Below are 57,671 nucleotides of genomic sequence, written 5' to 3' on the forward strand. Positions count from 1 at the left end.
AATTTTATCAGAAGGTATCCTTTTTTACTTACTAAAATTTTCGATTTTATAAAAAAGTTGCATCTTCCAACTACCGTTGGAAGATGCAACTTTTTATTGTTTATCTGAGTTTTGTCCCAGCCTCTTTGCTCATGTATTCTAGATTTCAATATGTTCTCCTGGTTTTAATGCAATTCCCTTACCTGGTTGCACCTTTTGGGCAAATGCATCTCCATCTTGTTCAATTAAAGGGAATGTATTATAGTGGATTGGCACAATATAATCTGCTTGCGTCCACTGTGCGGCAATTAATGCATCTTCTGGTCCCATTGTAAAATTATCACCAATAGGTAGGAATGCAATATCAATGTTATTCATATCACCAATTAACTTTATATCTGAAAATAGTCCAGTGTCACCAGCGTGATAAATTGTTTTTCCTTCTACTGTTAACAAAATACCAGCTGGCATTCCTGCGTATATTGCTTCTCCTTGTTCATCATAAAATACGGAACCATGGAATGCTTGTGTGAACTTCACCTTTCCAAATTCAAAGTGATGTGATCCTCCGATATGCATAGCATGTGTGTTTAAGCCTCTTGATTCCAAATAGTTTGCTAACTCATTTGGAGCTACAACCAATGCTCCTGTTCGTTTTGCAATTGGAATGGTGTCTCCAACATGATCATTATGTCCATGTGTCAATAAAATAACGTCCGGTGTTACCTCATTTGTATCTAAATCACATATTCCATTACCCGTTATAAATGGATCTATTAAAATACGATGAGAATCGGTCTTTATCTGTACTACAGACTGTCCATGAAATGATACTTTCATATTATTATCCCCTTTCAAATAATTACTACTACTTGTTTACCCGAAAAAGAATAAAAATAAAAGTAAATTAATAAATCAACTCTTCTGTCAAAAAAAAAAAAAGCATGCGCTAATCGTTATTTTAAGTCTAACTGATAGCTGTTATAATGCTCGTTCGTCTTTCAGAAAAACTACTTTCTATAAGATTTACATCGGAATAACCATCAACTACGACGTAACGTAAAAGATTACATCGCTCTGAAAATCCACTACGCTTTCCGCAGGCACGTCTTCAGCTAACTTGGAAGAAAAACACTTCCAAGTGGATCTTCAGATCGTGGGATTGCGATTACTCATCCCATCAAAAACATACGCTGTTCCTGCAGGAGTCGTAGTGGATTTTCATCGCTGGTCGGTAATATGTTTATTGATGAAGTTGCAATATCAACAATAACAGACCTTTTCGAATAATATTCATATAACTAAATGTTGTCATAAACGCAATAAAACTTTAGGAGCCACTCGATAGCGTATTGTGTATCACTTTTAAGTTCTGTCCAGCGAAGGAAGCAAATGGTCGACTCTCCAGCAGGAACAGCACGGGCTGAAGATCCACTCGGAAAGCGATCTTTGCTTATCCGAGTTAGCTGAAGCCGTGCCTGCGGAAAGGGAGACCATTTGCTGACGTAGCAGGTATGGAAGTTATGTCGCAATTTTCATCAAGTCCGTTATTTGAATCGCTATGATGATTAAGAAATGAGAGCGATACTTTGAAGTCATAACAAGAATTGCTTGTCAATATAATACTGTGAAAGTTAATAATATTCCCAAGATCGTTCATATATCTGAATTAAATGTGGATCGATTAGCGTATTAGGTTTTAACTCGACGATATCACCGTTTTCTGCTGTAATCGTTTGATCAATATCTTTTCCAAAGACAGTTAAACCCTCTAATATATCTGTCGTTAAGTAGCGTGTGTCAACTGATATACTTAGTTCCGATACGTCTATTGTTTGTCTGCTAGCAAGAACAAATCCCCAATTTCCAAAACTAGGCACGTCAACATGGAAATTCTCCGTATTTAAATCATTAGATGCAATTGTTTCAGATATGGTCCAATACACTTCGGTAGCAAAGATAGGACTGGTAGCTTGTACCATCATCGCACCTTCTAATGACATATGATTACGTGCTAAAGCATAAAATTCCTTAGTATATAATTTGTTTAGGCTTTCATCGTTTGGATCAGGGAGATCAACAATAATGACATCAAATACACGACTTGTTTCTTCTAAGAATTTAAAAGCATCTTGATTAATAACATCGACCTTTTCATCTTGTAAAGCATATTCATTTATAGCTAATAATTTTTCATTCTTATTTGCCAAAGTGACAACTGCTGGATCCAAATCTACTAGCGTAATTGACTCTACTTCTTCATATTTTAATACCTCTTTTGCAGCAACACCGTCACCACCTCCTAAGATCAAGACATCCTTAGGTTGAGTTGCTTGATCCATAACCGGATGAACTAATGTTTCGTGATAACGATATTCATCAATTGAACTTAGTTGCAATCCACCATTAAGATATAACCTTAAATCATCCCCTTTTTGAGTGAGAATAATTTTTTGATAGTTGCTTTCTTCCATATGGATAATTGGATCTTTATATAACTTTTGTTCAAACGTAAAAGCCATCTCTTCGCCAAACAAAAAACCTAGTAATAATAATACGCCAATCACTGTAGCAACGATCGCATGAGATATAAAATGTTTTACTTCATTTCGAAATAGCCAAAGTACAATTGTAGCTACGATTAAATTAATACAACCGACAAGAAAAGCTGTTTTTACCATACCTAATTGAGGACGAAGCAAGAAAGCAAATAACAAACCACCAATTAAGCCACCTGCATAATCAGAGAATAATACACGTGCTGTGCTCCTATTTAGTGACACACCAATAGCATTCGCCTTTCGAATAAGGATCGGAAGTTCTACACCCGTTAAAGCTCCGACAGTTAAGGTAATTAAGTATAAAAATAAAGCATCAGTTCCTGGTGGTGAAAAGGCCGTAATTCCAAACATAACAAAACTTGAAAAACCTCCGATTAAAGCAACCATAAATTCGATATAGATGAATGCAATAATAAGATTCTTCATTACTTTTTCACTAAAACTAGCGCCAATTCCCATCCCCGTTAAAAATAACGAGATCACTAGTGTATATTGTTTAACCCCATCACCTAATATGTAAGAACCGAGGGCGCCAAATAACACCTCAAAAATAATCCCACAAATAGAGACAATTCCAGATGCCCAATAAATAAAATGACTTTGTTTTATTGCTAATTGATCCAAGCTTCTTCACTCCGACTTTGTATATATTAACGAAAAATACTGGCCTGACCTCTTTATAAGGTCAGGCCACATCATTTACTGCTAAATCAATTTTTACCAACTCAGTTTTGTTATGTAATCGACGCTCCAATTACAAATGCTAAACCAATTGAAACCGCTAAGGATATAATACCAACTGAAATGTTATTTTCTTTGATCTTTTGTTCTACTGAGAAACTTCTAGTAGCGAATTCAAAAATAAAATATGCAATCATTTGCAGTATAACACCATATCCACCCCAAATTAACGTTTCCCAAACTGTCACACTATGGTAAATTGCGAACGCTAAAATAATACATATTCCGATTATTTTTCCAGCTATTGATAAAGCCACTGCTTGATTGTTATTAGCAATTTCATCCCAGTCCTTATATTTCGTTGTAATCCATTCAAAAATCACCAAACCAATCAATACAACTATAATTGCGATTAAAAAATAAATAAATGTACTAATAAACGCATCCATTATAACGCCTCCTTCAAATTATTTTCCTGCACTTGTTCCACCGCCACGAGTTGATGACATACCTCTATTTGTTCGATTTGTTGTTACACTACCACCAAATGTACTCGTTCCAGTACTGTAACCACCATAACATGAACCACTAGTACCACATTGACTCTGTCTATTCTGTGCCCAATTATCAGCAGATAACATCCTGTTGATCATGACATATGTAAAAAAACCATTCAAATAGTTAGGTGAATAATTATTGCGAACAAAAGTATCTGTTGCTACTTCCATTAATACTACTTCTGAATCTTCCTCACTTTGCTTAAATGTAACAAAATGATTTGGATAAATGAGCATCTGTTCGTTATCTTGTTTTTCACTTATTTCATCTGGTGGAATAACCCCTGATACAGTATCTACAATCTCATCAATTGTGAATAATCTTGTTGCATAAATGTTTGCTTCTTCATTATCCCCAACAACTGTATCTAACTTATGAAATGCATCTGATAACAATATTTCAATGTCAGAAGTGCTTGCACTTTCTAATTGATTTGTTATTTCAGATTGTGACGATTCCACAGGTATTTCATCCACAGACGCAGGTTCTGCCTCAGAACATGCTGTGAGAACTAATAGAATGAGTAACGAAAAAAAGCTGATTGTTTTTTTCATGAGATTTTATGCCTCCCTTCCATTCCATACAAATTGGGAAACAAACCTCCGCAGAACTTTAATACAGAGGTTTATCTTCCTATTAATTTCATAACTCATATAGAGAAAAAATTCCCTTTTATTCTTTGTTCATCTTCTTCTTCAATGCTGCTAACTCATCATCAACTTCACTACCACCAAGTTCTTCAAATTCATCATCTAATGTTCTACTTGATTCTGACAAGTCGTCACTTGTATCTGCTTCAGCTTCATACTGCATAACTTTCTCTTCCATTCTAGAAAAGCCTTGTTTTGAGTCATCACTTCCCACAGTAGACATGGTACGATTCATTTTAGTTCTTGTTTGAGCAGATTCTGCACGTGCTTTAAGCGAATCTTTCTTTAATTTCATTTCTTGATATTCTTTTTTCATTTCATCTAATTTTTTACGTAGTTGATCTGCATCTTGCTTCGCGCGTTCCCATGATTGATGTAAGGAATCAGCTTGTTCTACTTGATCTTTTTTATCCTCTAATGCACGACGAGCTAAATCTTCATTGCCAGCCTCTATTGCTCTTTCTGCTTGTGTTTGTCTTTTCTCAACCAATGCGTTCGCATCATCGTACTTTCTTTTCAACATCTTCTCATTGGCAATTTGTTTTGCAACAGCAGCTTCAGCTTCACGTATATCTGATCCCATATCTCTCATAAATTGATCGAGCATCTTCACCGGGTCTTCTGCTTTGTCTAACATTGCATTCATTTCTGCTCCTACTACCGTTTTTACTCTACTGAAAAATTTAAACATGTTTAATTCCTCCTTGATTAATTAGAACCGGCTATAATTTTTACTTCATAATCTTCAATTTCATAGCCAATACTTACTTCTATTTCACTACCCCAGTCTTCTAAACTGAGGAACTCACTTTCACTATCATCGTAATATTCTGCGTACTCCATCACTCGTCCGTTAATATTAACACTTCTTCCCTCACCAACCACTCTAGCCTCTCCATACTCATCTAAATAATAAGTCTTACCTTCATGAGTAAGTTGTTTCGGAAAAGGTTTTTGAACAGACAAAGGTATTGTTTTATAGATACCTAATTCTAGCTCATCATCCATTTCAGCAGATAGCCAAATCGTGTTTCTACCTTCTAAAAGTTGATAGGTAATCCACTTATATGAATCTTGTCGATACGTGATTTTTCCAACAACCTCATAATCACCTAAATCATATTCAATAATATCCCCAATTTCTATCGATAACGGATCCCTTTCTTTCACTTTTGGTTTTGTATTCTTTTTTTGGAAAAGTTTAGAGAACATTCCCATACTTAACACCTCTTCTCTAAAAACCTTATACTATTTGTACGAATGAATATAAAAAAAGTTTCATATTTAAAAAAATATTTATAACTTACTCTAACATAATCTGCAAGCATCTAAAACAAGTAGACTTAAATACTTCTTGTGAAAAAGGTAAAACCTCGATACGGAGGGTTTTTACTCACTAAATATTAATTGGACAGATAAAAGTATTACTTTCCTAATCAAGAAAAAACAACTGGACTACACCAATTGCTTTTAGAATGCATTTTAAAATTAAAGGTGTTGATGAATAACATCTAATCCCCCTGTAATCTCAAATACTGAACCAGTTATCATATCCGAATCTTTTTGACAAAGAAATAATATCGAACGCGCTATATCTTCACCTGTACCAGATCTACCAATTGGCGTATTTTTATCTGGAAAAACTCTACTTTTATCAATAGTTGCTTCTTTCATTTCTCCTGTTATATTTCCTGGACAAATCATATTGGAGGTAATGCCATATTCCGCCTCTTCAAACGCTATTGTTTTGGTTAATGAAACAAGACCAACTTTTGCTACAGCAAATGCTGACCGATTTATCCATCCAGCTGCAGTATTCGCTCCTTGAAAACCATAATTGATTATACGGCCGAATTTTTGTTGGCGCATTGAAGGAATTGTTAATTTTAATAAATGAAAAACTGCGTCTAGATTACCTTTTTGCATGAGCTCCCATTCAGCTTCTGTATAATCCATTAACTTCTTTCGCTCAAATACAAATGGTCCCGCATTATTTATTAAATAATCAATTGGTCCAAATTTATATACCGCTTCATTTACTGCATTTTCTAATTCTATTTTGGATGTTACATCTGCTTTTACGATTTTTAGTGCATCATAATCATTTAATAGTTCTTCTGCTTTTTGTCGATCAGAGCGATATGTAATAGTTACATTATGTCCTGCCTTAAGAAAACATTCTGTGACTTGTCTACCTAGACCTTTGCTACCAGCAGTAATGAAAGCATGCCCCATTTTAAATTTCCCCCTCATCATTCTCAGTATCACCTTCTATCGTACATGATCATACTATTTTTATCTAATTATAGGTTGTTATTTTAGGGCATTTCTACTTCATATTTATGTTCTGTATATATAAAACATGTTACAATATAGGTAGATTAATGAAAGGAAGTGTTTGATAATGCCAACTGAATACAAACATATTTTAGTAGCTGTCGACGGTTCTAAAGCTTCCGAAAAAGCATTTAAAAAAGCTATTGCAATTGCTAAAAGAAATGATGCTCAACTTATTATTTCTCATATTGTAGATACTAAAACGATTTCTTCTGCCGAAGCTTATGATCAATCGTTAATCAATCGTTCAGAATCATACGCCAATACTTTATTAGATGATTATCGTAAACAAGCAACAACTGATGGTGTAAAAAATGTTGAAATTCATCTTGATTATGGTTCACCTAAAGTGCGTATCCCAAAACAAGTTGCTAAAAAATTTCAAGCTGACTTAATTATTTGTGGTGCAACTGGTTTAAACGCAGTAGAGCGCTTTTTAATTGGAAGCGTTTCAGAAAACATTACACGTCATGCAAAATGTGATGTATTAGTCGTACGCGCAGATGAAATAGTTGAAGATGATGAATAATCAAAAATAAAAAAACTGGCACCAGTTGATCTCCAACTGGTGCCAGTTTTAAATACATTTATGCTAAACGCATAACGTCTCTTGCAATCATTACCTCTTCATTTGTTGGAATAACAATAACTTTAACTGGTGAATGTGGATAATTTACAAAAGCTTCTTTTCCACGTGTGTTGTTTAATGCTGGATCCCAATAAACGCCCATAAACTCTAAACCATCTAATACACGCTGACGAACTTCTGCACTATTTTCACCTACACCTGCAGTGAAGATGATTGCATCTACACCCTTCATTCTAGCTGCATAAGAACCGATAAATTTATGAATACGGTCTGCAAATATTTTTAGGGCAAGTTCTGCACGTTCATCGCCACTTTCTGCTTTTTCTTGAATGTCACGAAGATCACTAGAAAAACCAGATAATGCTAACATACCACTTTCTTTATTAAGTACTTGTAATACCTCATTAACTGACTTTCCTGTTTTCTCCATAATGTATGGAACTAATGCAGGGTCAATGTTACCAGAACGTGTTCCCATTGTTACACCAGCAAGAGGTGTAAAGCCCATTGAAGTATCAATTGATTCACCATTTTCAATAGCCGCAATACTTGCACCATTACCTAGATGACAAGAAATAAGACGTAACTGATCAGAAGGTACACCCAATAAATCTGCTGCCCGTTCCGAGACATACTTATGTGACGTACCATGGAAGCCATATTTTCTAATCCCATACTTTTCATAATATTCATATGGAAGGCTATATAAATAAGACTGCTTTGGCATCGTTTGATGAAAAGCTGTATCAAAAACAGCAACAGCTGGTACGTTTGGTAAAATGTCTATAAAAGCACGTATACCAGTTAGATTAGCTGGGTTATGAAGTGGTGCTAATTCAGATACTTCCTCAATTTCTTTAATAACTTCAGCAGTTATTGGCACTGAATCAGTAAAACGTTCTCCACCGTGAACAACTCGATGGCCAATTCCATCAATTTCATCAAGTGATTTAATTACACCAGATGCTTTCAATTTTTCTAACAGTAGCTTAACTGCTTCTTCATGATCCGGAATATCTGTTACAGTACTATCTTTTTCATCACCAAATTCAATAGTAATTTCAGAGTCATTAATTCCAATACGCTCTACTAAACCTTTTGCTAAAACATTCTCTTCTGGCATATCGATCAATTGAAATTTTAATGAAGAGCTACCAGCATTAATTGCTAATACGTTACTCAAAATAATCCATTCCTTTCAACTTACATTATTATCTTTTAATACATCCAGTACTATTCTAACCAAGTCTATAGTCAAATTGCAACATGAACCTACAATGTTAACGTTTCCAGTTCAAATTTCTTATTTTCTAACAATTAATATCCTTCATTTTTAAACCATTGATTCATTTTCCCTACAATTTGTTCTGTTGCTCGCACATCTTTAAAAGATGGCAACTGTGCCAGTAGCGTTTCTTTTGGTGCCTTTGTATCTTTACCTTTTTTCTGCAAAATCAAGATACTCTTAGCTTGATTTTCATCACGGAATATACTAGATGGTAGCTGTAACAACCCAATAATATGTACGTTTTGTTGCAAATAAACATGTAATTTGTCTGCTTGATCACTATCAAATAAGAAATTAGGTATTACAAAAAGTAAATAGCCACCTTCTTTTGTATAATGGATACTTTGTTCGATTAAAAGATGGTGTGAATAGGCGTGGCCTTCTGTCGAATTTAATTTGAATTGGCTTGACCTAACATCATCTGGATAATAACCTACTGGTAAATCAGATACGATTAAATCTACTGGTTCCAGCAAAAATGGCTGCAAACTATCTTGGTGGAAAAACTCAACTTCAGTTCTTTGTAGATTTGCGCTCATTAAGCTTAATTGTATAAGTGTAGGATCTATTTCACTTCCATAAGCCTGTTTTTTCATCGTTAATTGGTTTAGCACTGCCATCAACAAATTCGCAGAACCTGAAGCTGGATCAAAAACACGTAGGTTTTCTTTTGAACCTATTAGTTTTTGCGCTACATAACCAATAAACATTGCTACTGTATCTGGTGTGATTAAATGTTGCTGTTGTGTTGCACCTTTCATTCCCTTTAAGGTTGTTAACTGTATAACCTTGCGAATTTCTTCTCTATTTAATTCATCGAACGTAAACAACTTATTTTTATTATCTATTTCTTGCTGAACATCTTCTGTAAAAGCAGATGGAGCTATTTCCGTAACAATATACTCTAAACAGATTGTCAATCCTTCTATATACGTTACATTCATTTTTTCTTGTAAATATTCAACCATTTCATCTAATAGTTTAAAATGCTTTTCGACATTTTCCTGAGCCATAAAATCTCTTCCTTCCTATCTAAAATCCAATCATGTCCACCCTTTGTGAATATGCAAAAAAGAATGCCATCAATATTATGAAGGCATTCTCTTGATATGTCTAGCAATTTAATTATTTATCTGAGTCATCCGATTTTCCTTTATTCGAAAGCAAATCTTTCATTTTTTCTAAAGCTTGTGGTGCAACATCTACTAATTTTTCATATAAGTGTGTTTGTTGGTCTAAATGAATCATTTCTACACCTTGCTTGTTTGCTACTAGGAAGGCTACAGGCGTTATTGTAACCCCTCCACCACTGCCTCCACCGAACGGCCTTTTTGGCGAGTCTTCCTCATCATTTTTTGATTCACTTTTACCAAATTCACTACCACCAGCAGCAAAACCAAATCCCACTTTTGATACTGGGATAATAATACTTCCATCGGGTGACTCAATCGGCTCACCTACTATAGTATTTACATCTACCATTGCCTTTAAACTTTCCATTGCTGTTGACATTAGTCCTTCAATAGGATGTGGATTAGTCATACAATTGCCTCCTCATGCAGTTTCAACGTTGTTGACTCGTTATTTACTATTCCATTTTCCGACTTGCATCATGGTATAAATAGCTTGCCCTAAGCGCATAGAAAAAATACATGTACAATTTGAATTAACTAACCTTTGTTGAAACACTGGTGTTACTTTAAATTCTGGACTTTCTTTTATATTTACAAATTGGTCTAAAACAGCACCTATACAACCTTTTACTGTCCAACAAAGTCCAGCCAACAATCCTGTACTCGTTGCTTCGGCAGTGCCAATAGTAGTTTCCCAATTAAAAGAATGCATATTGACTTTTTTTAATCTTGCTCTAATCAATTTGTGGAATTTTTGATTTTTTCTATAAAGCTTTATCTGTGGTTTTACTTTTTCTTGTGATTGATTAAAAAATGTTTGAATCGACTCTATCAAATCCATTGCTTCCTCTTCAAATACATCCTTTAAAACAATTTCATACGCTCTTTCATGCATTTTTATTCCTGCTACATGAATAATAATAGTAGCTGTCATTATTTCTTGACTGCACTCCAAATAAAGTTTCACTTTTATCGATAAACACATCACTAGTAGTAGCAGTATAAGTAAAATTAATAAGAAGATTAAAATGATAGCATACATATTCTAAAACACCTCCATAGTAACAGTATGGCGATCAAACAATATCCTAAACAGATAACGCGTTTAATATTGGTTGATAATGGTTATAAGTAGAATAGTTAGCTTTTACAATTGGGAGGAATTTTATGTCAAATAATAAAAATATATATTTTTATTATCAAAAAGAGAATGTTTCAAAGGAAGAATTAATTAAATTATTTCAAGCTAGTGATCAGAACGGATTTTCAATTGTGAAAAATCATCAAGATGCAGATATAATTGTATGTATCGGAGATGATGGTACTTATCTACAAGGTGTTCGTCACACTGGTTTTCTTGATAATTGCTTATATGTTGGTTTATCTAAGGAAAATGAGGTTGGACTATATGCTGACTTTTCAACAGATCGTATTCATGAGCTATTTGATGCATTAATTTCTAAAGATATCAAAAAACAAAAGTTCCCAATTATAGAAGTATCTATAAATGGAGAGGCACCATTCTATTGTTTAAATGAAGCTAGTGTAAGGTCTTCTATTATTAAAACAATAGTTATTGACGTCTATATTAACGATAGTTATTTTGAGCGCTTTAGAGGGGACGGCTTAATTGTAGCTACACCAACTGGTAGTACTGGGTATAATAAATCAATTTCAGGGGCTATTGTAGATCCTAATATCCCTTGTTTTCAAATGACAGAACTTGCTTCGATAAACAATAATAATTATCGAACATTAGGATCATCATTAGTATTGGGAGAAAATAAAAAATTGCGCTTAGAAATATTACAGGACGGTAATGATTATCCTGTTATTGGATTAGATAATGAAGCCTACTCTATTCGCAATATTAGAGATATATCATTTACAATGAGCGCGAAAACAATTCAGACAATACAATTATCGCAAAATAGTTATTTCGATCGATTAAAACAACTGTATTTATAATGCACCAACCTAAAAAAACAGCTCAACTGAGCTGTTTTTTATTATTTACGCTGATACATAATAGTTCCATCGACTACCGTCTTTTGAACTTTACTAGTGTGAATTGACTCCTTCTCTATCTTAAATAAGTCTTGATCAAATACCGTAAAATCTGCTACATAGCCAGGTAAAATCATGCCACGATCTTGTTCATGGTCAATAACATATGCACTTCCTTTGGTATATAAGGAAACCGCTTCATAAACAGATAGTTGCTCTTTTTCATTATAAATTCTACCGTCTAGACTTGATTTTCGTAAAACAAACGCCTCGATTCCTAATAAAGGATCCACTTCTTCAATTGGTGCATCTGATCCTGCTGCACAAGGGATTTCTTCTTGTAAAAATGTCTTCCAAGGATACGAGTTATTTGCCCGAATTGCTCCTAGCCTTTCTATCACCCAAGGGAAATCGGAAGATACAAATGTAGGTTGAATATCTAATACTACATTTATTTGTTTTAATGCTTTTATTACGTTTGGATTGATAACTAAAGAATGAATAATGCGATCTTTTCTATTGTTCTTTAATGGATACTTAGCCAGCAACCTTGCAATTGTTAAAATAGCTTGATCTCCTATCGCATGAACTGCAATCGGCATTTCTAGTTGACGTGCACGTTTGATTAGTACTTCTAAACTTTCTGGCCTATGAATAGCGATACCATAATTAGATGTGTCATCTGAATAGGCTTCTTGTAGCCAAGCAGTTCGACCACCTAGTGCCCCATCAGAAAAAATCTTCATTGCACCTAGCGAGACATAATCATTACCAGAACCGTAGGCTAAACCTTGTTCATACATATCTTCTATAACTTCATGATGGACAAGTAAATGTGCGCGGAATTTTCGCGTGATCCCATCTATTCCTGCATGAAATGCTTGCCACGTTTTATCAAAGCTATCAGCACCATAATAGGCGAGATCCTCACTGTGTCCACCTACTAGACCTAATCGCAATAAATCATCAACTGAGGTAGTAACTAAATCTCTTAATTCTTTCGTTGAAATATCTGGAATAGCTTGTTTAACTAAATCCTGTGCGTTATCCAAAAAGTAACCCGTTAGCTCTCCTGATTTATCACGGACTATTTTGCCACCTTGTGGATCCATGGCTTCTTTATTTACATTTGCTAGTTCGATTGCGTTGGAATTTGCAATTATAGCATGACGACAAACGCGCGTTAACATAATCGGATGATTTGTTGTAATTTCATCTAGTTCTGTTTTATGAATAACACGTGGATCTTCCCACTGATTTTCATTCCAACCTTCACCAATTAACCATGATCCATTACTTAATCCTTTAATACGGTCTTTAACAGCAAATAATACTTGTTCTGGACTAGTCATCTTCGATAAATCTAAATGAACTATTTTTTCACCGTGTCCGATAATATGTAAGTGACTATCAACAAAACCGGGAAACATTACATTTCCTTTTAAATCTTGATATTCCTTAATAGCTTTCTCATACTTTTCTTTTAATTTATGTAAATGACCACTTTCAATAATATAACCATTTTCCGTATAAATTGCTTCTACAGTTTCTCCTATTTCTCTCATCGTGTATATCGTACCACCATACCATAATGTACCCATCAACTGATTCTCCCTTTATTTGCCTTACTCCTTATAAAAAGCTAAAAGATGATAATTGAAGCAATTCCCTTATATAAAAGATAGCAAATTTTCTACATATTTAAAAGAGTAGTGCTCAGATTGAGCACTACTCATGTTTATGCCATTTTTATTATGATTGTTGTGATTGTCCGCTCATTTGTTGCTCTGCCATTTGAACTAGACGTTTTGTTATTTCTCCACCAACTGAACCGTTAGCACGAGAAGTAGTATCAGCTCCAAGACTTACACCAAACTCTTGCGCAATTTCATATTTCATTTGATCTAATGCTTGGCTAACGCCAGGTACTACTAAGTTGTTTGAACTGTTGTTGTTACTTGCCATGACTTCTTCACCTCCTCTGTGGTACATCTATAGAATGTGCACGAAGGAGTAAAACAATACAATAAAATAATTGGTAGTTGTTTCATCTATCACCTAAATTTGCGTATTGCCTTTTAAAACAGGTCTGTCATGGGATCTGTCTCTTTTGAATTAGTAGAAATCATAATGACTTCAATATTATCAAGAATATCTTGGATATCTTTTTCTATATCCATTTGCTCTTCAAAATAAACTACTTTATCTAGTTTTGGTTTTGTTTTAGGCGCTTTAGGTACAAATACAGTACAGCAATCTTCAAATGGACGAATTGAAATACCGTATGTTCCGATTCTCTCAGCGATTGTGATAATTTCTTCTTTATCCATCGCAATTAAGGGTCTTAATATTGGATAGCGCGTAATATTATTTATAGCATGCATGCTTTCCATCGTCTGACTCGCAACTTGTCCTAAACTATCTCCCGTTGTAATAGATAGGATGCCTTCCTTTTTCGCAATTTTTTCACTAATTAACATCATCATTCTTCGCATTACTGTCATAGAATAACCATAGGGTATTTCTCGATGAATCTTCTGTTGCAATGTAGTAAAAGGAACAATATGAACAGTCACTTTCTTACCGTAATTTGCCAATTCAGCTGCTAAATCCAAGACTTTTTGCTTTGCTGCTTCACTTGTGAATGGTGGAGAATGAAAGTGTACCGCCTCTACATGCACGCCTCTTTGCATTGTTAAGTAACCAGCTACTGGGCTGTCGATGCCTCCAGATAATAGTAACAATGACTTTCCTGCAGTTCCAACTGGCAACCCGCCAGCTCCTTTGGTTCTTTGTGAGGTAATATATGTGGCATCAGTTCGAATATCTAAATGTACTTCTACATCAGGATGATGCACATCGACTGTATAATCTTCCGTATTCGTCAGCAGATGTGAGCCTACTACATGATTAAACTCCTGCGAACCAATCGGGAAATCCTTATTTGCTCTTTTCGTTGTTATTTTAAATGTTTTAACGTTCTCTGCTTCTTTTAAAGCAAATAATGCTGCGTCTTTAATTTGATCTGGATCATTTTCTACTTTGATTGCTATACTCAAACTTTGAATACCAAAAATATATTTACATTTTTCCATTATTTTCTGCGGATCTTCTCCATTTAACATTATAGACATACGATCACGAGCATTTTTAATTTTCACTTTTGGAAATCCTTGAAGTTTGTTTCTAATATTTTCATGTAGTTGATATATGAAAATCTTTCTATTCTTACCTTTTAAAGCCAATTCACCGTATCGAATTAATATATGGTCATATAACATTTTATCTACCCCATTACTTTACTCAATTGTTGTATCACTTTTTTTAACGATCTACTGAATAGTTCAATCTCTTCTTTTGTATTTTGATAAGACAAGCTAATCCTCAATGCTGAGGTTGTTCGATTATGCGGAAAACCTGCAGCTTTTAAAATTGCACTTTCATCTGGTTTTTTCGATGAACATGCAGATTTAGTTGAGATGAATATATCTCGTTCACCTAATGCGTGAATTACTACTTCAGGTTTATAACCAGGTATTGAAATATTTAAAATATGTGGTGCCTGATTTTCTACTGTATTAATTTTAACTGAAGTGATCAACTCTAATTCATCTCGTAACTGTTTATTTAGCTTATATAGGTGAGCATGGTCTGTTTCTTCCTTTTCTGTAATTAGACGCATTGCCTTGACTAAAGAAACGATTCCAGCCAAATTCTCTGTACCAGACCGATAATTCATTTGTTGATGGCCACCATGAAATAAGGGAAATAGGTTGGTACCTTTTTTAATATACAATAATCCGGTTCCTTTTAATCCATGAAATTTATGACCCGAAATAGTCCATAAATCAATTCCGCTATCAGCTAATTGCAAAGGAATTTTTCCAAATCCTTGGACATCATCAACATGAAAATAGGTAGTAGGTATATCTTTTACAAGTTGTCCAATAGCTTTAATGGGTTGAACTGTTCCTAACTCATTGTTTACATGCATCACACTTATTAAAATTGTTTCCTTTGTAAGAGCTGCTTTCACATCATCAATCTCCACAATCCCATCATGATTCACAGGTAAATAAGTAACTTTAAAGCCTAATGTTTCTAATGATTCACATGCTTCTATAACAGAAGGATGCTCAATTTGAGTTGTAATTATATGCTTACCATGACTTTGATGTGCTAAAGCAATTCCTTTTATTGCCGTATTATTCCCTTCCGTTCCACCGGAAGTAAAAATAATCTCACTTTGATCAACAGAAAGAATAGCAGATGCTTGTTGTTGTGCTTTACGAAGCAATGTTCCTGCATCAATACCGAAACGATGAATAGATGAAGGATTACCATAAAATTGTTTTGAAACCTGGTTGAAACTATCTAATACATCTTTATATGGCTTTGTTGTAGCGCTATTATCAAAATAAATCATTGAGAGTCTCCTTAATTTCCTTTTTGCATTGAAATATCTTAACATAGTTCGTCCACATTGGAAAGATGCTGTTTCCTTTAAAAAGTGCATTCAAAAACCCCTCACTATCAGTAGCAAGGGGCATCATAAAATAAGGAACTCACTAATTTATTCTTTACCAATATTTAAAGCAGCTAACAGTTCATCAATGGATACAGCATTATCTACTTCAAAATCATACAATATGTTTTGGTCTATATTTGTATTATCCGCAAGTTGTACATCTTGATTCTCTTCATCCATACTTTCAACTGGCATGTCTTGGTCTGCACTATTTGTTTCTGAGTCTACTTGCTTAAATCTATTCGTTTGATTACTCAAGGCAACTTCTTCTCGTACAGAAGTTGTGTGTTGTTTAGCCATTAATTCAGGAGAATCTCTCCCAATTAAAATGATAAAGAACACGATCCATATAATCACTGCTGAGCTACTTAGTCCAATAATCATCCATTTCTTGATGTTCATGTTTAGTTTCCTTTCTAACTTGGAACTTGTATGCGAGTTTCCAGACGTTTTAACGCACCTGGGTCAATTTCTTCTAATGCATTTGCAGCTGTCTCTAGCGCGCCTTCATAAGCGTAATCTCGAAACTGCTTTTCTGATTCTGCCAATTTCGCAGCTAGTAATGGGTATTTACTACGGTAGCGATTTGCATATTGAATAACTGTTTCAACTAAATATGCTTGCTCAAGTAATAAATTAGTGTCTTCAATCATTGTTTGAACAGAAGTTTCAGCTTCTATTAATACATGTTGCACTTGACCCATATCAAGTGGCTGCTTCGCAAGACTTTCCATTACAAGATTACTTTTTCTTGATGCCTCTTCTAAGCTATTCCATAAAAATGACGGTACGCCAGGAATATTACTTTTTTGTAGTTTTTTGTTTGTATCAAACAAATCCCTTTTTAATTCTTCTACTTTCTTTTTAGCTTCTAATTCATCCTTACGTATTGTCCGTACTTGTTCTTTAAAATCTTGATGAGAAGTCTGTAACTGTTGTAAATCTTGGTAGCTTGTTTCTAATTGATCACGCAGTGCAACGTATGTCTGTTTATCATTTTGTAAATCTGTTTCAATTTGTTCAAGTTGACGTTGTAATTGATGAATCCACTTTTCTAAATTCGAATATAGTTCTAGATCACTTTCTTCTAAATAATAGGTTTGTTGTAAAGTTTCTACTTCTTCATTTGTTGCATCGAAGTCGACCGTTACTTCTTCTATTAATTTTTTAAAGTTAATTAAATGTTTTTCGATATAAGACTTAGCCTGGGCCTCTTTCTCTAATAAAGCATAAATTTCATTAACTCGTTCATCAATCGATTGTAGTAAATCTGAAATTTCTTCTACATCGCCCTTTTCAAGTTGTTTCACGCAATTTTCTAGCTCATTTTGATAACTAGACAACTCTTTTTCCAAACCTAAATGTTCAATTCGATAACCCTGTTCCTTCATTTCTTTTACACCTGTCAAAAGTTCACGAATTTGTTCAGGTAGTTCTCGATTGCATTTTTTATAAATGATTGGAAACTCTTCTATTTTTACTGTTAGATGATTTAAATCAGTTTTTAAGTCCTCAACGAATTGTTTCGCCTCAAAGTAATTACCTAATTCAATAGCAGTAAAATATTGATCTAACAGTTGTTGCAATTCATTGATTTCTACTTCAAACCGAGCTTCAGCTTTTCCGTATAGATGTCGATTTTGTAAAAGTTCTCTTCTTAAATGTTTAATTTGTGGTTGTACTTCTTCAACTTCTTTACGACTTTGCTTTTCCGAATCAAGTAATTGATCTAATTCTACAAACATTTCTTCGATAGTTGATTCAATTCTTTGTAAAGTTTGGTCAACTGTTTTTAGATTTTTCTTAGCTTCTGAAACACGAAATCTATCAGCTGCTTCTTCAGCATCTAACAAATACTCTTCAATATCTGGAAGTTCTCTTGTTAAGATTTGATCCCAACTAACTTTCCAACCTTCAAATTTTTCTTGCGTCTCACCAGACAAGTTTAAACTTTTCACTCTTTGTAATTCCGTTGTCACATTACGATTCATGATATCCATTTTCCAGCTTTCATGCTTATCTACTTCATCATATATTCTTTTGCGTAATAGTAAACCGACAATTATCAATGCAATTACAACGAGAATAACTCCTATGATGTAAGCCACCATGTTAATCCCCCTTAAACAAATAACAATCTTCTATAGTATTGATTCACTTATCATTTTCTCAACAGTTCATCTAATAAATTAACATTCTAATAAAGAATATGTAGTAATCTTATGATACCATGTTACACACTTATTTTGCTAAAAAAAATCAAATTATTTATCAAAATGACATTTTTCTTTATATTTTTTTCTGAAACACTTAAAATAATGACATTTTCTTCATTTTTCTTTCGTATTAATTGCCTTATACACTACCTGTAAGCTATACTATTTTTTATAAGAAATATCCATACAGGGGGTAATTTACATGGGAGCTATTCAAACAGATACAAATTCACGTGAAAAAGATTATCAGCTTTTACTCAAGCAAGTGGAAGCATTAATAGAGGACGAAAAAGATTTAATAGCAAATTTATCAAATGCAACAGCATTATTAAACCAATTTCTAAAAGAAATAAACTGGGTTGGTTTCTATCTACTGAAACAAAATGAGCTTGTTTTAGGACCATTTCAAGGACTACCAGCTTGTGTTAGAATTTCAGTTGGAAAAGGTGTATGTGGAACAGCTGTAAGTGAGCGTAAGACCCAAAGAATTGCTGATGTTAATCAGTTTCCTGGGCATATCGCATGTGATGCAGCAAGCCAATCTGAAATTGTTGTTCCACTTATCGTAAATGAAGAAGTAATAGGTGTATTGGATATTGACAGTCCGAATCTCGATCGCTTTGATCAACTTGATCAAGAATACTTAGAGAAATTCGTTACTGTTATTCAAAAATATCTTTAAAAAGAAAGGCCTTTATCATCTGATAAAGGCCTTTCTTTTTAAAGTTTAGCTACTCCATTTTTACCGAGACGTTTTGCTTCATATAATGAGCGATCCGCTCGATCAAAAATAGCATTCATTTTTTCAGGATTACTTTGATCCCAGCAAGCTATCCCAATCGATACGGTTATCTTTGGTTCTGTACGCATCTCAATTAATTTAACAAGTGTAGACGCTACTTCCATACCTTTTTCGAGGTTACATTCAGGTAAATAAACTGCCAATTCCTCGCCACCCCACCTAGCTGCAAAACCATCATTTTTCACGTTATTTTTAATAATGTTTGCAACTTGGATAATCAATTCATCTCCAACATCATGGCCATACGTATCATTAACATGCTTGAAATCATCGATATCTAGCAATAAGAATATACCTTCTCGATCTGTTTCCAAGTGTTGTTTACATTTTTCATCTAAATATTTACGTGAATATAGTTTTGTTAGATAATCAGTAATAACTAGATTTTCTAACTGTTCACGTAACATGGAGTTAACAAAAGCTAGTGTCGAGTGATGAACAATCGATTTAATTAATTTGAAATTCTCAAAAGAAAAGAAATACGGATTTTTATGTAAAATGATAATTGCACCTTTTAGTTGATCTGATTGGATCATCGGCATGACCATCACTGCCTTTAAGCCAAACGAACGATTCGGATATTTCTTCGTAAAATCCCCAACAAATATCGCATCTTTTTCTTCCTGCAATATTTGAAGCATTTCCTCTATAAACACACTTGCGTCTGTTGTATCAAAAAAAGGTGTTGATTCATGCAAGATCTGGTATTTCTCCTCTTCTTCATTTAATAAAACAAAGCCAATCTCTTCAGCATGAAATGAATCTTGCAATTGTTGCTTCATAAACAGTGTTGTTTCATTTAAACGTAAGTTAGAGTTTAACTTATGCGAGATCTCATTTATTAATTGTAAATCCGCTATTAATTGGTTCGATTGCTGATAAAGTTGAGCATTCTCTAATGCATTACCTGCTGTACTTGCTAATAACCGAATAAATTCTACATCACTTTCCGGGAACTTGGAAATATTATAGGCAGTAATTTGTAATACACCATACGTACCTTGTTTCCCATGCAATGGCGCAAACAAGCGTGATTTATTTTTATCGACTTCTAATTTAATTTCTCCAGTTAAAAATGCTTTCACACTTAATTTTTCAGCGAATTCTTCGTTATATATTAATTCTTTAACAGGTAATTTCTTATCACTTTGGTAATCACGGGATAAAAATAAATTACAACTAAAGTCAGGATAAATATATTTTATAGCATCAACAATTTCTGTTAACACATCATTCGTATTCATAGTTGAATGAAACTTTTGGGTCACTCTGTACATTAATTCATATTTACTTGCCTGCTCCATCATCTGTGAGTAATCATCCAAACCATTTAATAGAGAATTTATTTCCGAAGCTACTTTTTCTAAAAAATGATAAAATTGATCATTATCATCTAACTCTGTTTCAAAGGCAATTAACATATAACCAACTTTGGTATCCATTTTATTTAACGCTACTAAAAAGGCAGGATAATCATACTGTTGAAGAAAAGCATCTTGTCCATTGTAAATATTAAACGCTGAATGATACCGTTTGTTTTCTTCTTTACTTAAAATGCCATCAGAAAATAAATACCTTCTAAATGAATTTTCACCATTTGAAGCTATTTTCACTAATTCAAAGTCGTCTTTCCAATGATCATACAAATATACTCCGACATGACTAGCATCTGTAAGTTGTTTGATTTCTGTCACCATCTTATTTACTAATTCTTCTTGGTTATGAATGGTAGAAATCAATTCTTTTGAAAATAGTTTCTCAAATCTCTCTTCGGCAACTGTATGATTACGTTTCATGTTCTCACCTATCCTATTATAATAAGTTAATATGGATCTAGACAAAGTGTGTTATAGCTACGACAAATACAATACATGATTAATAAACTATTCTGATATTTATCATTATAAAGCAAAGTTTGCTATATTCCTATCAATAAAATAGGACAAATTTCTCATACGCGCATGAATGGTTACCTTTCTATTGACTTCATGCATAAAAAGTCATATAATAATCTTTGTGTAAAAAAGGTAGCCTTTGTGAACCACCGATTGTACATTTTGTTCCTTATCTTTTAAAAGTAAGGTGTATCGTGTAACTCTCTGCTGCTGGAGCGATGGTACATGAAAACAAAATGGCAAGCGATTATGGAACACTCTGTCTTGTTTTATGCAAATTCAAAATATAAGGGAGAAGATTTAATGTCTCGCTATACAGGTCCTGTATGGAAAAAATCTCGTCGTTTAGGAATTTCATTAACTGGTACAGGAAAAGAGTTAGATAAACGTCCTTACCCACCAGGTCAACATGGTGCAAATCAACGTAGAAAGCTTTCTGAATATGGTTTACAACTACAAGAGAAGCAAAAACTTCGCTTTATGTATGGCGTTAACGAACGTCAATTCCGTAACCTATTCGACAAAGCTGGTAAAATGCATGGTATTCATGGTGAAACATTCATGATTCTATTAGAATCTCGTTTGGATAATCTTGTATACCGTTTAGGTCTTGCACGTACGCGTAGACAGTCTCGTCAATTAGTAAACCACGGTCACATCACTGTAGACGGAAGTCGTGTTGATATTCCTTCTTATAGTGTTGCTCCTGGTCAAGTAATTGGTTTAAGAGAAAAATCTCAAAAACTAAACATCATTGAAGAAGCTCTTGAAGCTAACGCATTCGTACCAGAATACGTTTCATTCGATGCAGACAAAATGGAAGGTACGTACACTCGCTTACCTGAGCGTTCTGAACTACCTGCTGAAATTAACGAACCACTTATCGTTGAGTTCTACTCACGTTAATAGGTTATAGTTAGTATTAAAGCCCTAAAACAATGTTTTAGGGCTTTTTTATATGCAGTTTTATTTTGACTTATTACTGACACATTGACTTGATAGAATATGCTTGAATAATTCAGTCTAATGAAAGGAAGTGAAAAAATGTCTATTAACATTAGTAACTTATCAACGGCCTATTCGAATTTGTACACAACACTAGCTGCAAACACGACTACGTCAGAATCAAGCACTTCATCAAGTAATACTGATCTTACTTCAATAAGTGACTTCGCTTCTTACTTACAAGAAGCAACTGAAGCAAGTTCAACTTCTTCTCTAGATACATTATTACAAACGCGTACTGATTTATTAACACAACAAACAAGTACAACAGATGAAACTACGCTTGAGACTATACAAGAAGAGCTTGCAAGTATTAATGCTGAACTTGCTAACGTCTTATTAAATGAAGAAAGTACCGAGACGAATTATTATAATTACAGTAATAGCTCAGCTACAACAGATACAGCTACAGATTCACTCTCAACTTTCTTGCAAACAAGCTTTCAAGTTCAACAACTTCAACTGTTAACAGAAGCTAAGGAAAGACTTCAATCACAAGTTAGCAGTTATGAATCAGAAGTAGATGAAACGAGCTCAGAATCAGAACAACAACGTCTTGAAGATTTAACGAACAACCTAAGTTTAGTTGACTCATACGTGACAACAAAAACAGATGAGCTCTCTATAGAAAGTAGTTTATTATCGTCAATGTCTGCTTCGTCTGCACTAACAAAATATTTGATTACTAATGAAGCATAACAAATTGTGAATAAGAAACACGGATTAGATTAGCTTTCTTTAGACGAAAGCTAACTGATACGTGTTTCTTATTTTATTCCCAGGGGCAGCCTATTTCTAACAATCGCTTAGGAATTGTTTTCATTGTAAATGCTTGAGGGTCTAACTGTTCATTTACTTCGTTCCAGTATAAAGGTGTGGCTATTGTTGCTTTATTTGTTGCTCTTGGTGAATAAGCTGCAATAATTGTTTTACCCAGGGCATGTTGTACATAATCGATATATAAACGGTTACCGCGATTCTTTTTTAGACGTTCAACGGTAAATAACTGCGGATAGTTATCTACAAGAACAGTGGCCACTGTTTCCATAAAAATACGTGTCTCAGTAAAAGACATACTTTTTGGTTGAAGTGGAATATGAACTTGAAGTCCTGTTCTCCCTGATGTCTTCACAAACGGGATAAAACCTTGATGCTCTAACATCTCTTTAATTAATTGGGCAGCTGTTACTGCTAGTGGAAATTCCGATAAAGTTGGTGGATCTAAATCAAATACTATCTCATCTGGGTAGTCTGAATTTATTGTGTGAAATGGAATATGAAATTCTAAGGAAGCATGATTTCCAAACCAGAGTAAACTTCTTAAATCATTACATAAAATGTCTTCATCATTATCTTCCCCATTAACTGTTTGAATAAAATTTGGTGCATAGTCAGGTAGATGTTTCTGATAAAAGGAATGTTTTTCTATACCATCAGGATAACGAATCATCGATAATCTTTTATTTTTTAGTTTTGGTAAAATAAAAGGTGCGATAAATCGTAAATATAAAAGATAATCTTGTTTACTTACTTCCGGAAAAAGCAACTTTTCCGGTTTGGATATTTCGATCTCTTCTGGTAATTGCGCTAATCCAATTTGAACACTATTCATCGTACAATCTTCGGGTGATAAATCAAAACGAAACTTTCGAAATGAAGGTTCTCTTAATTCTCCATCTTTTGCTTCTAAACAGTTAATATCTAGGCATACGCTCGGTGTAACTTCCCATGAGAATCCATTTATCTTTTTACCGTTCTCTTGAATAAATGCAGTTAATGTTTTTTTATCATCATCTGAAAATCCATTTTTGACTTTTCCTAATGTTTCTATTTGATCATGGTGAAAAACTTTCAGGTCAAAATAGTCATTATCTATATTCCAACCGGAGATAATACCTTGTATGATGCGATAGTTTTTGACTTTAAACCAATTTGAAGTTCTTTTACCGGATAGATATGTACTGGATTTCTTTTTTGCTATAATCCCTTCACATTGATGAAGCATTACAGTTGCCATAATTTCGTCTAATGCTTTAAATGATTGTACAAGGTTAATCCTACTATTTAAATCATATTTAGCTATTTTTAATTTCCTTGCTATTATTTCCAACTGTTTACGGCGTTCTTTTAACGTTTTTGATTCAAGTGCATTTCCTTTTAATTGAATCATATCAAAGACCATCAAAGAGGCAGGACGTTTTTGACTAGCAACTTTTATTTTATCTTTTGATTTTAATCTTCCACGCTGTTGAACAAAAGAAAACAGAGATGTAAATTCTGTATGTAATACTACAATTTCACCATCTAATAATAATGGTAATTGATCTTCTACAAGATGTTGATTCTTTTTACACCAGGCAACAATCTCTGGAAAAGATGCCGTTAGTTCATTACCATTCCGACTCCATAGCTTTACGGTGTTCTTTTCCCATTCCAAACCACAACGAAAACCATCATACTTGACTTCATATAACCAATTATCAGCTATAGGTGGGTACTCAACTAATGTTGAGAGCATAGGCTTCCACATGATGATCTCCTCCATTCCATATTATTCTTTCTAATTATTGAATTATTATTAGTACGATGCAAAAACTATATCCGAGAGGTGATAAAATGCACACAATGTGGAAAGGAACAATAAGTTTCGGCTTAGTAAATATTCCAGTTAAATTACACTCTGCAACTGAGGACAAAGATGTGAAACTACGCAATCTGCATAAGGAATGTAAGTCCCCCGTAAAATATGAAAAAGTATGTCCAGTCTGTGAAAAAGAAATTGGGAATGATGATATTGTTAAGGGATATGAGTACACCAAAAATAAATTTGTTATTTTAGAAGATGAGGATCTTGAATCGATTAAAGATGAAAAAGATGATAAATCGGTTGAAATAGTCGACTTTGTAAAATTAGACGAAATTGACCCGATCTATTTTGACCGAAGTTATTATTTATCACCAGATGATTGCGGTGGTAAAGCTTATGCACTATTGAGAGAAGCGTTAAAGGATACAGAAAAAATAGGATTAGCAAAGATTACTATTAGATCAAAAGAACAGCTTTCAGTTGTGAGGATTTACCATAACACTTTAGTAATGGAGACTATTCACTATCCAGATGAAGTTCGCAGCTTTCAAGAGGTACCTAATGTACCTGAAGAAGCAACCGTTGTTAAAAAGGAATTAGAAACCGCAAAAATGTTAATTGATCAACTAACTGCTTCATTTGAACCAGAGAAATATACAGATGACTATCGAACAGCTTTATTAGACTTAATTCAAAAGAAAAAAGATGAAGAAGCAGTTTCTACTGCCAAAGAACCTAAAAAGCCAAGTAATGTTACTGATTTGCAAGATGCATTAGAAAAGTCTTTAAATAGAACGAAAAAAAGTAAGAAAAAAGCCACACCTGTTAAAAGAAAAACTGCGGCAACGAAGAAAACATCCAATGGTTAATCAAGCACTATGAATAAGGATATTTGCTCATAATGAGTGAATGTCCTTATTTATGAGTTAAGATTCTTGACTCATAACATAATGCCCGATATTATTAACAATTGTAATTACTACTAAATTTATCGGGAAAGGATGTTTTTATGGATACAGTAGCAAATGTTCAACCTATTAATGATGTAAAGGATCCAGTAAAAAGACAAGGTACTGGTTTAAATAAACCTCAAATTAAGTTAATAGTTGCTGGGTTAATTATATCAGCGATATTAATGATTTATCTGATGGCTACGCAAAATATTGTTCAACCTTTATTACTTGTAATAGGACTTTTAATTGGTTATACGTTATTTCATGCACGATTTGGTTTCACTTCAGCATTTCGCAGATTAGCTTCAGTAGGTAACGGGCAATCCCTACGTGCACATATGTTAATGCTAGCTGTTGCAGTTACATTATTTGCTCCAATTTTAGCTTTTGGTTATTCATTTTTTGGAGATGGTGTCTCTGGTTATGTCTCACCTGTTGGGGTAAGCCTTTTGGTAGGCGCTTTTCTATTTGGTTTAGGCATGCAACTAGGAGGTGGCTGTGCTTCTGGTACACTTTACGCACTAGGTGGCGGTCGTTCTGTCATGTTTATCACGCTACTCTTTTTCATTGTTGGTTCCACAATTGGTGCTTATCACCTACCATTTTGGACCGAAGACTTACCAGCATTTGAACCTATTTCACTAGCAACCTCCACAGGTTTAGGTTATGGTGGTGCTTGGATATTATCAATTGCTTTATTTGGACTAATTGCATGGATTACCTTAGTAATTGAGAAAAAGAGAAAACCACCTAAAATGGCACCGATACCTTCAGAAAAAGGTTGGAAACGTATTTTACGTGGATCTTGGCCACTATTTACTGCTGCTATTGTATTAGCAGTATTAAATGCTATAACATTAATGACTCGAGGTGCTCCTTGGGGTATTACATCAGCTTTTGCTTTATGGGGTTCAAAAGTTGCTCAATTTGTTGGGTTCGATGTAGCGAATTGGGGTTATTGGCAAGGTGCAAATGCTGCATCACTCGATGCTTCTATTTTTGCAGACTCAACAACGGTATTGAACTTTGGCGTTATATTAGGTGCATTTCTAGCTTCTGCAGCTGGTGGTCTTTTCAAATTCACTAAAATCACTGGCAAGAATGCTGCTGCATCTGTTATAGGTGGCTTATGCATGGGATATGGTGCTCGTCTTGCCTTTGGCTGTAATATTGGTGCTTACTTTGGTGGAATTGCATCATTTAGTTTACACGGCTATATATGGGGAGCACTCGCATTAGCAGGAACGTTTGTAGCATTATTCCTCCGCCCAATATTTGGCTTATCTGTACCAAAAATAAAAGATACTTTTTGTTAAAAAAAGGCTCACCACAAATGTGGTGAGCCTTTAAAATTCCTTCATTCAAACTAAATCTTGAAAAATTTGATACAATTTCTTATCTACTACATTTTCAGCATTAAAAATTTCATCAAACGTGTGATAAGTGATTTCATTTTTCTCCATACCCAATGCAACACCAGTAATGTCCGCTTCAATTAATTGAATTACCTTATGTCCCATTCTGCTTGTAAATAACCGATCAAATGCTGTTGGTGTACCGCCACGTTGGATATGACCTAGAACAGTAGGTCTTGTATCTAATTTTGAATGTTCCTTTATTAATCGAGCAACTTCTTCTGCTTTTCCTGCCCCTTCAGCGACCATAACGATACTATGTGTTTTTCCTCTTTGAAAACCACTAGTAAGCTTTTTTGAAATTTCTTCAATATCCCACGCAAACTCGGGTATTAAAACAGCGTCAACTCCACTAGAAATACCTGCCTGCAATGCAATGTCACCACAACTTCTACCCATCACTTCAATCACACTGACACGTTCATGACTACTCATTGTATCTCTAAGGTTGCTTATCACATCTGTCACTACATTTAATGTAGTATCAAATCCAATTGTATAATCTGTTAACGGGATATCATTATCAATCGTTCCTGGTAAACCATATGTTTTAATTCCACGTTTAGCAAGTGCCTGTGCACCACGATAACTACCATCTCCACCAATTACAACAAGGGAATCAATTCCTTGTTCCTTTAAGTTACTTATCGCTTTATTTTGTCCAGCTTCTGTTTTAAATTCCTCAGAACGTGCAGATTGTAAAAATGTTCCCCCCCGATACAGAATATCACTTACATCATGTGTTCCTAAAGTTATAAAGTCATTTTCCATTAAACCTTTAAATCCTCTTTTTACACCAATCATCTCAAATCCATTGGCAATACCAGTACGCACCACAGCACGTATGGCGCTATTCATTCCTTGTGAATCGCCACCTGAAGTCAAAACAGCAATTTTTTTCATTATTATCCAACCTTTCTTTATGTATCTATACCCTACTTTATCTATAATGCTTATCTATCATTGATTCTATTATAACATGAAGTAATTCTATACAATAACCAAAGTAATGACTTATTTTTTTCCCACAAATCTATTCAAAAACCACTATTCTAGTAAGAACAGTGGTTTTGATAATTATTTAAATCGTATTAAAAAGTATTTCTTCTTACCTCTACGAATAATAGTAAACGTATCATCAATACGGTCATTTTCATCTAGATTATAAGTTAACTCTTGCTGACGATCGCCATTAATGTATACAGCACCATTTTGAATATCTTCGCGCGCTTGACGTTTAGATGGTGAAATCTTTGCTTCAACTAAGACATCAATTAATGCTTTTTCTTCTTTAACTAAATCAACTGTCGGCACATCTTTAAAACCTTGTTCAATTTCTTTACCATTTAATGCTTTAATATCACCACTAAATAACGCGGCAGAAATTTTTTGTGCCTGAGCTAATGCTTCTTTTCCATGCACTAATGTTGTCATTTCTTCTGCTAGTCGAATATGCGGCACTCGTTTTTCTGGAGCTGCTTCTAATTCCCGTTCCAATTCTTCCACTTCAGTAATCTCTAAGAATGTAAAGTATTTTAAAAACTTGATAACATCACGATCATCTGTATTAATCCAGAATTGGTAGAACTCATATGGAGAAGTTTTTTCTGGATCTAACCAGATAGCACCACCAGCTGTTTTACCGAACTTTGTACCGTCTGCTTTTGTGATTAACGGTACAGTCAAACCAAATACTTTTGTTTCATCTTGTTCGGTTCTAGACCTTCGAATCAATTCCATTCCAGCAGTAATATTTCCCCATTGGTCGCTTCCTCCAATTTGCAAGGTGCAATTCTCTTTCTCATAAAGGTTTAAAAAGTCAAATGATTGAAGAATCATATAGGTGAATTCAGTAAATGAGATACCATTTTCTAAACGTGATTGAACGGAATCTTTCGCAAGCATGTAATTAATACTGAAATGTTTGCCTGTATCTCTTAAAAATTCAATTAACGTCATATTGCCAAGCCATTCTGCATTATTACGTGCTACCGCACCATTTTCATCATTACCGAAATCCAAAATAGTTGCTAACTGTCGTTTGATTTGATCACTAAAATGTTGAACCGTTTTTTCATCATTTAATTGACGTTCTGTTGACCGACCACTTGGATCACCAATCATACCTGTACCACCGCCGATTAATGCAATCGGTCTATGGCCTGCTTGTTGGAATCTTTTTAACATTAGCGCTGGAACTAAATGTCCAATATGCAAACTATCAGCAGTTGGATCAAATCCACAGTACAATGTAATGACATTTTCCTTTAACTGCTTTTCTAAGCCTTGATCATCTGTAATTTGTTGAACCAATCCACGTTCTTTCAAATCTTTTAAAATATCCATAACCCTCACTCCACTTCTTATTAGTAAATAATTGCAAACAAAAACGAGCATATCTTATCCCTAAGAAGGGACGAGATATGCTCGCGGTACCACCCTCGTTGCAACAGTTAGTTGCCACTTCATTTCATAACGATGCATGGTAGCACCGTCTTCTATTAAAGAAGAAACTCCGGAACGTAATTCATAAGGTAATTGTGTACTGACTTACACCAAACGTCAGCTCTCTGTAACAGGGAATTATCTTACTACTGCATTCTTTCATAGCGTTAATTATTTATCATTGTGTTACATTAATATCACAGATTTATTACAATTGCAAGAGAAAGCGTTAAACTTTTGGACATATTAATTCTTAATTAAACATTTATGCTATAATATAGATTGGAATTTTAGGAGGTCTTATTATGGATTTTAAACGCATTTTTCATAAAATATATACATCCATTAGCAGTTGGTGGAAGAAAGGAGAGTTTCAGCGTATATCACGTATTGGTTATGATATAGTCTGGAATATCACACTTTTCTTCATTATTATAGGAGTTGTTGGCTTCTTTTTTGCAGGGGGGCTTGGAGCAGGATATTTTGCATCTTTAGTAAAAGACGAGCCTGTAAGAGCAGAGGCAGATATGAAAGAAGACATTTATAACTACTCTGAAACTTCAGAAGTTTATTTTGCAGATGAAGTTTATATGGGTGAAATTAGTTCTGATTTATATCGTGAAGAAGTTACCCTAGATCAAGTCTCAGAAAATGTAAGCAATGCTATTATTGCAACTGAGGATGGATACTTTGAAACACATAATGGTGTCGTTCCAAAAGCAATTTTGCGTGCACTATTTCAAGAAGTAACTAATTCAGCAACAAAAACTGGTGGAAGTACTTTAACACAACAGATCATTAAAAATCAAATATTAACAAATGAAGTGTCATTTGAACGTAAAGCTAAAGAGATATTACTAGCGATGCGCGTTGAAGGATTTTTAGAGAAGGACGAAATTTTAGAAGCATATTTAAATATTGTACCTTTTGGTAGAAATGCAAACGGTCGTAATATTGCTGGTATTCAAACAGCAGCAGAAGGCATCTTTAATGTAGATGCAATAGATTTAAATATTGCACAAGCTGCATTTATAGCTGGACTTCCTCAAAGTCCAATTACTTATACGCCATTTACTAATAATGGTCAGATAAAAGATGAAGAGAGTCTGCAGGCAGGTATGGATCGAATGAAAACTGTTCTTACAAGAATGCTTGAGGAAGAATATATAAGTGAGGCAGAATATAACGAAGCGCTAGAATATGATATTGTCGCTAACTTAGCGGAGCCAACACCTACAAGTTTTTCTGAATATCCTTATTTAACAAATTTAATTCGGGATAGAGCTACAGAAATATTACGAACACAATTAGCAGAAGCAGATGGCTATACAGAAGAAGATTTACAAGATGAAACATTGCAAGAGGATTATCAAATTAAGGCAGAAAGAGAATTAAGTCAAGGTGGTTATAAAATCCAAACCACAATTAATAAAGAAATTTATGATGCACATCAAGATCTTGCAGCAAATTTCAATAACTATGGTCCAGAAAAAACGGCGATAAATCAAAATACTAAAAAAGCAATCATGACTACAAATGAAGAAACTGGAGAAGAAGAACCACTTGTTCAACCTGTACAAGTTGGTGGTGTATTAATCGATAATGCTACCGGTAAAATTATTAGCTTTGTTGGCGGAAGAGATTTTGATATATCAAATAAAAACTATGCCACTGATGTACCAAGATCCATTGGTAGTACTGCGAAGCCATTAATAGATTACGCACCAGGCATGGAAGAAGGAACGGTTCAACCTGGATCAATCATTGCAGATGTTGACTTACCAACAGATGAAGAATTCCCAGGAAACTATTCAAAAGGTTATCACGGACTCGTTACTGCAAGACAAGCGTTAACACAGTCATACAATGTTCCTGCAACAAGAGTATTTCTAGATATATTAGATATAGGTGTGAATCCTATCGAGAAGTATTACAAAAAAATGGGCTTTAGTAATGTTCCAGAAGCAACATACAATTCACTAGCAATTGGTACAACAGAAGCTAGTGTGGAGGAAAATGTAAATGCATATGCGACATTTGGAAACAACGGAAACTTTACTGATGCATTTATTATTGAAAAGATTGAGTCAGGCGAAGGTGAAGTAGCCTATCAACATGAAAGTGAGTCAGTAAAAGTATTTAGCGAACAAACAAATTATCTTATGATCGATATGATGCGCGATGTGGTAACGCAAGGTACTGCTACTACAGCAAGAGCAAATTTAAATAATTCCAGTGTAGATTGGGCAGGTAAAACAGGAACAGGTGATCAATTTAAAGATACCTGGTTTGTCGCAACCAATCCAAATGTTACTGTCGGAACTTGGATGGGATATGATTATAATCAATCTTTGACAGATGGCTATAGCGGACGTAATCAAGTTTTTTGGGCGCAGCTCGTTAATCTAGCCACTGAAATTGATCCAGACCTAATGGCTCCAAGTTCTAACTTTGAACGCCCAGATGGTATCGTATCAAGTTCTTATTGTAAAACATCTGGACTTTTACCTACTAGTATATGTAGTGATTTAGGGTTAGTAGGATCAGATATATACAATTCGAAATTTGTTCCGACTGAAAAAGATAATAGTCTAATTGGTGGACGTTATGTGATCGTGAATGAAGAGGCAGTTATTGCTGGGGAAAATACGCCAGAGGAATTTACAAATGAAAATGGGGTCGCCTTTAATCCCGATTGGCTTAAAGATAATGGTTATGATAACTTAAGTAATATTACTGGGACATTATTACCCAATAATAGTGCGCTTGGTTCGGATGTTGAAGTTCCTAGTACAGATGAAATAGAGAATGATGGTAAAGCACCAAACGCACCAAGTTCTGTCTCTAAATCAGGAAGTGCATTAACTTGGAACAAATCGTCCAGTAATGATGTTGTTGGTTATCGCATTTATCGTGCCAATGATCCAGACAGTAATTTCAGGCTAATTGGTAGTACAACTGACACTAATTTAAACGTCGGAAATTCAGAAGCTGTTTATCAAGTTAAAGCTGTTGATTACTTTGGTCAAGAATCCAAAGCTTCCAATGAGCTAGAGGTTGGCGATTTCAGTGAACCTGAACCTGAGCCTGAGCCAGAAAACGATAATGAACCAGAAGAAGATACTTCAGAAGATAATGAAGCAGAAAATGAGAATAGTGAGCAAGAGCAAGAGGAAAATAACGAAGAAGAAGAATCTGATCAGGGTAATTCCGAAAATAATGAAGAATCTACTCAAGATAGCAGCAACGAGGCTGATAGTAACAACAATGAGGATTAACAAAAAGGATTCGCAGTATGATACTGCGAATCCTTTTTGTTTCTTCACATAAAAATAGCTCCATCTCATTTAGATGGAGCCATTACTAAATTTAATATCGATCTAAGCATTCGCGATGCACGCAAACTACTCAAAATCCTGATTTAATTCTAAAATAACCATTTCAACACGTCGGTTTCTACTCCAATTTTCTTCAGAGTTATTCTCGACTATTGGTTTTGTATCTCCATAACCAACTGCCATGAATCTACCCTCATCTAAATCACTCGAATCAATAATCTTACGTATAACACTACTGGCTCGCGCACCCGATAGTTCCCAATTTGAAGGATATTGCAAAGTAGATATAGGACGATTATCTGTGTGACCTTCTACTCTTACATTATTAGGTATATTTTCAAGTAGTAAGCCTACTTTATCTAGAAATGGTTCGCCTGAAGCTTTAATTTCAGCTTCAGCTGAATCAAATAAAACTCTTTCTTGTAAAATTAAAACAACACCTTGATCAGTTCGATTTGCTGTAATCGTATTTTGTAAATCATTCTCGTTTAAAAAGGCTTGAATCTCTGCTAACAATTCATCCAGTGTATCTTGATTATCTTCTAACATTTCACTATTGGTTTGCTCATTTGAATCAATTACTTCCGTTTCTGATTCAGATAGATTATTATTCGTTTCTTCTGCTCCCTCATCTTCTACTTGCGGTTCAGCATTTTCCGTTGGATTGTCCATTTCTAACGTAGAAGGAAAGGTATCAAAAATCATACGGTTACGGAAAGATTCTGCCACAGCTTCGAATTTGACTAGATCAATTTGTGACATAGAGAAAAGTAATATGAAAAACACTAAAATGAGCGTTACTAAATCGGCGTAAGTTACCATCCACTTCGGAGAGCCTTTATCTATCCGTTTTTTACGACGCTTCATTTGCTACATCCTCCGCACCCTCATCTATTCCTTCTTCTTGTTTTTTCTTCATATTTTCAGATAGGAAAGCACTTAATTTCTCTTTTAGAATTCTTGGATTCTGGCCAGATTGAACACCGATGACTCCTTCTATAACAATTTGTTTCATGAATATTTCTTCATCTGTTTTTATTTCTAGTTTTCCTGCCATGGGTATGAATACTAGATTTGCCAAAACAGATCCATAAAACGTTGTTAATAACGCTACAGCCATATTTGGACCGAGTGTGGTTGGATCGGTTAGGTTATTCAGCATTAATACTAAACCAATTAATGTTCCAATCATTCCCCATGCCGGGGCATACTCTCCAGCCTTTTCTAGAATAATACGACCCTTTAAATGCCGATCTTCCATTGCTGTAATCTCAGCATTCATAATATCATTAATTACTTCTGGCTCAATACCATCTATTGCTAATAATACACCTTTTTTAATAAAAGGATCTTCTACACTCTCTAACTCATTCTCTAGCGCTAATAAACCTTCGCGTCTTGCTCTTTCTGATAACCGTTCAAATAATTGAATTAGATCACCAAGGTTCTGCTCATTTCTGTTAAATGTTTCTTTTAATACGCTACCTGTTAACTTTATTTGCTCTAAATTGAAATTAATCAATAGAGCGGCAACTAAACCACCTAATACGATGATAATGGAAGCGACCTGTATAAACGAAACAAATCCACTAGTACCACCACTTGAAATAATACCAAAAATTATCATAATAAAACCTAATGTTATGCCAATTGGGGTTAAAATATCTCTTTTTTTCATATGCCCTCTCCCTAACTTACGTGCAAACTTGTATGACTTAGCCTCATGCCAAGGATTTGCAATTTGATATTTTATATATCGGCATTAATTTGATTTTGTTGAGTTCCTTTCGATAATTTGGTGTGGTAAAATAACATTTGATTCTTGAACTTCTTCTTTATTCATATACTTAGTTAATAAGCGCATTGCTACAGCTCCAATATCATACATAGGTTGAACGATAGTAGACAATGTAGGTCTAACCATTGTTGCAAGACGCGTATTATCAAAACCAAATACTTCAATATCTTCAGGGACATTCAGTCCTTTATCTTGAATACCGTGTATAACACCTAATGCCATTTCATCCGAAGCAACAAATATTGCTGTCGGCTTACTTTCTAATGCAACAAGTTGTTCTGCCGCTTCTATTCCAGAATCGTACGTGTAATCACCTTTAATGACGAAGGATAGATCTACTTCTTGTTTTGACTCTACTAAAGCACGCTCATACCCTTTGTACTTCAATTCATTTATTGGTGTTTCTTCAAGAGCAGATACAAAAGCAGGTTTAGCATGTCCTTTTTCAATTAAAAATTGGGTTGCTTCATAAGCTGCATGTTCATAATCAATATTTACCGAAGATATCGTTTCTGTTGGATCGATAGTAGCGGCCAATGTTACTGGTACTGGAGATGTTTTAAATTGTTGTACATGTTCTTCCGTTATTTTTCCACCCATAAAAACAATACCATCTACTTGTTTTTCTAACATAGTGTTAATTAGTTTTATTTCTTTGTCTACGTTTTGATCGGAGTTACTTAAAATAATATTATATTTATACATATTTGCAATATCATCAATTCCTCTAGCTAATTCAGAGAAAAATATACTTGAGATATCGGGAATAATAACACCAACAGTTGTTGTCTTTTTACTTGCAAGACCACGTGCCACTGCATTTGGACGATACCCTAATTCTTGAATTGTATTTAACACCTTTTTACGTGTTGCGGGTTTCACATTCGGATTGCCATTAACCACTCGTGAAACTGTTGCCATTGATACATTTGCTTCCCTTGCTACATCATATATTGTTATATTCATCTTAATTCTACCTCCGTATATTCCTTTTAATTAGCCTGACACTCTTTATTTAATCATACGTTACTATAAGTTATTGCGCAATGATTCACTATGTATTAAAGATTTATCACATGCATGTGTTATATTATATCAAATTTTAAGTTTTTTTGTTATGAAAAGAATATATATATCTTATTTACAAAGTTTTGCCCTCTTGATTAGACTACAAACAAGAGGGCTGTTTATTATTTATAATTTGCTACTTCCTTCATAAAACGATCAAACATCTCAAAGTCCATTTGTTGTGCTGCGTCCGATAAAGCAACAGCTGGATCAGGGTGTACTTCTGCCATCACACCATCAGCTCCTATTGCGAGTGCAGCTTTTGCAGCAGGAATTAATAGATCTCGTCTTCCTGTTGAATGTGTTACATCAACCATAACTGGTAAATGTGTTTCTTGTTTTAAAATAGGTACAGCTGTTATATCCAATGTGTTACGAGTTGCTGTTTCGTATGTTCTGATACCTCTCTCACAAAGAATAATATTCCCATTCCCTCTAGAGTTAATATACTCTGCTGCATTAATAAAGTCCGCAATAGTGGCAGACATTCCCCGTTTTAATAAGACGGGTTTATTTACTTCACCTGCTGCCTTTAATAATTCAAAGTTTTGCATGTTACGTGCACCGATTTGTATAACATCAATATAGTCTAAAGCTTTTTCAATATCTGCTGGATTTACAATTTCACTCACAACTGCTAAACCATACTCATCTGCAACACGCTTTAAGATTTCTAATCCTTCAAAGCCTAGACCTTGGAAATCATAAGGAGATGTTCTTGGTTTAAACGCACCACCTCGTATTAGCTTGAGACCTTTCTTTTTAACCTGCTCTGCAACTTGAGCAACTTGTTCATAACTTTCTACTGCACAAGGACCGAATATGAAATGTTGGTTTCCATCACCAAATTTTTCACCGTTTATTTCAATTATAGTATCTTCTGGTTTTTTCTTTCTAGAAACTAGTAATGCCTTGCTATGATTATCTTCTTGTAAATCTAAACCAGCTTTAAAAATTTCTTTAAAAAGATGAATTATCGTAGCATTTTCAAATGGCCCTTTATTATTTACCTTAATTAATTCAAGCATATCACGTTCACGAACTGGGTCATAACTGTGATTTGCACCCTGTATTCCCTTTACCTCTCCAGATTTTTGAACTAGTTCTGCACGTTTATTGATCAATTTTAATATTTCTAAATTAATTTGATCAAGTTCTTGTCTTAATTGATCGAGTTCTTGATTACTCAATTGGACTACCCCCTGTTTTGATTTCACGTTATAATAGATATAAGACGTTTTTTTAGTTAGTCACAATTATAGCTAATATTTTAATACTTGTCATTATTATGTTTAAATATTTAGTATATTCTTTATCTTTCATCATATGTAACCATGTAGTATAGAAAGGATTAAATTTTATGAATGAGTATATTTTCGCATTAGATATTGGAACACGTTCTGTTGTCGGATTAATTTTGGAACAAACAGATGAGCATTACAAACTAATTGATTATGTTATGCAAGAACACGAGGAACGTTCGATGTTAGATGGGCAAATCCATGACGTAGTTGCTGTAGCAAAGGTAATTCATCAGGTGAAAGAGAAGCTAGAACTTAAGCATACTATTAAGCTCACTAAAGTATGCGTTGCTGCTGCTGGAAGAGCTCTTAAAACAAAGCGAACGACAATTACTAAAAATATTGAACAGCACCCACTAATAGAAAAAGAAGACATTCTCTTTTTGGAACTCAGTGCCGTACAACAAGCCCAACATGATTTAGCTTTGGAGGAAGCAGATAATTTGAGTACGCATTATTATTGTGTAGGATATTCCGTTATACAATATAAATTAGATAATGATATAATTGGCTCTCTCATTGATCAACAAGGTAGTAAGGCTGAAGTTGAAATTATCGCCACCTTCTTACCAAAAGTAGTTGTTGAATCATTATTGTCCGCATTACAACGTGCGGATTTAGAAATGGAAGCACTGACACTAGAACCTATTGCTGCAATCAATGTCCTTATTCCCACTTCTATGCGAAGACTTAACGTTGCTTTAGTTGACATTGGAGCTGGTACGAGTGACATTGCCTTGACTGATAGTGGTACAATTGCTGCTTATGGCATGGTACCACGTGCAGGTGATGAGATAACAGAAGCTATTAGTGATCACTATTTGTTGGATTTTAAAGAAGCAGAACGTGTTAAGAAAGAAATTACGGGAAATAATGAATCCATTATTACCGATATTTTAGGATTTGAAGAAAAGATTCTTTTTGATGAACTTGCACAAGCAATAGATGGTGCAATTGAAAAGCTCGCAGATGCGATAGCACAAGAAATTTTAGAGTTAAATACAAAGGCCCCTAAAGCAGTTATGTTAGTTGGGGGTGGAAGTTTAACACCTAATTTGACAATCAAATTGGCTGAAAAGTTACAGTTGCCAGTAAATCGTGTTGCCATTCGTGGAACAGATGCTATTCCGAATTTAAAATTTTCTGCTGAAGTTCCTGCTGGTCCTGCTTTCATTACACCGATCGGAATTGCAATTGCTGCAAAACAAAATCCAGTTCATTATATTAGTGTAACAGTAAATGATCGAGCCGTTCGATTATTCGATATGAAACAATTAACTGTTGGTGATTGTTTGCTAGCTGCTGGTATCCATATTGATAAATTATATGGTCGACCTGGAATGGCTTATATTATAAGTTTTAATGGACAGAGTATCACTTTACCTGGCACCTATGGCAAAGCCCCCTCTATTCTATTGAATGGACAACCTATAACAATAGAAGAACCTATTAAACATGGGGATATCTTACATGTTGAAAAAGGGGAGAATGGTAAAAACCCTATCGTTACAATTGAAGAGTTAGTCGGTGAAGTAAATACATTTACTGTTTACTTAAATGAAAGAAAACAGTATGTAAAACCTTCTATTGAAGTCAACGGAGTAAAAAGCAATTTAGATTATGTATTAAAAGATCATGATAAGGTAAATGTGATTGAATCAAAAACTGTAGAGGATTTTTTAATAAAACACAATAGACAAGACATTTTAACTGAATTATACACTTTTAAAATTTATATTGATGGGGAAGTAAAAGAATTAAGTGATTTCTCAACTAAACTTCTGGTCAATGGAAAAGTAGCAAAAAACAAAACAGTATTACAACCTGGAAATAAAATCGAGGTAGTGAATAGACAAGTTCCCACTATAGGAAATGTATTGCATGCTTTATCAATTGAATTAGATCAATCGATGTCAATAACATATAATGGGGAGCCTATCCTATTAAATAAGCAAACAATACGTGTTTTTCAACAAAATAAAGAGCGGGATATAGATGATCTTTTATATCATGGGGACAAGTTAGAGCTTAGATCAACAGAAGAAACTGGCTTTATATTTCAAGATATATTCCGACATATTTCTATAGATTTATCAAAAGTAAAAGGTAGTGTAGATATCAAAAAAAATGGTAAACCAACAACCTTTTTCGAACCGTTAGAACCAAACGACGAAATTACAATTAACTAACAGGGCCTTTTCACCATCGTTATTACTTTGTAAAACGTCACAGAGAAAAACTACGACATAACATACCTTGTTGGAAATATACTCCGCTTTCCGTGGGCACGGCTTCAGCTAACTTAGTAAAGCAACAAACGCTTTACTAAGTGGATCTTCAGCCCGTGCTGTTCCCACAGGAGTTTACGTATATTTCCAACGCTAGGTATGCATTTCTTTCATGAGTTAAAAATTACAATTATGAAAGAGAGACAATCGGTTTATTGCTATTTTAGTTACATACACTTTAGCAATAAACAAGCTTATCAATTGTTTGTATTTTAAATTATAGAGTGATCTTAAAAGCTAGCAGAGGATGGTTGAGATTCCTGTGGGAATAGCAAATGTTTTCAATGGGATGATCAATCCCACGAACCGAACATTATTTATAAAAGCGTTCTTTGCTTCTATAGAATGCTGAGTTCGTGCCCACGGAAAGCGAAACCATTTCCTGATGTAGCGAGTAAGACCAGAATGTGACGTTGCAGTTGATGATAATAACTAGGTAGTTACGTTTGAATTTATTGGTTTAGTTAAAGACAAAGAAAAGGGTTGTAGCTATTTTTCAGCTACAACCCTTTTTATATATTAGCCTTGTTTTTTTACGTCTTTTGCTGCTTCATCAATTGCTTCTGCAACTTCTTCAGCTGCCTCTTCTGCCGTTTCTTTGACAACATCAGCATCTTCTTGTGCGGTATTGATCTTTTCTTGAATAGTCTTAGTTGTTTCTTTAAACTTATCGCCTAATTCTTGTGATTTTTCTGTAACATTCTTTTGTACCTGTGCAGATGTTTCTTTTGCATAATCTTTCCACTCTGTTCCTTTTTCATATGCAACATCTTTCCAATCGCTTGCACGTTCTTTAATAGTGCTAGCTCCTTGGTTTAACTCTTCACGCAGTTCTTTACCAGCCTTAGGTGCAAATAGTAAAGCGACCGAAGCACCTACAATACCTCCGATTAATGAACCGATTAAAAAGTCTTTGCTATTAATATTCTCGTTCTGTGCTTGATTTTGTTCTTCTTGATTACTCATTCCTATTCCTCCCTATTTTCTATTTCTTATCTATATAAACTACATTATTCCCTTTTTCGTTTTTTGAACATTTCCATTGCAATCGTTCCCCATTTAACTGCTTGAGCAGTTTCTTCCTTATTCTCTTCAGCAACTCTTGTAATACTAGTGGAAACATTTCGAATCGACTGGTTAAAACCTTGTACAGTCTCACCAATACCTTTAATTCCATCAACTAACGTATTTAAACGTTGTGACTTATCATTGACATCTTCTGCAAGCTTATTAGTTTTATTTAATAATTCAGTTGTTTCTGTTGTTATACCCTCCATTTGTTTTTCTAAACCTTCTAAGGTATCTGCTACATTTGACATTGTACGTTGCGTTGCTTTAAGTACCTTAGCTAAATAAACAACAAGTACTGCAAATGCAACTGCGAATATTAGTGCTGCGATGTAAAGTAAAATAATCATCTGCTACCAGTCATCTCCTTTATATGTATTTATTATTACCATGTTTATATACTTATTTACCCGAAATATATTCTTGTAAAACATATCATTTAAATTTTACAATATAGATCAAATTTATTCGTGATAAATTTCTATCTATTTAATTAATAGTAAAGAGAAGGCATAAAATCCTTCTCTTTACTATTTCGATATATAAGCTAAATATACCTGTTTATTTAAATTTTCTTTTCGTAAGCATCTTGGAATTTTTGAATATCACCAGCACCCATGAAAACTAAGACACCGTCTTTATATTGTTTTAATACTTCTGTGTTTTCAATATTTAATAATTCACTATTTGTAATAAGCGATTTTAAATCTTCAATAGTCAGGTTTCCTTTTCCTTCTCGAGCTGAACCAAATATATCACACAGATATACATGATCTGCTGCTTGGAGCGTTTCTGCAAACTCATGTAAGAACATTTTTGTGCGTGTGAATGTATGTGGTTGAAAAATAGCTGTAACAGATTTATTCGGATATTTTTTACGAACTGAATCCAAAGTAGCTTCTACTTCTTTAGGATGATGTGCATAGTCATCAATTAAAATTTGATTCCCAACTTTTTTCTCAGTAAACCGACGTTTCACACCAGAAAAAGTATCCATTTTTTTAATATCTTCTGCCTTCATTCCTTCATAATGACAAATAGTAATTACTGCTAACGCATTTAATATGTTGTGATCACCGTACATAGGAATTGAAAACGTATCATAGTAATTATTTCGAACAAATACATCAAAACGCATACCATTAGATGTATCTGTTACATTTTTGGCTTGAAAGTCATTGTTTTCAGAAAAACCGTAATAAAGAACTGGAACTTTAGCATGTATTGCTTGAAGATATTCATCATCACCACAAGCTATAATCCCTTTTTTTACGTTTTTAGCCATTTCTTCAAAAGCATTAACTACGTCCTCAACATCAGAAAAATAATCTGGATGGTCAAAATCAATATTCGTCATGATGGCATAATCCGGCTCATACGCTAAAAAGTGACGACGATATTCACATGCTTCAAAGACAAAATAATTGCTATCAACATGTCCTAAACCAGTTCCATCCCCTATCAAATAGGAGATAGGATAAGTTTGCTTTAGCACATGTGCTAATAATCCTGTAGTTGATGTTTTACCATGTGCACCTGTAACAGCGATACTTGTATACTGTTTTAACCATTCGCTAAGAAAGTCATGGTAGCGATAAAATGTTAAACCCATTTCATGTGCAGCTTTAATTTCCTCATGATCATCTGAAAAAGCATTACCTGCTATAATAGTTAACCCGTCTTTGATATTGTCTTTTGAAAAAGAATAGATTGGAATATTTTTATTTTCTAATGCTGTCTGTGTAAAAAAGACACTATCTACATCAGAACCTTGAACGGACTCACCTGAGTCGTGCAGAATTTGTGCCAATGCACTCATTCCTGTACCCTTTATACCAATAAAATGGTAGATAGTCATAAATTTGAACCTCCAAAAAGCTTAATCTGTATATACTCATTATTTACTCAACATCGTAGTTTAACCTAAACAACCAAAAAAGTAGCATTTTTATTTAAGATAAGCTACTTTTTCTAGTCTAGGATTAGGATGATATTTTCTACCTTCTTTTGACTGGTGGTTACCATTTAATAAAACATTATCTCCGGTAAAACCAATGTGAACATTTAATAAACTTCTACCGATTCCATACATGTCAACTGGAACATCTTGTTTTTCGAATGTACGAATACGTTCCTCTGTAAAGCCACCACTTGCTATAATTTTAACATGCTGATAACCCTCTTCGTCTAAAGCATGCCGTAAAGCAAAAATTAATTCGGGATTAACGCCTCTTGGATCGAACGTTCCCATTAAATGCTGATTTCTAAGAAAATATTTATCTACCATATGATTCGAAGTATCTAAACGAACACCTTTTAAATCTTTACCAAATTCACGTGCCACTTTCAAAGAATCTGTAATAACATCATTATTGTAATCCACTAGTACCATCAATTCGTCTTCTGGATACGTCTCCTTGTATGCTTGAGCTGCAGTGACAATATCTCCTTCAAACATTTGAATCATGGCATGTGGCATTGTACCCATTCCTGTCTTACCCCACCATTCATTCATCGCATGTGTTGCTTGTGCAGTAGATCCACCAATAAAGGCGGCGTAGCCATCTCCAGCTTGTTGTGTATAGTGATCATCACGATCTCCCATAAAAATAACTGGTTTTTGTTTACCAGAGGTTCTTGCCGCTTTTACCACATTATATACATTTGTTGCTACAGACGTTCGCCTAGCAAAGACACCGTCTATAATCCCTTCTAAGAATCCAAAAGATTGATATGGTCCTTTAACAGTTAATACTGTTTCATAGGGACTTATTTTATCACCATCTTTTAATGAAAAGATCTCTAGTTCTTGTGGATTATCAGCAAAAGTATGTATTAAAGCAATTGCCTCATCAGAACCACAGAGTACTGCATTACTTTTCTGAAAAAATTGCATTGTTACTTGATTATTCGGAATAAGTTTTTCTGCAATTTCTTTTGTTTTTAAAAAATAAACTGCTGAAAACCAACCATCTTTAATTCGATCATCAAATTTAAAAGTCTTGTTTGTTAATCTTTCTATTTCACCATTAAGTTTCCTTGTAATTTCTTTTTTCATGATACTTAACCCCTCGTTGCGTTCTAATAAGTTTATATACCATTTTCTATCATATAAGATTAAGATAACTTGCACAAGTTATTTAGTTTGATTAATTGGATTTATTGAATACGTTCTGTGTCCATCTCATTAGCCGAAACTAATACATCACGTGGTTTGCTTCCCTTTTGAGCGGAAATAATTCCGTTATGCTCTAATGTGTCAATTAATCGTGCAGCACGGTTATAGCCAACCTTAAACCGTCTTTGTACCAAAGAAGCACTTGCTCCATTTTGTTCTAGTACAAAAGATAATACTTCTGGGTAAAGATCATCTTCCGTTTCTTCTGTATCGATTTGTTTTAACAACTGTTCTTGTTCAAATAGATAATTAGGAGGTGCTAACTGTTTAACATAACTTGTCACACGTTCAATTTCATCATCTGAAACAAAAGCCCCTTGAATTCTCACAGGATTTCTAGCACCATTTTCAACAAATAGCATATCTCCTTTACCAAGTAAACGATCTGCACCATTTGTATCAATGATTGTTCGGGAATCTACTTGTGAAGAGACACTAAAAGCAATTCTTGTAGGTATATTGGCTTTAATCAAACCTGTAATAACATCTACCGATGGTCGTTGGGTCGCTAACAAGAGGTGAATTCCACATGCCCTCGCTTTTTGTGCAATTCTACAAATGGCATCCTCAACATCTTGTGGTGAAACCATCATTAGATCAGCCAACTCATCAATTACGATGACGAGGTATGGCATTTTTTGATCATACTTATTTTGCGTCTTCATTTTTTCATTATAGCGATCGATATCACGTGCACCTTCTTGTGCGAATTTCTGATACCTTTCTTCCATTTCAGCGACTGCCCATTTTAATGCATGAGTAGCGGCTTTCACATCTGTAATGACAGGCGATACTAAATGTGGAATGCCATTATACGGTGCTAATTCCACCATTTTAGGATCAATTAAAAGAAAACGAACATCTTCATGACTTGCTTTATACAACAGACTAATCAAAATAGAGTTAATACAAACACTTTTTCCTGATCCCGTTGCACCTGCAATCAGTCCATGAGGCATTTTCTTTATATCCGTTATAACCGGACTACCTGCAATATCTAACCCCAAAGCAACACTTAATGCAGATGAACTGTTGTGAAATGATTGATCTTCAAATATTTCCTGTAAGCCAACAGCTTGTGGATCTGCGTTTGGTATCTCAATTCCAATTGCATGTTTACCTGGAATTGGTGCTTCCATTCGTATATCTTTCGCAGCCATGTTTAATTTAATGTCATCACTCAAATTCTTAATTTTACTCACCTTCACACCAGCTTCAGGTTGAATTTCAAACCTTGTGACAGAAGGTCCTTGCATTGTATTAATTACTTTTGCGTTGACATGAAATTGTTTTAAAGTTGTTTCTAATAATGTTGCTTGCTCCTCAATCCATTGTTGATTACCTGCAGACCTTTTAATTGGATCATTTAATAGATAAAGTGGAGGTGCAGCGTTTTTTTTTGATTGTTGCTGTTGTATCTGATTGTTTTTTTGATGATAACGTTTTTTATCACTTGGACGCATTCTTACATTAAATGGTACTGCATTACGTTCTCTTACTTTCCTATTATTAAATTCAACTGTTTTTTGTTTCTCTTCAAACCGTGCAGCCTCAACGTTGTCAACTTCTATTTCATTTACTTGTTCAACTTGAGAGAAGTTTTCAAAAGCTACTTCTTTTTCTTCTATAACCTGTGGCTTAATATAGGGGTTATCCTCATGTAATTTATTCAACTTATCATCAGATAGCGTTTCATCTAGTAAATCTTCCGTTGTTGAAAATGTTAAATTAGATTGTTGATGAATTTTTTCTTTACGCAAAAACGCTGGTGTATCTGTTTCAATTGTTTTTCCTGGTCTTTTACCAAAACCGTATATTGGTGATGGAACTTCAGTAGCCGAGAATTTTCGTTTAAAAACCTTCTCCTCAGGGAGTTGTTTATCTTTAAACTTTGCTACATTAGTTTCTAATTCTGAAACAGATGGCCTTCTTGAAAATTCCTTTTTCGGTTTATCTGGAATAATAGGAAAATCAAATTTTCTATTGGTAGGATATTCATATGATACCTTTGTTTCTACATGATTGTTACTTGTATGATTTCGTCTCGTTTTAGGTGGTTCAATCGTCTCTTCTGTATCTAGTAATTGTTTTATTTTATTTTTCATTTCTTCCCACATATTATTTTCACACTTCCATATCATTAGTTATTTCTTATTTTAACAGGTTTTCATTAAAATTGAACACTTTACGTAAAAGAAAAACGCAAAAGAGTATTTACTCTTTTGCGTTTTCTTTTATTTAAAATATGAAAGCTTGTCCAGCTTTTACATCTTCTGTTAATACATAGATACCTTTTTCTTTAGGAGCATCCGGAAGACCAAGCTCTTTTTGAGAACAAATCATCCCAAAAGAATCAACACCTCTTAGATTAGCTGCCTTTATTTCCATACCACTCGGCATAATCGCTCCTACCTTTGCCACAACTACATATTGATCAGCTTCCACATTTGGTGCACCACAGACAATTTGAGTGGTTACATCACCGATGTCGACTTGACAGACATTTAATTTATCTGCATTTTCATGTGGTACTTTTTCTTTTACATAACCAACGACAAATTTAGGAGAAAGATCGATATCTAAGGAATCTGAGACATTATTTTTCGCAAAAACATCTTTGATATTATCTAGAAGATCTTCCGTTAAAGGAATTTGACCATTACCCAATGTAAAGTATGTCGATGCTCGAAAAATATTATAACCTAATACTTCTTTTGTTTTTGTATCTATTATACGTACAACATCACCAAATTTCTCAAATGATGTTTGATAGCGATCTCCTTGTTTAAAAGGAATTAATAAGCAATCGCCTATCCCTTTTTCATTGTAATAAACGTTCATATTTATTCATCCTTTTTTGTTTCATTTTCATTAGTAGGTTTATTTTTAGCTAAGATAAAAATAGGTTCTAAATGTTTATTTTCATATATAAATGATAACGATGTAATCGGAACACGTCCCTCAGCGAAATATTGCATCGTCATTTGTGCTAATATATCATAACCCATTTCATTTTGTACATCAACCAAAATTAATACATCTTGATGTGGAACTGCAACCGCTAGCTCTCCTACCGCATTTAGTCGCATTTCTTCCAAAAATGCTTCGTTTAAAATACGACTAGCATCATAGCCGTCTCTTGTTGCAATAAAGTAAAAATTATTACCTGCAACTTGGTCCACTTTGGTCTCCGTTGATAAAGAACGAACATTAAACATAGAAATTTCTTTTAATCGCTCCAATGTCCAACCTTCAGTGTCTAACATTTTTTGATCAATTAACTGGTAAGTATGTCCTAAATCAAGCGCATAGTAGATCCGTGTTTCTGCTGTATGATCTGAATATACCATTTTTACACCAGCTTTTGTTTTCTTAGAAAACGAGGTTGAACGAATAACTGGATATATTTGTTTTTCTTTTCCTTCTAATTCTTGTTTAACATGCATCATTTTTAATGATTCTTCCACATGATACACTAACTCATCAATTGCATTTTCACCACTTTGTTCATATTTCGCTATAACATTTGGAACTGTAATGGAAATTCCTTGATGTGTGTCTTGCCATTCCACTCGATATACATCTTTATCCCGGTTAAACGAAGTTCGCCATTCCGGATTATTAAATCTATCATCTAATAGTTTTTTCATTTTTATGCTGTTCATTGCCATTTGTTATTCCTCCTTCAAGGAGTCTTTAATCATAGATATCATTCATTGTATCAAATAGTATTTTAATCAGCTATAATTTTAAATCTTATCTAAGAATGATTCAATTTCTTCTTTTGTTTTTCGATCCTTGCTAACGAAACGGTCTACTTCCAATCCATCTTTGAATGCTAAGAAACTAGGTATTCCAAAAACATCATACTGTACACATAAATCAATAAATTTATCGCGATTCACATATATAAATGTAATACCTTGGTACTTATCTTCTAATTCAGGCAAAAGAGGATCAATAAAACGACAATCTGGACACCAGTCCGCTGAAAATAACAGAACTGTTTTACCTTTTTCTTCTGCAAGTATATTTGCTAGTTCTTTTTCTGATTCAAGTGCTCTCATTTCATATTCCCCCTACATAATTATAGTCATTTAATCAATTAATCATAATCAATTCGCATATCGCCTGGTTTAATTAAGCCTCTATTACGAAGAAACTCTGAAATAAGTAAGCTTAAAATTGCAGGGCCAATAATATGTACAGCTAATACCATCCAAAATACTTCCATTGAAAAGCCCATTGTATTAAAGGCCATAATCTGACCCACAAATCCTGCAGTACCCATTCCAGCACCTGAAGCATTATTTGTCATTTCAAACCAGACAGAGGCAAATGGTGCCATAATTGCTCCTGCTAGCGTTGGCGGTAACAAAATAATTGGTTTTTTAATAATATTAGCAACTTGCAGCATAGATGTCCCAATACCTTGTGCAATTAACCCACCAACTCCATTGTCACGATAACTTGAAACTGCAAAACCAACCATTTGGGCAGCACATCCTACGACAGCTGCTCCAGCTGCTAATCCATCTAATGAAAGCATAAGAGAAATAGCAACGCTAGAAATCGGTGCAGTTAACGCTAACCCCATAATTACAGCAACAATAATCCCCATAATAAAAGGTTGTTGTGCCGTAGACCAATTAATCACGCTTCCTATTCCTGTCATAAATGAATCTATTGGTGGACCAATAAATTTACCCATTAGATACCCTACCATAATTGTTAAAAGAGGTGTTAATAAAATGTCTACTTTTGTTTCTTTATAAATAAGTTTGCCAAATTCTACAGCAAATAATGCACTAATATAACTACCGACTGGGCCACCAAGTTCATATCCTAATGCACCGCTAAACACTGCCGAAAATAAGACTAAAGGTGGTGCTTTTAACCCGTAAGCTATTGCTACACCAATTGCTCCGCCCACTACCTTATTATCCATTGCAAATGTTCCAATTTCTTGTAACGATGAAGTTAATGCAATGGTACCTAATGAGTTTTCTAATTGTTGTCCTAAGGTATTAATAATCAAACCGATAATAAGAGAAGAGAATAGTCCTAATGCCATATAGCTAAGTGCTGTAATAAAGTAAGTACGAGCTGATAGTGTAACACCTTTCTTAGCCAAAAAGTCTTTCATAACTTATCACATCCTTTTATTTGTTATCTTACACAAACCTGGCAATAAACTCAAGATTAGCATATTTTGTAGTAGGCCATTATAACTAGTTGTAATGTCAATTAACTATAGCTATAATATTAATTATGTGAAAATTATAGAAATTTCTAGGGGGAGTCATATTGAAAACGATACGAGGTCGCATGCAAGCTATTATTCTCATATCTATTTTAAGCATTATAGTATTAAGCGGCTTAACACTTTACTTTTTTAATCAACAAAATCAAGCGACGAAAGAAAGCGAAGAACTTCAAAGTGCATTACTTGATAGTGAGCGAATAAACTATCAAGTTGCTTTAACTAGGGAAGCTGAAGAGCAATTTTATGCCGATCCATCCGAAGAACATGCTGAATTAATCAAGCAATCTATTACTACGATTCAATCAGAGGCTGTTCAACTTTCTAATTCGTATGCAGCTTATCCAGAAATAGCTAGTGATTATGCTGCAATTTCTGAAAATGCTACTACATATGTTAATCAGTTAGATTCAATGGTTGGTATGTATCGTACGATTGGTTTTTCCGAAGAAGACGGTTTAATAAAGACGATTACTGATTACTATGAACAATTCTATCAATTAGTTTCTGAAAAAGACAATCCGGAACTTATGCGTGCATTATTAGAAGTTAAAATTCTGGAACAGAACTATTTTAACCTAACAGAAAATGCTGAAGGTGAAATTGACAATAAAATTAATAATTTAAAGGATGTAATCAGTGCTGCTGATTTTTCAAATGAAGATAATGACACCTTCACTACTGGTTTATTACGATACCAACAATCCTTATCAACAGTTTCACGAACAAAAGCACAAGCCGAGGCAATTAAAGCTTCATTTGAAGATGTTACAAACGAAGTAACCAATCAAACACAAGCTGTCGGAAGTAATGTTGAAGTAATAAACGATGGGATAAAAATTGAACAGCAAAATTCTTATCGGAATATGTTTATCATATTTGGGATAACGGTTTTACTTACTTTAATTGCTATTATATTTAGCGGAAGATACTTATTAAAAATAATTACTAATTCAATACAAACAATTAAAAATGGTGCTGAACAAATTGGTAATGGAGATTTAGCTCACCGCATTCCCATTACCACTAAAGATGAATTAGCAGATTTAGCTATTACCTTTAACAATATGACTGACAAAATGGAACAATCCATGGTAAAAGTACAACATGCTTCACTTGTTTTAAATGATTCTTCTGCAAATTTAGCAGCAAGCTCAGAAGAATCTGCTGCACAAACCGAACAAGTCAATACCGCAATTAACCATGTTGCATCGGGAGCACAAAAACAAGCGGATCAAATAGAAGAGAGCATGGTATTAATTAAAAATGTTTCGCATGCATTGGCAAATACAAATACTGCATCTGAGGGAATTGCAAAAGCATTAGAGGATGCGAAATTAGAATCTAACCTAGGTTTACAAACAGTAGATACACTAGAACAAACTTCTACTTCCTTTTTGCAATTAGCAGGACACTTAACAGAACAAGTACAGTACACAGCTGAACAAACAAAACAGATTACGTCTATTGTTTCAGCCATAGAGGATATTGCAGATAGTACAAATTTATTAGCTTTAAATGCTGCCATAGAATCTGCACGTGCAGGTGAAAGTGGTAAAGGGTTCTCTGTTGTTGCACAAGAAGTTCGAAAGCTTGCTGAACGCTCGAAAAAAGAAGCACAAGAAATTAACCAGATGATACATCAAATTAATGGGCAAATGGTAAGTCTATCTGAGGATGCTGCCAAATTTGACACTTACCAAGAAACACAGGGTAATGCAGTGAATCAAACAAAACAAGCATTCAATAAAATTACTAATCAAATATATGACATTACTAATACTTTAGATGATGTTCAAGTATCATTAGGTGACGTTGATAAGTTAAATACAAACTTAGATGAGAAGTTACAAGAAATAAGTGTTATATCTGAGGAATCTGTTTCAAGTGCGGAAGAAGTTGCCGCCTCAAGTGATTCTCAAGCACAGGCGATTGATGATGTAAATCACTCAGCCTTAGATTTACAAGAGTTATCTCAATTGCTTGCCGCAGAAGTCGAACAATTTTCGATTCGAGCAAATCCAAATGAAGAAAATGAGACTATACAAATACCAGACGTGGAAACAGAAACAGAGGCAGAACCTGTACAAGAAGATTACAATCAAGATATGCCTGATGATGATGAATTTAACGGTGACCATAGAGTTACAACTGCTTTTGATGAAGAATTAGAAGACAGAATAGAGGAAGAAGATCCAAATCAGCCTGAAGATGAACTACTTGAAGAACCTTCCGAGGAATCAATTAATTATCAAGACAATGATCAGGCTGATAAGAATTAACCATTTATATCGCTCTGTCACAAAATTTATAGTAATGCATATTTGAGAGAAACTGCGATGTAACATACCGCTTAGGAAATATACTCCGCTTTCCGTGGGCACGGCTTTAGCTAACTCGGATAAGCAAAGACCGCTTTCCGAGTGGATCTTCAGCCCGTGCTGTTCCCACAGGAGTCTACGTATATTTCCAAAGCTAGTTCAGATTCTACATGATGATTGCGTATGGAATAATGACACTATAGTGGGAACAACAGCACATGTTTTCGATGGGATGAGTAATTGAATTGCAGTACCACAAGCCGAAGATCTAATCGGTAAAGTTTTTTTCATTACCAATGGAAATTAAGGATGTGCCACAGAAAGGGAACCCACTTGCTTCATTCCCTAGATAACCTAATTCTTCATAGTGAATATTGTTGTTTATTTCTCCTTACTAGCGGATCAAGTGAAATTGGCGACACTCCTGCAGGAACAGCGCGATCTGAAGATCCACTTCGTAAAGTGCTTTTTCTTTAAGAAGTTAGCTGAAGACGTGCCTGCGGAAAGTGTAGTGGATATTCAGAGCGTAATAATTTTATAAGTTATGTCGCAGTTGATGATAATTCTAACGCGAGGAAGGGTACGTAATAGTTTATTGGTATTTTAAAACAACCTTACAAAAAATAGCTTTTATTAAAAACCACAGGATGTTCTTCATGTTGAAGAATATCCTGTGGTTTTTACTCTTGATTAGTATAGGCTATCGATGTTGCCATTTGCATCATTTCAATTGTATCATCTTCAAGTTGACGAATTGATGTCTGCGTCGTTACTTTAACTCCACCTACACCAACTTGTAGCTCATATTGATCTTCTCTCTCTGACACTCGTACAAAAGCAAAACGTTCTTCATCCTCAAAAGACTGTAACAATGCATTATTTCCATTTGCTTCTGCAGCTTGATAATTCAATTCACTTGTCGTATCTTCTAACGCATTATAAAAAAGAATAAACGTTTGATCATCAGATTCTAAAAGGAGATTACTTTGAGATTCTTCAATAATCTCATAATCACTAGGAAGATATAAAGAAAAATTATCTAACGTATTATTTGGTTCTATTATGTTATCCTCAAAAACTGTCCTTGCTGCTGATTCAGTTAATTCAAGCGCTTCATCTTCTGTAGGAGCGCAAGCACTAAGAAAAAGTAGACTAATTAATGGCAACGACATTGATAGTCCCATGATCTTTCTCATTTCGTATCTTCCTCCTGCTTATTATAGTTCTAATACCTATTCTAATAATATACTATGAATTCGAGATTTTACAAGAATGGATTTAAATTTCACAAATTCGTCAATATTTTTAGTTAGTCATATGAAGTTTATTCACCTTTATTTTTTAAATATAAACTGTATTGTCCATTTAAAAGCTCTAATACGTGAATAAACATATCTTTTCTACTTACTAAATCATTTGTAAGAATTCCAATAGCACCTTGCTTTTTTCTAACGTTTTTCTTTTGCGCATAAAAATCCATTACATCTCCAAGTTCTTTACCTTCTTTTAATGCACTTATTATTTCTTCTGGTAATGGTATTCTAGCACCACTTGCAATAAATTCAGCACCATTACGATCTACTAATGCTCCCCAATTGCAAAGATACATATTGTTTTCAATCTCCATTACGCCACCTTCTAAACCAATACCTATTATTGCTTCATCTACTTTAACAGCTTGTCTCGCTCGATTTAATGCACCAGTTAGAGTCTCCTGATCTGATAAGGGCTGATTAGAAACGTGTGAGGGAATATCTTTAGCATGAACTAGTTGATTTATAAAGACTTCCTTTACTGCATTAACTTTTGTTGGATTTTTAGAGGCTATTACGATTGTCATTTTGGCATTTCTCCTTTTATTCATCAAATATAATAGAAAAGGTGAGGGGCCAGAAGCAACCCTCACCTTTTGTTAACTATTATTACGAATTTGTTCAACAGTGTTATTATCTGTATTTTTTACTAATTCAACGATCAATGCCTTCGCTGCTGCATAATCATCAACATGTATAATTGACGCATGCGTATGGATGTAACGAGAGGCTATCCCAACAACAGCAGATGGAACTCCTTCATTGGATAGATGAACACGTCCTGCATCTGTTCCTCCTTGAGAAATAAAATACTGATATGGTATTTTATTTGACTCTGCTGTATCTAGCACGAACTCTCGCATACCACGATGTGTGATCATAGAACGGTCAAAAATGCGAAGCAATGCTCCTTTTCCTAGCTGTCCAAACTCTTTATCGTCACCAGACATATCATTTGCTGGCGAGGCATCTAATGCATAAAAAATGTCAGGTTTAATCATGTTAGCTGCAACTTGTGCACCTCTCAATCCAACTTCTTCTTGAACAGTTGCTCCAGAGTATAACTGATTCGGGATTTCAATCCCTTGTAATTCCTTCAATAATTCAATGGCTAATCCACAGCCATATCGATTATCCCAAGCTTTCGCTAAAATTTTCTTTTCATTTGCCATTGGTGTAAACGGCGTAATAGGCACTACTTGTTGACCAGGTTTAATTCCAATCTTTTTCGCATCTTCTTCATCATCTGCACCAATGTCAATTAACATATTTTTTTGATCCATTGGTTTTTTTCGCTGTTCTGGTGTTAAATTATGTGGTGGAATAGAACCTATCACACCTGTAATTGGTCCTCTATCAGTCATAATCTGTACCCGCTGTGCTAATAATACCTGTGACCACCAACCACCTAAAGGCTGAAAACGCAACATACCGTTTTTGGTGATTTGGGTAATCATGAAACCTACTTCATCCATATGGCCTGCAACCATAACTTTCGGTCCCTTACCTTTTTTCACACCAAATACACCACCAAGATTATCTTGGATAAGCTCATCGGCATATTTGTCTAACTCGTCACGCATAAACTTGCGTACAAATTGTTCATTTCCAGCTGCACCTTGTAATTCTGTCAATGTACGAAATAATTGTTTTGTCTCTTTATTCATATGTATGACCTCCCAGATATTCATTAAACTACCTATATTGTATCTAATTTATTTAGCCATTACCACTTTTTCGTAAAGTCATGGTTTTCTAAATAGAACTAAATCAGTTATACTAGTATTAAATTTAACACACGAGGTGAAATAAGATGAATTGGAAACCAGTAGCATATGCAGCAGGAATAGGAGCACTAGTAGGTTTTATGGTTAAAGATCAACTAGACAAGCAACCAATAAAACCTGAGAACGCGTTAAAGCGGGCTAAAGAGGCTTTTAAACAACACGGGCCTGTTAGTGGATCGTGGATCTATATGAAACCTGAATCCTTTAACAAGAATGATTTAAACTATACTGTGTACCGTGGTGGTATTACACGAACAATAGATAGTACGAACAAGCAATTTGAGTTTTACGTAGATGCGAAGACAGGTTCAATCATTGAAGTTACACAAACAACATAATACTTACTATAAATAAAAAACAGAGACAATGGATTTAGCCATTGTCTCTGTTTTTTATTAAAATTGGGCACGACATCGATAGATAGGTTGTCCTTTTGAAGAAAACTTCTCTTCGTATTCTGTCATAACATTGGTTTGGTCCTTTACTTCATGTAAATCTAATAAAACTTCTTCTATTTTCATCCCAAACTGAGAGAAACTTTCAACTGAGTAATCAAACAATTGTCTATTATCCGTTTTTAAAACAATCTCGCCACCCGTTTTCAATACTTGCTTATATTGTTCTAAAAATGACTCATGTGTTAAGCGACGCTTAGCATGACGTGCTTTAGGCCATGGATCTGAAAAATTTAAATAGATCTTATCTATTTCATTATCTCCAAACATTGTCCTTAAGTCTTTCGCATCTTCATTAATAAAGCAGACGTTTTCAGGGTTAGTTTCCACCGCTTTTTGCACTGCACTTACTAAAATACTTTCAACTACTTCTATCCCGATAAAATTCGTATTTGAAAATTGTTTTGCCATACCCATTAAAAATTGACCTTTTCCAGTACCAATTTCTAAATGTAAAGGATGGTTATTTTGGAATACAGTTTCCCATTTATTTTTCCATTCACTCGGATTTAAATTGACAAATTTCTCGTTTTCTTTTAAAAAGTCTAGTGCCCACGGTTTATATCTTGCACGCATGCTGTGTTTCTCCTTTTAAATAATTATTTCGTATTTATTAGTATATTTCACATGTCTATGTGAAAAATACACGTAAAGGTGGTGGATAATTAATGGCATTAAATACCTACGATCAATTGAATGTTTTAGTTGATTTGCTTAGTGAACAGGCAGAAGATGCAACAGGTAGTATAGCTGAATGCCAACAAATAAAAAGACTTGTCCAATCTCTAATGGCAAATCAAGCAGTAGATGACCAACGTTTGACTCAGCTGTTACCTGAAATATATAATTACGGACACCAAGGAGAAATCGCCCAAAATCTTGAACAACATATAACGACAAATCAAACAAATATTAAAAATTGGCTTCAAAATATCCCTACTTCTTATAGCTAAGCGCTCTATCTAATAGTCGCTTCAACTCTTGTAGTCGTTGAGCGGCTTCTTTTTGATGCTGATTATAACTAGAAATTACTTCAAGCATCATATACCAATGCATACGTGTAATAAGCTCCTCATTATTTTCAACACCATAGTTTTCTAACCAACTATCCCAATCTGATTCAGGAATATACCAATGTAGAAGCATACCTAAATCAATCGCAGCATCTCCAATTTCTGCATTATCCCAATCAATTAAATATAACTGGCCAAGATCAGATAATAACCAATTATTATGATTTAGATCACAATGACAAACCATTTGCTTTACACCGTACATATGATCAAGTTTATCCTCTAAATACTTAAATGCTTGGTGTATAACAACAGGTATAATTGTCTCTTGTTGATTTGTAAATTGGCTCTTTGTATCCTGTAAAAGCTGTTTAGGATCTATCGGTTTTTTCCCCATTCTGGTTAACATATCTAATAATTCAGTAGAATAATGAATTGTACTCAATAAGTTTGCTACTGTTGGATGTTGCATTTCCTCTGGATTTAATTCTTTACCTTCCAACCAATCCTGAGCAGTAATAACATCACCATTTTCCAAACGTTTTGTCCATACCAATTTAGGTACGATTCCTTGAGCCGATAAAACAGCTAGAAAAGGAGATGAATTACGCTTTAAAAAAAGACGTTTATTCTTATTTTGCGCATAATAGGCTTCACCAGATGATCCACCAGCCGATGCGATTATCCATTCTTCACCAAGAATATCTTGCACGTCTTTCACCTTCCATTCCATCAAACTTTCACTTTTTCTTTGCACGTTCAAAAAAAGACGGTAAACATAGATTAACGCATAAAGGGGTAAAATATCAAGCAAAAAATTTTGGAATGATTAAGTTGAAAAATCATCAGACTCTTTAATATCCCACTCAGGTCTTCTAACCGCAGCTGTATCGCAATATTGTAAGATTGCTTCAGCTACTTTCAATTGGTTGTGTTTTAATGGTGAAACAAAATTTCTTCTTTCACTCAACCACTCCTCATGTTGTTCTTTCCCTATATAATTTGTTAAGTATGGTTCCGTAAAAAAATCAATATTATTTGTTCTGGATAAGACTATTTTTTTTATCGGAAAGCTCACATCACTTGCAGATAAAATACTTCTCACAATCTTCTCCGTTCGCTTTAAAGAAAGCATTGGACTTAAAAAACGACTTTGAATATTATTTTCTTCGGTATACCACGTTCGGTCATCTCCGGCAACTATACGTTCTGTTGTACCTTTTTCCACTAAATGTATAATATCAATTCCTACTGGCGTTATTAATATAATATCTCCATCTAATGTTGCATTTTTTAGTTGAAATACTGGGTGATATAATAATAAAAATGTATCAGGAAATCGTTGTAAAAAATATTTTAAGATTAAATCATCATGATAAGCACGATCTAAAAAAGACATCTGATTAATAGTTGTAGAAGCCCATTTTAATTGAAATGGTAATAAAGTATCTAAATAATATTGTTTCAAATCTGTTTTGGATTTCGGTAAAATATCCTCTTGTTCATCACTTAGTAAATCATCATCGAATTGCTCTCTTCTTTGAAAAAAACTCTTCCATTTCGAAAAGTTAGTGTTATCATCTAGTTCTTCTATTTCATTATCAGAAGTTGGTTGTTCTAATTGATATTCCCATGTTTGAACAAGCTTACGCCAATTTTCTTGTTTTAACCGGATAAACTGTCCTGGATAATGAAAGGTATCTCTTTGATATCTTGATATGTAATTTTCTAATTTAATTAATTGTGCCACTACTTCACCCCATCACAGCTTAAATTCGCTCACAATTTGATATCTTGGTATAAGATCTAGATTAATTTTATATAAAACAAAATGATCAACTTTGACTGTTT

General features: G+C 34.3%; 53 protein-coding genes and 1 other annotated feature (1 of these 54 running past the window's edge). Of the genes, 12 read left to right on the plus strand and 41 right to left on the minus strand.

What is annotated here, in order from left to right; translation table 11 throughout:
* Nucleotides 1-138: 138 nt before the first annotated feature.
* The 7 genes from D2K62_RS14725 to D2K62_RS14755 all read right to left on the minus strand — a co-directional run bounded on the left by D2K62_RS14725 (nt 139) and on the right by D2K62_RS14755 (nt 6,664).
* Nucleotides 139-819 carry a metal-dependent hydrolase gene (locus D2K62_RS14725; protein ID WP_117161655.1) on the minus strand — a complete coding sequence of 227 codons (681 nt, stop codon included), beginning with the start codon at nt 817-819 and terminating at the stop codon, nt 139-141.
* A 794-nt stretch (nt 820-1,613) separates the two neighbouring features.
* Nucleotides 1,614-3,164: a polyamine aminopropyltransferase gene (locus tag D2K62_RS14730; RefSeq protein WP_112181609.1), complete on the minus strand. Its 1,551-nt coding sequence runs from the start codon at nt 3,162-3,164 to the stop codon at nt 1,614-1,616.
* A 110-nt stretch (nt 3,165-3,274) separates the two neighbouring features.
* Entirely contained in the window at nt 3,275-3,670 is a 396-nt protein-coding gene (locus D2K62_RS14735; RefSeq protein WP_112181610.1) for a DUF350 domain-containing protein, read from the minus strand.
* Between the two features lie 18 nt (nt 3,671-3,688).
* Nucleotides 3,689-4,333, minus strand: a complete 645-nt coding sequence (locus D2K62_RS14740; protein ID WP_112181611.1) for a DUF4247 domain-containing protein — start codon at nt 4,331-4,333, stop codon at nt 3,689-3,691.
* A 118-nt stretch (nt 4,334-4,451) separates the two neighbouring features.
* On the minus strand, nt 4,452-5,120 hold the full coding sequence (locus D2K62_RS14745) for a PspA/IM30 family protein (RefSeq protein ID WP_112181612.1): 669 nt from the start codon (nt 5,118-5,120) through the stop codon (nt 4,452-4,454).
* Nucleotides 5,121-5,137: 17 nt separating this feature from the next.
* Entirely contained in the window at nt 5,138-5,647 is a 510-nt protein-coding gene (locus tag D2K62_RS14750; protein WP_117161656.1) for a DUF4178 domain-containing protein, read from the minus strand.
* 270 nt (nt 5,648-5,917) lie between these two features.
* Nucleotides 5,918-6,664, minus strand: coding sequence for an SDR family oxidoreductase (locus tag D2K62_RS14755; RefSeq protein WP_112181614.1), 747 nt, complete (start codon nt 6,662-6,664; stop codon nt 5,918-5,920).
* A gap of 169 nt (nt 6,665-6,833) precedes the next feature.
* Between D2K62_RS14755 and D2K62_RS14760 the strand changes: the two genes are divergently transcribed.
* Nucleotides 6,834-7,295 (plus strand): universal stress protein, encoded by a 462-nt coding sequence (locus D2K62_RS14760; RefSeq protein WP_117161657.1) that lies wholly within the window; start codon nt 6,834-6,836, stop codon nt 7,293-7,295.
* A 58-nt stretch (nt 7,296-7,353) separates the two neighbouring features.
* On the opposite strand, the gene D2K62_RS14765 is transcribed toward D2K62_RS14760, so the two are convergent.
* The 4 genes from D2K62_RS14765 to D2K62_RS14780 form a co-directional block, all read right to left on the minus strand.
* Nucleotides 7,354-8,538 (minus strand): acetate kinase, encoded by a 1,185-nt coding sequence (locus D2K62_RS14765; RefSeq protein WP_112181616.1) that lies wholly within the window; start codon nt 8,536-8,538, stop codon nt 7,354-7,356.
* A gap of 134 nt (nt 8,539-8,672) precedes the next feature.
* Nucleotides 8,673-9,656 (minus strand): class I SAM-dependent methyltransferase, encoded by a 984-nt coding sequence (locus D2K62_RS14770; protein ID WP_112181617.1) that lies wholly within the window; start codon nt 9,654-9,656, stop codon nt 8,673-8,675.
* Nucleotides 9,657-9,768: 112 nt separating this feature from the next.
* Nucleotides 9,769-10,185: a GerW family sporulation protein gene (gene ytfJ, locus D2K62_RS14775; RefSeq protein WP_112181618.1), complete on the minus strand. Its 417-nt coding sequence runs from the start codon at nt 10,183-10,185 to the stop codon at nt 9,769-9,771.
* Nucleotides 10,186-10,224: 39 nt separating this feature from the next.
* On the minus strand, nt 10,225-10,818 hold the full coding sequence (locus D2K62_RS14780; protein WP_117161658.1) for a DUF2953 domain-containing protein: 594 nt from the start codon (nt 10,816-10,818) through the stop codon (nt 10,225-10,227).
* 125 nt (nt 10,819-10,943) lie between these two features.
* Between D2K62_RS14780 and D2K62_RS14785 the strand changes: the two genes are divergently transcribed.
* Entirely contained in the window at nt 10,944-11,744 is an 801-nt protein-coding gene (locus D2K62_RS14785; RefSeq protein WP_112181620.1) for an NAD kinase, read from the plus strand.
* 41 nt (nt 11,745-11,785) lie between these two features.
* On the opposite strand, the gene D2K62_RS14790 is transcribed toward D2K62_RS14785, so the two are convergent.
* The 6 genes from D2K62_RS14790 to ezrA all read right to left on the minus strand — a co-directional run bounded on the left by D2K62_RS14790 (nt 11,786) and on the right by ezrA (nt 18,422).
* Nucleotides 11,786-13,384: an amidohydrolase gene (locus D2K62_RS14790; protein ID WP_112181621.1), complete on the minus strand. Its 1,599-nt coding sequence runs from the start codon at nt 13,382-13,384 to the stop codon at nt 11,786-11,788.
* Nucleotides 13,385-13,535: 151 nt separating this feature from the next.
* Complete coding sequence (locus D2K62_RS14795; protein ID WP_112181622.1) at nt 13,536-13,748, minus strand: alpha/beta-type small acid-soluble spore protein; 213 nt, start codon at nt 13,746-13,748, stop codon at nt 13,536-13,538.
* A gap of 113 nt (nt 13,749-13,861) precedes the next feature.
* Nucleotides 13,862-15,064 (minus strand): tRNA uracil 4-sulfurtransferase ThiI, encoded by a 1,203-nt coding sequence (gene thiI, locus D2K62_RS14800; RefSeq protein WP_112181623.1) that lies wholly within the window; start codon nt 15,062-15,064, stop codon nt 13,862-13,864.
* Nucleotides 15,065-15,069: 5 nt separating this feature from the next.
* Complete coding sequence (locus D2K62_RS14805) at nt 15,070-16,209, minus strand: cysteine desulfurase family protein (protein WP_112181624.1); 1,140 nt, start codon at nt 16,207-16,209, stop codon at nt 15,070-15,072.
* Between the two features lie 147 nt (nt 16,210-16,356).
* Nucleotides 16,357-16,713, minus strand: a complete 357-nt coding sequence (locus D2K62_RS14810) for a hypothetical protein (RefSeq protein ID WP_112181625.1) — start codon at nt 16,711-16,713, stop codon at nt 16,357-16,359.
* Nucleotides 16,714-16,727: 14 nt separating this feature from the next.
* Nucleotides 16,728-18,422: a septation ring formation regulator EzrA gene (gene ezrA, locus D2K62_RS14815; RefSeq protein WP_112181626.1), complete on the minus strand. Its 1,695-nt coding sequence runs from the start codon at nt 18,420-18,422 to the stop codon at nt 16,728-16,730.
* 307 nt (nt 18,423-18,729) lie between these two features.
* Between ezrA and D2K62_RS14820 the strand changes: the two genes are divergently transcribed.
* Nucleotides 18,730-19,209, plus strand: a complete 480-nt coding sequence (locus D2K62_RS14820) for a GAF domain-containing protein (RefSeq protein ID WP_112181627.1) — start codon at nt 18,730-18,732, stop codon at nt 19,207-19,209.
* Between the two features lie 38 nt (nt 19,210-19,247).
* On the opposite strand, the gene D2K62_RS14825 is transcribed toward D2K62_RS14820, so the two are convergent.
* Entirely contained in the window at nt 19,248-21,125 is a 1,878-nt protein-coding gene (locus D2K62_RS14825; protein WP_117149561.1) for a sensor domain-containing diguanylate cyclase, read from the minus strand.
* 402 nt (nt 21,126-21,527) lie between these two features.
* Here D2K62_RS14825 and rpsD point away from each other — a divergent pair, with 402 nt between their 5' ends.
* Both rpsD and D2K62_RS14835 read left to right on the plus strand, forming a co-directional pair.
* Nucleotides 21,528-22,130 carry a 30S ribosomal protein S4 gene (rpsD, locus tag D2K62_RS14830; protein ID WP_112182746.1) on the plus strand — a complete coding sequence of 201 codons (603 nt, stop codon included), beginning with the start codon at nt 21,528-21,530 and terminating at the stop codon, nt 22,128-22,130.
* 138 nt (nt 22,131-22,268) lie between these two features.
* Nucleotides 22,269-22,928 carry a hypothetical protein gene (locus D2K62_RS14835; protein ID WP_112181649.1) on the plus strand — a complete coding sequence of 220 codons (660 nt, stop codon included), beginning with the start codon at nt 22,269-22,271 and terminating at the stop codon, nt 22,926-22,928.
* Nucleotides 22,929-23,001: 73 nt separating this feature from the next.
* On the opposite strand, the gene ligD is transcribed toward D2K62_RS14835, so the two are convergent.
* Nucleotides 23,002-24,759: a DNA ligase D gene (gene ligD / locus D2K62_RS14840; protein WP_157967891.1), complete on the minus strand. Its 1,758-nt coding sequence runs from the start codon at nt 24,757-24,759 to the stop codon at nt 23,002-23,004.
* 86 nt (nt 24,760-24,845) lie between these two features.
* On the opposite strand from ligD, the gene ku reads away from it, so the two are divergent.
* Nucleotides 24,846-25,685, plus strand: coding sequence for a non-homologous end joining protein Ku (ku, locus tag D2K62_RS14845; RefSeq protein WP_117161660.1), 840 nt, complete (start codon nt 24,846-24,848; stop codon nt 25,683-25,685).
* Nucleotides 25,686-25,825: 140 nt separating this feature from the next.
* Nucleotides 25,826-27,085 (plus strand): YeeE/YedE family protein, encoded by a 1,260-nt coding sequence (locus tag D2K62_RS14850; RefSeq protein ID WP_117161661.1) that lies wholly within the window; start codon nt 25,826-25,828, stop codon nt 27,083-27,085.
* Nucleotides 27,086-27,130: 45 nt separating this feature from the next.
* Here the strand turns inward: D2K62_RS14850 and pfkA are convergent, their stop codons facing one another.
* Together pfkA and tyrS are read right to left on the minus strand one after the other, a co-directional pair.
* Complete coding sequence (gene pfkA / locus D2K62_RS14855) at nt 27,131-28,087, minus strand: 6-phosphofructokinase (protein WP_117161662.1); 957 nt, start codon at nt 28,085-28,087, stop codon at nt 27,131-27,133.
* Between the two features lie 174 nt (nt 28,088-28,261).
* Complete coding sequence (gene tyrS / locus D2K62_RS14860) at nt 28,262-29,530, minus strand: tyrosine--tRNA ligase (protein WP_117161663.1); 1,269 nt, start codon at nt 29,528-29,530, stop codon at nt 28,262-28,264.
* Between the two features lie 63 nt (nt 29,531-29,593).
* Nucleotides 29,594-29,801: a binding site (T-box leader), on the minus strand.
* Nucleotides 29,802-29,934: 133 nt separating this feature from the next.
* Between tyrS and D2K62_RS14865 the strand changes: the two genes are divergently transcribed.
* Nucleotides 29,935-32,907 (plus strand): transglycosylase domain-containing protein, encoded by a 2,973-nt coding sequence (locus D2K62_RS14865; RefSeq protein WP_117161664.1) that lies wholly within the window; start codon nt 29,935-29,937, stop codon nt 32,905-32,907.
* A 126-nt stretch (nt 32,908-33,033) separates the two neighbouring features.
* On the opposite strand, the gene motS is transcribed toward D2K62_RS14865, so the two are convergent.
* The 4 genes from motS to D2K62_RS14885 all read right to left on the minus strand — a co-directional run bounded on the left by motS (nt 33,034) and on the right by D2K62_RS14885 (nt 37,023).
* Nucleotides 33,034-33,834: a flagellar motor protein MotS gene (gene motS, locus D2K62_RS14870; protein WP_112181657.1), complete on the minus strand. Its 801-nt coding sequence runs from the start codon at nt 33,832-33,834 to the stop codon at nt 33,034-33,036.
* The gene (gene motP / locus D2K62_RS14875; RefSeq protein ID WP_112181658.1) at nt 33,821-34,645 is read right to left on the minus strand and encodes a flagellar motor protein MotP; all 825 of its coding nucleotides are present in this window, start codon (nt 34,643-34,645) and stop codon (nt 33,821-33,823) included. The genes motS and motP overlap by 14 nt, the downstream gene beginning before the upstream one ends.
* 84 nt (nt 34,646-34,729) lie before the next feature.
* Nucleotides 34,730-35,731 (minus strand): catabolite control protein A, encoded by a 1,002-nt coding sequence (ccpA, locus tag D2K62_RS14880; protein ID WP_112181659.1) that lies wholly within the window; start codon nt 35,729-35,731, stop codon nt 34,730-34,732.
* 224 nt (nt 35,732-35,955) lie between these two features.
* Nucleotides 35,956-37,023 carry a bifunctional 3-deoxy-7-phosphoheptulonate synthase/chorismate mutase gene (locus D2K62_RS14885; protein ID WP_117161665.1) on the minus strand — a complete coding sequence of 356 codons (1,068 nt, stop codon included), beginning with the start codon at nt 37,021-37,023 and terminating at the stop codon, nt 35,956-35,958.
* A gap of 170 nt (nt 37,024-37,193) precedes the next feature.
* On the opposite strand from D2K62_RS14885, the gene D2K62_RS14890 reads away from it, so the two are divergent.
* Complete coding sequence (locus tag D2K62_RS14890) at nt 37,194-39,323, plus strand: cell division protein FtsA (protein ID WP_117161666.1); 2,130 nt, start codon at nt 37,194-37,196, stop codon at nt 39,321-39,323.
* 618 nt (nt 39,324-39,941) lie between these two features.
* On the opposite strand, the gene D2K62_RS14895 is transcribed toward D2K62_RS14890, so the two are convergent.
* The 9 genes from D2K62_RS14895 to D2K62_RS14935 all read right to left on the minus strand — a co-directional run bounded on the left by D2K62_RS14895 (nt 39,942) and on the right by D2K62_RS14935 (nt 48,814).
* Entirely contained in the window at nt 39,942-40,388 is a 447-nt protein-coding gene (locus D2K62_RS14895; RefSeq protein ID WP_112181662.1) for a YtxH domain-containing protein, read from the minus strand.
* A gap of 44 nt (nt 40,389-40,432) precedes the next feature.
* Nucleotides 40,433-40,840, minus strand: a complete 408-nt coding sequence (locus D2K62_RS14900) for a DUF948 domain-containing protein (RefSeq protein WP_112181663.1) — start codon at nt 40,838-40,840, stop codon at nt 40,433-40,435.
* A gap of 215 nt (nt 40,841-41,055) precedes the next feature.
* On the minus strand, nt 41,056-42,348 hold the full coding sequence (murC, locus tag D2K62_RS14905) for a UDP-N-acetylmuramate--L-alanine ligase (RefSeq protein ID WP_112181664.1): 1,293 nt from the start codon (nt 42,346-42,348) through the stop codon (nt 41,056-41,058).
* A 90-nt stretch (nt 42,349-42,438) separates the two neighbouring features.
* On the minus strand, nt 42,439-43,548 hold the full coding sequence (locus tag D2K62_RS14910) for a nicotinate phosphoribosyltransferase (protein WP_112181665.1): 1,110 nt from the start codon (nt 43,546-43,548) through the stop codon (nt 42,439-42,441).
* Between the two features lie 101 nt (nt 43,549-43,649).
* Nucleotides 43,650-45,773 (minus strand): DNA translocase FtsK, encoded by a 2,124-nt coding sequence (locus D2K62_RS14915; RefSeq protein ID WP_232824314.1) that lies wholly within the window; start codon nt 45,771-45,773, stop codon nt 43,650-43,652.
* 133 nt (nt 45,774-45,906) lie between these two features.
* Entirely contained in the window at nt 45,907-46,509 is a 603-nt protein-coding gene (ytpR, locus tag D2K62_RS14920) for a YtpR family tRNA-binding protein (RefSeq protein ID WP_112181667.1), read from the minus strand.
* Nucleotides 46,510-46,511: 2 nt separating this feature from the next.
* Complete coding sequence (locus D2K62_RS14925) at nt 46,512-47,339, minus strand: DUF1444 domain-containing protein (RefSeq protein ID WP_117161667.1); 828 nt, start codon at nt 47,337-47,339, stop codon at nt 46,512-46,514.
* Between the two features lie 78 nt (nt 47,340-47,417).
* Entirely contained in the window at nt 47,418-47,735 is a 318-nt protein-coding gene (locus tag D2K62_RS14930) for a thioredoxin family protein (protein ID WP_117149563.1), read from the minus strand.
* Nucleotides 47,736-47,773: 38 nt separating this feature from the next.
* Nucleotides 47,774-48,814, minus strand: a complete 1,041-nt coding sequence (locus D2K62_RS14935) for a PTS sugar transporter subunit IIC (RefSeq protein ID WP_112181670.1) — start codon at nt 48,812-48,814, stop codon at nt 47,774-47,776.
* 161 nt (nt 48,815-48,975) lie between these two features.
* Here D2K62_RS14935 and D2K62_RS14940 point away from each other — a divergent pair, with 161 nt between their 5' ends.
* Nucleotides 48,976-51,213, plus strand: a complete 2,238-nt coding sequence (locus D2K62_RS14940; protein WP_117161668.1) for a methyl-accepting chemotaxis protein — start codon at nt 48,976-48,978, stop codon at nt 51,211-51,213.
* A gap of 719 nt (nt 51,214-51,932) precedes the next feature.
* On the opposite strand, the gene D2K62_RS14945 is transcribed toward D2K62_RS14940, so the two are convergent.
* The 3 genes from D2K62_RS14945 to D2K62_RS14955 all read right to left on the minus strand — a co-directional run bounded on the left by D2K62_RS14945 (nt 51,933) and on the right by D2K62_RS14955 (nt 54,232).
* Nucleotides 51,933-52,448, minus strand: a complete 516-nt coding sequence (locus D2K62_RS14945; RefSeq protein WP_112181672.1) for a hypothetical protein — start codon at nt 52,446-52,448, stop codon at nt 51,933-51,935.
* Between the two features lie 128 nt (nt 52,449-52,576).
* Nucleotides 52,577-53,092 carry a DUF84 family protein gene (locus D2K62_RS14950; protein ID WP_117161669.1) on the minus strand — a complete coding sequence of 172 codons (516 nt, stop codon included), beginning with the start codon at nt 53,090-53,092 and terminating at the stop codon, nt 52,577-52,579.
* Nucleotides 53,093-53,164: 72 nt separating this feature from the next.
* A complete protein-coding gene (locus D2K62_RS14955) occupies nt 53,165-54,232 on the minus strand; it encodes a M42 family metallopeptidase (RefSeq protein WP_112181674.1) in 1,068 nt (355 codons plus the stop codon).
* 146 nt (nt 54,233-54,378) lie between these two features.
* On the opposite strand from D2K62_RS14955, the gene D2K62_RS14960 reads away from it, so the two are divergent.
* Nucleotides 54,379-54,690, plus strand: coding sequence for a PepSY domain-containing protein (locus tag D2K62_RS14960; protein WP_112181675.1), 312 nt, complete (start codon nt 54,379-54,381; stop codon nt 54,688-54,690).
* A 57-nt stretch (nt 54,691-54,747) separates the two neighbouring features.
* Here D2K62_RS14960 and trmB read toward each other — a convergent pair whose 3' ends face one another.
* The gene (trmB, locus tag D2K62_RS14965) at nt 54,748-55,383 is read right to left on the minus strand and encodes a tRNA (guanosine(46)-N7)-methyltransferase TrmB (RefSeq protein WP_117161670.1); all 636 of its coding nucleotides are present in this window, start codon (nt 55,381-55,383) and stop codon (nt 54,748-54,750) included.
* Nucleotides 55,384-55,475: 92 nt separating this feature from the next.
* On the opposite strand from trmB, the gene D2K62_RS14970 reads away from it, so the two are divergent.
* A complete protein-coding gene (locus D2K62_RS14970; RefSeq protein ID WP_112181677.1) occupies nt 55,476-55,760 on the plus strand; it encodes a YtzH-like family protein in 285 nt (94 codons plus the stop codon).
* Here D2K62_RS14970 and D2K62_RS14975 read toward each other — a convergent pair.
* The 3 genes from D2K62_RS14975 to thpR form a co-directional block, all read right to left on the minus strand.
* Nucleotides 55,744-56,553, minus strand: a complete 810-nt coding sequence (locus D2K62_RS14975; protein WP_232828026.1) for a phosphotransferase family protein — start codon at nt 56,551-56,553, stop codon at nt 55,744-55,746. The genes D2K62_RS14970 and D2K62_RS14975 overlap by 17 nt on opposite strands.
* A gap of 96 nt (nt 56,554-56,649) precedes the next feature.
* Nucleotides 56,650-57,570, minus strand: coding sequence for a nuclease-related domain-containing protein (locus tag D2K62_RS14980; RefSeq protein ID WP_117161672.1), 921 nt, complete (start codon nt 57,568-57,570; stop codon nt 56,650-56,652).
* 12 nt (nt 57,571-57,582) lie between these two features.
* Nucleotides 57,583-57,671 carry the 3' portion of an RNA 2',3'-cyclic phosphodiesterase gene (gene thpR, locus D2K62_RS14985; RefSeq protein ID WP_112181679.1) on the minus strand. Its footprint extends 472 nt past the window's final position, so the window shows 89 of its 561 coding nt (coding positions 473-561); its start codon lies beyond the right edge, outside the window; its stop codon occupies nt 57,583-57,585.

This window comes from Paraliobacillus sp. X-1268 (assembly GCF_003426095.1).
In the GTDB taxonomy this organism is placed as follows: Bacteria; Bacillota; Bacilli; order Bacillales; family Amphibacillaceae; genus Paraliobacillus_A; species Paraliobacillus_A zengyii.

Bases quoted from the DNA above. Each gene is read 5' to 3' on its own strand.
- D2K62_RS14725 (WP_117161655.1), bottom strand. From the start codon at position 819: ATGAAAGTATCATTTCATGGACAGTCTGTAGTACAGATAAAGACCGAT.
- D2K62_RS14735 (WP_112181610.1), bottom strand. From the start codon at position 3,670: ATGGATGCGTTTATTAGTACATTTATTTATTTTTTAATCGCAATTATA.
- D2K62_RS14740 (WP_112181611.1), bottom strand. From the start codon at position 4,333: ATGAAAAAAACAATCAGCTTTTTTTCGTTACTCATTCTATTAGTTCTC.
- D2K62_RS14745 (WP_112181612.1), bottom strand. From the start codon at position 5,120: ATGTTTAAATTTTTCAGTAGAGTAAAAACGGTAGTAGGAGCAGAAATG.
- D2K62_RS14750 (WP_117161656.1), bottom strand. From the start codon at position 5,647: ATGGGAATGTTCTCTAAACTTTTCCAAAAAAAGAATACAAAACCAAAA.
- D2K62_RS14755 (WP_112181614.1), bottom strand. From the start codon at position 6,664: ATGGGGCATGCTTTCATTACTGCTGGTAGCAAAGGTCTAGGTAGACAA.
- D2K62_RS14760 (WP_117161657.1), top strand. From the start codon at position 6,834: ATGCCAACTGAATACAAACATATTTTAGTAGCTGTCGACGGTTCTAAA.
- D2K62_RS14770 (WP_112181617.1), bottom strand. From the start codon at position 9,656: ATGGCTCAGGAAAATGTCGAAAAGCATTTTAAACTATTAGATGAAATG.
- ytfJ (WP_112181618.1), bottom strand. From the start codon at position 10,185: ATGACTAATCCACATCCTATTGAAGGACTAATGTCAACAGCAATGGAA.
- D2K62_RS14780 (WP_117161658.1), bottom strand. From the start codon at position 10,818: ATGTATGCTATCATTTTAATCTTCTTATTAATTTTACTTATACTGCTA.
- D2K62_RS14785 (WP_112181620.1), top strand. From the start codon at position 10,944: ATGTCAAATAATAAAAATATATATTTTTATTATCAAAAAGAGAATGTT.
- D2K62_RS14790 (WP_112181621.1), bottom strand. From the start codon at position 13,384: ATGGGTACATTATGGTATGGTGGTACGATATACACGATGAGAGAAATA.
- D2K62_RS14795 (WP_112181622.1), bottom strand. From the start codon at position 13,748: ATGGCAAGTAACAACAACAGTTCAAACAACTTAGTAGTACCTGGCGTT.
- thiI (WP_112181623.1), bottom strand. From the start codon at position 15,064: ATGTTATATGACCATATATTAATTCGATACGGTGAATTGGCTTTAAAA.
- D2K62_RS14805 (WP_112181624.1), bottom strand. From the start codon at position 16,209: ATGATTTATTTTGATAATAGCGCTACAACAAAGCCATATAAAGATGTA.
- D2K62_RS14810 (WP_112181625.1), bottom strand. From the start codon at position 16,713: ATGAACATCAAGAAATGGATGATTATTGGACTAAGTAGCTCAGCAGTG.
- ezrA (WP_112181626.1), bottom strand. From the start codon at position 18,422: ATGGTGGCTTACATCATAGGAGTTATTCTCGTTGTAATTGCATTGATA.
- D2K62_RS14820 (WP_112181627.1), top strand. From the start codon at position 18,730: ATGGGAGCTATTCAAACAGATACAAATTCACGTGAAAAAGATTATCAG.
- D2K62_RS14825 (WP_117149561.1), bottom strand. From the start codon at position 21,125: ATGAAACGTAATCATACAGTTGCCGAAGAGAGATTTGAGAAACTATTT.
- rpsD (WP_112182746.1), top strand. From the start codon at position 21,528: ATGTCTCGCTATACAGGTCCTGTATGGAAAAAATCTCGTCGTTTAGGA.
- D2K62_RS14835 (WP_112181649.1), top strand. From the start codon at position 22,269: ATGTCTATTAACATTAGTAACTTATCAACGGCCTATTCGAATTTGTAC.
- ligD (WP_157967891.1), bottom strand. From the start codon at position 24,759: ATGTGGAAGCCTATGCTCTCAACATTAGTTGAGTACCCACCTATAGCT.
- ku (WP_117161660.1), top strand. From the start codon at position 24,846: ATGCACACAATGTGGAAAGGAACAATAAGTTTCGGCTTAGTAAATATT.
- D2K62_RS14850 (WP_117161661.1), top strand. From the start codon at position 25,826: ATGGATACAGTAGCAAATGTTCAACCTATTAATGATGTAAAGGATCCA.
- pfkA (WP_117161662.1), bottom strand. From the start codon at position 28,087: ATGAAAAAAATTGCTGTTTTGACTTCAGGTGGCGATTCACAAGGAATG.
- tyrS (WP_117161663.1), bottom strand. From the start codon at position 29,530: ATGGATATTTTAAAAGATTTGAAAGAACGTGGATTGGTTCAACAAATT.
- D2K62_RS14865 (WP_117161664.1), top strand. From the start codon at position 29,935: ATGGATTTTAAACGCATTTTTCATAAAATATATACATCCATTAGCAGT.
- motS (WP_112181657.1), bottom strand. From the start codon at position 33,834: ATGAAGCGTCGTAAAAAACGGATAGATAAAGGCTCTCCGAAGTGGATG.
- motP (WP_112181658.1), bottom strand. From the start codon at position 34,645: ATGAAAAAAAGAGATATTTTAACCCCAATTGGCATAACATTAGGTTTT.
- ccpA (WP_112181659.1), bottom strand. From the start codon at position 35,731: ATGAATATAACAATATATGATGTAGCAAGGGAAGCAAATGTATCAATG.
- D2K62_RS14890 (WP_117161666.1), top strand. From the start codon at position 37,194: ATGAATGAGTATATTTTCGCATTAGATATTGGAACACGTTCTGTTGTC.
- D2K62_RS14895 (WP_112181662.1), bottom strand. From the start codon at position 40,388: ATGAGTAATCAAGAAGAACAAAATCAAGCACAGAACGAGAATATTAAT.
- D2K62_RS14900 (WP_112181663.1), bottom strand. From the start codon at position 40,840: ATGATTATTTTACTTTACATCGCAGCACTAATATTCGCAGTTGCATTT.
- murC (WP_112181664.1), bottom strand. From the start codon at position 42,348: ATGACTATCTACCATTTTATTGGTATAAAGGGTACAGGAATGAGTGCA.
- D2K62_RS14910 (WP_112181665.1), bottom strand. From the start codon at position 43,548: ATGAAAAAAGAAATTACAAGGAAACTTAATGGTGAAATAGAAAGATTA.
- D2K62_RS14915 (WP_232824314.1), bottom strand. From the start codon at position 45,773: ATGAAAAATAAAATAAAACAATTACTAGATACAGAAGAGACGATTGAA.
- ytpR (WP_112181667.1), bottom strand. From the start codon at position 46,509: ATGAACGTTTATTACAATGAAAAAGGGATAGGCGATTGCTTATTAATT.
- D2K62_RS14925 (WP_117161667.1), bottom strand. From the start codon at position 47,339: ATGGCAATGAACAGCATAAAAATGAAAAAACTATTAGATGATAGATTT.
- D2K62_RS14930 (WP_117149563.1), bottom strand. From the start codon at position 47,735: ATGAGAGCACTTGAATCAGAAAAAGAACTAGCAAATATACTTGCAGAA.
- D2K62_RS14935 (WP_112181670.1), bottom strand. From the start codon at position 48,814: ATGAAAGACTTTTTGGCTAAGAAAGGTGTTACACTATCAGCTCGTACT.
- D2K62_RS14945 (WP_112181672.1), bottom strand. From the start codon at position 52,448: ATGAGAAAGATCATGGGACTATCAATGTCGTTGCCATTAATTAGTCTA.
- D2K62_RS14950 (WP_117161669.1), bottom strand. From the start codon at position 53,092: ATGACAATCGTAATAGCCTCTAAAAATCCAACAAAAGTTAATGCAGTA.
- D2K62_RS14955 (WP_112181674.1), bottom strand. From the start codon at position 54,232: ATGAATAAAGAGACAAAACAATTATTTCGTACATTGACAGAATTACAA.
- D2K62_RS14960 (WP_112181675.1), top strand. From the start codon at position 54,379: ATGAATTGGAAACCAGTAGCATATGCAGCAGGAATAGGAGCACTAGTA.
- trmB (WP_117161670.1), bottom strand. From the start codon at position 55,383: ATGCGTGCAAGATATAAACCGTGGGCACTAGACTTTTTAAAAGAAAAC.
- D2K62_RS14970 (WP_112181677.1), top strand. From the start codon at position 55,476: ATGGCATTAAATACCTACGATCAATTGAATGTTTTAGTTGATTTGCTT.
- D2K62_RS14975 (WP_232828026.1), bottom strand. From the start codon at position 56,553: ATGGAATGGAAGGTGAAAGACGTGCAAGATATTCTTGGTGAAGAATGG.